This window comes from Streptomyces sp. NPDC046349, assembly GCF_055587885.1.
This window is the reverse complement of record NZ_JBVJFK010000002.1, coordinates 645,640-703,310: the sequence shown is the minus strand read 5'-3', so window position 1 is coordinate 703,310 and position 57,671 is coordinate 645,640. Positions and strand designations below refer to the sequence as shown.

The window sequence follows — 57,671 nt, the reverse complement described above, 5'->3', positions numbered from 1 at the left end:
GCTCCCTCACATCGAGGACGAGCGGCTGCGGGAGGACGTCGTCGGCTTCATCGGCCAGGAGGCCATGCACGCCGCCGCCCACGACGACGTCCTCCCACACCTGAAGCGCCTGGGTCTCGACCCGACCCCCTACACCGCCCAGGTGGACTGGATGTTCGAGAAACTGCTCGGCGACCGCACGCTGCCGCCGGGCCGGGCACGGCACTGGTGGCTGATGGAGCGGATCGCGATGATCGCGGCGATCGAGCACTACACGGCTTTCCTCGGCGACTGGGTGCTGGGCGCCGACGAACTCGACCGGCGCGGCGCCGACCCCACCATGCTGGACCTGCTGCGCTGGCACGGCGCGGAGGAGGTCGAGCACCGCTCGGTGGCCTTCGACCTCTTCATGCACGTCGACGGCGGCTACCGGCGCCGGGCCCGGACCTGGGCGACCGCCTTCACCGCCCTGGTCTTCCTCTGGCAGCGCGGGGTCCGCTTCTTCATGGAGAACGACCCCCACCTCGTGGACGGCAAGGCCTCCTTCGGGCAGTTCTTCATGGCCGGACAGCAGGGTGTACTCCCGTCGACGGGCGCCATGCTGAAGTCCATACCGAAGTACCTCTCCCGGACGTACCACCCCTCGCAGGAGGGCTCGACGGCCCGGGCCGTGGCCTACCTGGCCTCCTCTCCCGGCGCGAACGGCGGGGTGCGGGCATGAGGCGCGTCCTCGCCGCCACGGCGGTCGCGGGTGCGGCCTGGGCGGCCCGCCGGGCCCTGAACCGCCGCATCGGGAACTCCCCGCTGTGGCCGCTGCCCGCCCTGGAGGTGCCGGTCTCGGGCCACTCCCCGCGCCGCGCGCTGCGCGCGCTGATCGTCTCCCGAACGCAGCCGGCGCAAGGCGTGCTGGAACTGACCCTGGAATCCCCGGAACTTCCCGCGTGGACACCGGGCGCGCACGTGGACGTCACCCTGCCTTCGGGACGGGTACGCCAGTACTCGCTGTGCGGCGACCCGGCGGACGACGGCCGCTACCGGGTCGCGATCCGGCTGGTCGAGGACGGCCGCGGCGGCTCCCGCGAGGCGCACGCCCAGCTCGTCGAGGGGGCCGAGCTGGAACTGCGGCCGCCGCGCAACCGCTTCGAGCTGCTCCCGGCCCCGTCGTACGCGTTCGTCGCGGGCGGCATCGGCATCACCCCGATCCTGCCGATGCTCCGCGCCGCCACCGCGGCCGGCGCCGACTGGACCCTGCTGTACGGGGGGCGCTCCCTGGACTCGATGCCCTTCCTGGACGACCTCGCGGTATACGGCGACCGGGTCACGGTGCATCCCGAGGACGAGGTGGGCCTGCCCGACCTGGCCCCGCTGGCCGAGGCGGCACCCGACACCCTCGTCTACTGCTGCGGACCGGAACCCCTGATGCAGGCCGTCACGGCGGCGGCCCACGACCCGGCTGCCGTGCACCTGGAGCGGTTCGCGCCGTCGGCGGCGCCCGGTCCGGCGCGGGCCTTCACGGTCGAACTGCGCCGCTCGGGACGGGTGGTCGAGGTCGGCGCGCACGAGAGCACGCTCACCGCGGTGCGCAGGGAGCTGCCCGACACGCCGTACTCGTGCGAGCAGGGATTCTGCGGAACCTGCCAACACCGGGTGCTCGCGGGCGAGGTGGACCACCGCGACGACCTGCTCACGGACCCCGAGCGTGGGGAGTCGATGCTGCTGTGCGTCTCGCGCGCGAAGGGGGACCGCCTCGCCCTGGACCTGTGAACGCGCCCCAGTAGGGTGTCCGCATGACGACCGGAGTGCGGCGCAGGATGGGTGTCGAGGAGCGGCGGCAGCAGCTGATCGGGGTTGCCCTGGAGCTGTTCAGCCACCGGTCCCCCGACGACGTGTCGATCGACGAGATAGCGGCGGCCGCCGGGATATCCCGGCCGCTGGTCTACCACTACTTCCCCGGCAAGCTCAGCCTGTACGAGGCGGCGCTGCGGAGGGCGGCCGACGAGCTGGCCCAGCGGTTCGTGGAGCCCCGGGAGGGGCCGCTGGGGGCGCGCCTGCTGCGGGTCATGGGGCGGTTCTTCGCCTTCGTCGAGGACCACGGGCCGGGCTTCTCGGCATTGATGCGCGGCGGTCCCGCGGCCGGCAGCAGCCGGGCCAACGCGATGATCGACGAGGTCCGGCAGGCGGCGTACGAGCAGATCCTCACGCACCTGGGGATCGGGCTGGACGAGGTGCCGGCCCGGCTGGAGCTCGTGGTGCGCTCGTGGGTCTCGCTCGCCGAGTCCACCGCGTTGATCTGGTTGGACGGGCGCAGGATCCCGCGGGGCGAGCTGGAGTTGCAGCTGGTGCACGACTTCGCGGCGCTGGCCGCGGTGAGCGCCGCGTACGACGCGGAGATGGCGGGGATCCTCGTACGGATCCTGGCCGACGAGCCGGCCGACGGGCCCTTCGGGGAGCTGGTCGGGCGTCTGGTCGGGCTCGTTCCGGGCGGAGCGGCCCCTGTGGTGTGAGCGTGCGCGCATCCTGCGCACTCCCTTGATCACAACCGGTCGTGATCACCGATAATGCCCGCGTGATCATTGACGACGGGATCTTGTTCCGGCCTGCCGTGGAGAAGGACGCCGGGACGCTGGTGCGGCTGTACGACGAGGCCGCCCGCTGGATGCAGAAGCACGGGATCGAGCAGTGGAAGCCCGGCGACAAGGACGCCGCGCACTTCCGGTCGAAGATGCACGACGGAGAGGTGTGGCTCGCCGGCGACGCCGACGGCCGGGTGTGCGGGGCCTACGAGTTGTGGTGGTCCGACGAGGAGGCCTGGGGGATCCAGCCGCCCGTGGCGGGCTATGTGCACCGGCTGATGGTGTCGCGCGAGACCGCCCCCGCCGGGGCCGGCCGCCGGCTGCTCGAACATGCGGAGCGGCGGACGGCCAGGACCGGGCGGGAGCGGGCGCGGCTGGACTGCGTCTCCACCAACCCCCGGCTGCTCGCGTACTACCTGGACGCGGGCTACCGGGTGGTCGGGGAGCTCCCCGACAAGCGGGGGAAGGACGGCAGGGTCTACGGGGTGATCCTGCTGGAGAAGCGGCTGGACCGGCTCACCGTCGTGTGAAGACGGCGACGGTACGGCCGGGGACGGTGAACTCTCCTGTCCTTGCGTCGTAGGCGGACTGCTTGACCGTGGCGTCGGAGCCGGCGGCCTGCACGGGGTGCAGGCGGTAGGCGGTGCCCGCGAGGGCGGTGACGCGCTGGGGCTGGGCGGTGGGGGTGGCGTTGAAGACCACCACCAGGTCGCCCAGGGTCATGGTGATCACGCCCGGGGTCTCCTCCCGTCCCGACAGCGGAAAGGCCAGGCGGGACTGGACGGCCTCCGCCGTGGTGAGGGCGAAGTCCGGTTCGGTGGTGCGGATCTTCAGCAGGTCGCGGTGGGCCGCCGCGGTGGCGGTGATGTCGGTGCAGGTGGGCGCCGGTCCCGTCAGCAGCGGCTTCGCGTACGGCCACTTCGGGGCGTTGTCGGCGGCCGGGGGCAGGCCGCGGCCGAAGCCGTTGCCGGCGCGGCAGTCCCACTGGATGGCGTTGAACCAGTCGCCGCTGTCGTAGGAGTTGCGGTCCAGGGACTTGGAGCGCAGCAGGTCGGTGCCGGCCTGGGAGAGGGCCGGGCCCTGGGAGAGGGTGGCCGTCGCCATGGCCAGGACCTGCATGCGGGCCTTGTCGCGGTTGGCGGTGGCGGGCGGGAGCTTGTAGGTCAGGGCGTCGGCGAGGGTCTCGTTGTCGTGGGCGTCCGCGTAGGCGAGGGCGTCGCCGGGGGCGGCCGCGTAGCCGGCCGGGGCGCCGTTGTAGTCCACCTCGGAGCCCTTGACGCGGCGCCCGGAGGTGTCGGTGAAGGCGTACGAGGCGAGGTTGCCGGAGAGGCCGACCTTGATCAGGTCCTGGCCGTGCAGGAGGCGGGCCCGCTGCTCGGCCGGGGTGCCGTTGGCCGGTGCGCCGTTGGGCTCGGTGAACAGGCCCGACGCGAAGCCCTGGACGCGCGGGTCCTCGTCGAAGGGGCCGCCGCCGCGGACCGCGTCGCGCGCCCTGTCGGAGAAGGTGGCGATGCCGGTCCCGGCCATGTTCTTCTGCGTGGCCTGGACGAAGCGGGCGTCGTCGGCGATCTCGCCGAAGTTCCAGCCCTCCCCGTAGAGGACGATCTTCTTGCCGTCCACGCCGTCCTTGGCGGGCGTCAGGGCGTCCAGCGCGGCCCGGACGGCCATGATGTTGGCCTTCGGGTGGTGGCCCATCAGGTCGAAGCGGAAGCCGTCGACCTTGTACTCCTTCGCCCAGGTGACGACCGAGTCGACGACGAGGCGGCCCATCATGGCGTTCTCGGGGGCGGTGTTGGCGCAGCAGGTGGAGGTGGCGACGCTGCCGTCGGCCAGCAGGCGCTGGTAGTAGCCGGGGACGATGCGGTCGAGGACCGACTTGTCCGACTGCCCGGCGGCGACCGTGTGGTTGTAGACGACGTCCATCACCGTGCGCAGCCCGGCCCCGTTCAGGGACTGGACCATCCTGCGGAACTCCACGGTGCGGGCCGTGCCGTTCGGGTCGCTCGCGTAGCTGCCCTCGGGGACGGTGTAGTGCAGCGGGTCGTAGCCCCAGTTGTAGGAGTCCTTGGCGGCGGCCGCCGCCACGCACGCCTGCTGCTCCTGCGAGTCCGGCGCGTACACCGTGAGATCGCAGGCGGGCTCGGTGCGGTCCGCCGCCTTCTCCGGGATGGTGCCGATGTCGAAGGCGGGCAGGAGGTGGACGTACGAGGTGCCGGCGCCGGCCAGGTCGCGCAGGTGGCGCATCCCCGCCGAGGCGGTGTCGGTGAAGGCCAGGTACTGGCCGGGGTGGCCGCTGGTGCGGTCCGCGACGGAGAAGTCGCGGACGTGCAGCTCCTGGATCTGCGCGGAGGTGAAGGGGACGGCCGCGGGCTTGCGCAGCTGCTTCCAGCCGGGCGGCGCCAGTTTGGGGTCGGCCAGGTCCACGGCCAGGCTGTGGGTGGAGTCGGCGGTCAGGGCGGTGGAGTAGGGGTCGGTGACGAGGTTGCGGACCACCTGGCGGGTGCTGGGGGCCCAGACGGTCACCGCGTAGCGGTACGGCTTCCCGGTCCAGGAGCGCTCGCCGCGCACCGACCAGACGCCGGTGGCGTCGTCGCGGCGCATGGCGACGGTGCGGCCGTCGAGTTCGAGGGACACCTGCTGGGCTGTGGGTGCCCAGACGGAGAGGGTGGGGCGGCCGTCCTTGAAGACGGGGCCGAGGGCGGCGGTCGTCGCGTACAGGTCGTCGAGGACGCCGGCGAGCTGGACGCCGGTGGCGGCGAGCACGGCGCCGTTCGCGGCGCGGGCGCTGGCGACGAGCTGGCCGCGCAGGGCCTCGCGGACGCGGTCCCGGTCGCGCGAATCCACCGTGAAGGCGGTGTAGGCGGCCAGGTGCGGGAACTTCTGCTTCTGCGCGGCGGTCAGCTCGGTGCGGCCGAGCCGAAGCCACTGGGCGGGGCCGGTCAGGGCGCCGTTCTCGGCCTTGACGGTGCCTTCGCGGGAGGCGAGGAGCTGCACGGAGGCGGCGGCCGCGGGGGCGTTCCAGGCGACGGTGTCGCGGTCGAGCCACACGGCCTGGGACTTGGTGAGGTCGAGGGCGGCGGAGGAGCCGGCGGGCTGCGGCAGGAGGTACTTCTCCCGGCCGCCGAGCATCCACACCTCGTGGCCGGTGGCCTTGAGGTCGAGGGACTGGTCGGTGGGGAGGTCCTTCTCGTCGCCCTTGTGCAGGATGTAGCTGAGGCTGGTGGCGCCGGCTGCGAGCGGGACCTCGTAGACCGCCCCGTAGGAGTCGGTACGGGTCGGCAGCAGCGGCTTGGACCAGTCGGTCGGGGTCGCGGCCCCGGTCCACACGTGCAGGCCCCAGCCGTCGTACGCGCCGTCGGGGCGCTGGTAGTGCAGGACGGCCTTGCCCTGGTCCTGCGGCGGGTAGGCCGGGCGGTCGGTGCGGGCGGGCTCCTTGCCCTGCTCCAGCCAGATCTCGCCGGTCTTCGTCACGTCGATGGTGCGGTCCGCGGCGACGTCCTTGTTGCCGTCCTTGTCGATGACGAGGTAGCCGACCGAGGAGGCGCCGGGCTTGAGCTTGACGTACGCGAAGGCGCCGTAGGCGTCGCGGCCGGTGAAGGCGTGGCCGGCCGGCCACGGCGTGGCCTCCCCTTCGGCGATGTCGCCCCAGGCATACAGACGCCAGTCGGTGTAGTCCCCGTCGGGGCGGTTGTAGTGGACGACCGCGTAGTCGCGCTGGGTGGCAGTGGGCACCTCGGCGGGCGGGGCCTGGCCGGTGGCGGACCCGGCGAGGGCGCTCGCGGTACGGCCGGCGGAGTCGACGACGACCGCCTTGTAGCGCAGGGCGGTCCCTGCCGGGGTCTTGGCGTCGATGTGCTGGGTGACCTTGTAGGGGGCGTGGTCGGCGGAGCCGAGGACCTGCCACTTGCCGTTGCCGGTCTGCGCGGCGAAGACGACCCGGTTCAGGCCGCCGCCGCTGACGTCCGCGGACAGCTCGACGGTGCCGGTGGCGCCGGGGGCCGGGGCCTTCAGCGTCAGGGCGGGCTTGGCGGTGGGGGCGGCGAGCGGGGTGACGGCCTGGAGGACCACCGAGCCGAGGGCGGGGACGACGACCGTCAGCTTGCCCGCGGCGGAGGCGCGGATCAGCGCGGAGCCGCCGTACAGGGTGCGGTACTGGGTGCCGGCCGGGGCGTCGATCTCCACGGTGCGGGACTCGGCTGCGTTGTTGGCGGCGACCAGGTACTCGGTACGGGTGCGGGCGTCGGTACGGGCGAAGGCGTACACGGAACCGTCGGAGAATCGTTCGCTCTGGATGCCGTCCCGCAGGGCCGGGTGCGCCTTGGTCAGCTTCGAGAGAGCACTGATCTCCTTGTAGAGGGGGTGCTCCGGATCGTAAGCGTCGCTCGCGTGCGTGCGCGCCGTTCCGAGCTGGTCGTCGTCCAGGTAGTCGGCCGTCTTCGACGCGAACAGCGGCTGGCGCGCATCCTTGTCGCCGCCCGCGCCGGTGTAGCCCTGCTCGTCACCGGAGTAGATCACCGGGTTGCCCCGGGAGAAGAACATCAGCTCGTTGGCCAGCCGGTAGCGGCCCAGCAGTTCCTGCTCGGGCGCGCCCGGCCGGTCCTGCTTCAGGAAGGTCCCGAAGCGGCCCATGTCGTGGTTGCCGAGGAAGGTCACCTGCTCGTAGGCGTTGGCCTTGCCGGAGGTGTAGCGGTAGTCGTCGGCGAGGACGGAGCCCAGCCGGGAGGCCGCCGCGCCCTGGGAGGCGTACGCGCGGATCGCGTCCTGGAGCGGGAAGTCGAGGGTGGCGTCGAGGCGCCCGCGTGTCACGTACGGGGAGGTGACGGCGGTGTCGGCGGAGTAGACCTCGCCGAACATGAAGAAGTCGTCGCGTCCGCGCTCGGCCGCATACTCGTCGAGGGCCGTCGCCCACTGTGTCCAGAACTCCGTGTTGACGTGCTTGACCGTGTCGATGCGGAAGCCGTCGATGTCGAAGTCACGAACCCACTTCTCGTAGATCTTCTCCATCCCGCTGACGACCTCGGGACGCTCGGTCCACAGGTCGTCCAGGCCGAAGAAGTCGCCCTGCTCGGAGGACTCGCCGGCGAAGGTGGAGTCACCCCGGTTGTGGTACATCGTCGGATCGTTGAGCCAGGCGGGGACCTTGAGGTTCTTCTTCGCGCCCGGCACGAACGGGGTCCTCGGGAAGGACTCCCCGTCCACCTTCGGGAACTTCCCCTTCCCGTCGGCGTAGTCCTTGTCGTCGAACGGCACCCCGTCCTTGGTCAGGTACGGGAACGCCCCCTTCGACAGGTACGAGTAGGACGCCTCCCGGTAGTCGACCACGTCGGCCGTGTGGTTGGTGATGACGTCGAAGAAGACCTTCATCCCCTTCGCGTGCGCCTTGTCGACCAGCCGCTCGAGGTCGTCGTTGGTGCCGAAGTGGGGGTCGACCTGGGTGAAGTCGGTGATCCAGTAGCCGTGGTAGCCGGCGGAGACATCGTTGCCCTTGCCCTGCACCGGCTGGTTCTTGAAGATCGGCGCCATCCAGATGGCCGTGGTGCCGAGCCCCTTGATGTAGTCGAGCCGGTCGGTGAGCCCCTTGAGGTCGCCGCCCTGGTAGAAGCCCTTGTCAGTGGGGTCCAGGCCGGTCTCCAGGCGGGAGCCGGTCAGCCCGCCCCGGTCGTTGCCGGGATCACCGTTCGCGAACCGGTCCGGGAGCACGAAGTAGAACTGCTCGCGGGTCAGGTCGTTGCGGGCCGGTTCTGCGGCCAGTTTCGCGTCCGAGGGCGGGGCGGGCACCTTGGCCTCGGCGGCCGCGGCGGGGAGGGCGGGCAGGAGCGTCACGGCCAGGGCGGCGGCGAGCACTCCTGCTGCAGGGCGTATCAAGGCGGGTCTCCTTGTGTACGTGTCGCATGGATGAGGGCCGCCCGGCGGGGGGCGGGGAAGGTGGTGCCGGGCGGCCCTGGTCTGTGGGGGCGGTTCAGCTGCGCCAGGTGTCGGTCAGCGTGACCTTGCCGCTCGCGGGGACGGTGGCCGTGCGGTTGGCGCCGCTCTCCCAGGTGACGTTCCCGGAGGCGTCCTTGCGGATGTACTTGTACGCGAAGGACGTGCCCGCCGGGAGGGTGACGTCGAGCTTCCAGACGGGGTAGGCCGCCGGGTCGAGCTTCAGAGCGCCGCCGGTGTTCCAGTTGCCGAGCTCGGCGCGGTCACCGGTGACGTAGATGTTCTGCCCCGGCACGGTGGTGGCGTTGACGGAGAAGGCCGCCCCGCCGGAGGCCGCCGGGGTGCCCGAACAGGTACGGGCGTTCACGTGCAGGGCGAGTGCGGTCCCGGCGCCGAGCGTGGCGGTGAACTGGCCGCCGGAGCCGACGGTCACGGTGCGCCCGCTCTGCACGTCGCAGTAGTCGCCTGCCGGGAGCGAGGTCTGGAACGTCCGGGTCAGGGCCGAGCCCTCGTGGTTGATCGCGACGTAGGCCTTGGAGCCGCGCCCGAAGGCGATCCGGTCGCCGCCGTTGTCCCACCAGTTCACGACGCCCTGACCGCGCGCCGCGTTCCGGAAGCCGACCATGGAGGAGATCTCCCGCCAGGCGTGCTGGCACTTCCACCCGTCCGAGTAACAGGCGTTGACCGTGCCGCCGTTCGGCGGGCCGGCGTCCTTGTCGGTCCACTCGTAGCCGGAGTGGACGTCCGGCGATCCGTACGGCCACGCCAGGGCGAACACACTGGCGAGGGTGTAGGCGGACCCGTCCTTGTAGGTGAGGGTGTCGCCCACGCGCTCGGTGTCGTGGTTGTCGACGAAGACGCCGCTCTGTGCGGAGGGCATGTAGCCCCACGCCTCGCCGAAGTTCTTCAGGTGGGCCAGGTTCTCGCTCTGGAAGACGCGCTTGAGGTCGCGGGCGTACCGGAATTCCTGCACGTCGCCGCTGCCGAGGTACTCGCTCGGCAGGACGGCTTCCCCGGCCCCGAATATCGCCTCCTGCTTCCAGTAGACCCCGGGGTTCGTCAGCCGCGACTTGATGTTGGCGAGGTCGGCGGCGGGCATGTGCTTGGCGGCGTCGATGCGGAAGCCGTCGACGCCGAGCGAGAGCAGGTCGTTGAGGTAGCCGGCGATCCGGCCGCGCACGTAGTCCTCGCCCGTGTCCAGGTCCGCGAGCTGGACGAGTTCGCAGTTCTGGACGTTGCCGCGGTCCTGGTAGCTGGAGATCGTCGCCCGGCAGTCGTCCATGTCGGCGCCCGAATAGATCCCGGGGTAGTTGTACTTCGTGTACGAAGAACCCCCCGTCCCGGTGAGGGTGGCGCCCGCGTCCGCGGGGCCCGCCATGTGGTTGATGACGGAGTCGACGACGACCTTCACGCCCGCGGCGTGGCAGGCGCCGACCATCGCCTGGAAGGCGGCCCGGTCACCGAGCCGACCGGCGATCTTGTAGCTGACGGGTTGGTACGAGGTCCACCACTGGCTGCCCTGGACGTGCTCCTGCGGGGGCGACACCTGTACGTACCCGTACCCGGCGGGGCCGAGGGAATCGGTGCACGCCTTGGCGACGGAGTCGAAGCGCCACTCGAAGAGGACGGCGGTCACGTCCTTCTCGCCGGGGGGTGTGGCGGCGGCCTGCGGGCCGGTGGCGGTGAGCGTGGCGGCGGCAAGTGCGGTGGCGGTGAAAAGCATTGCAGCTCTGACAGCTCTGGCAGGCATGCGGGGTCCTCCTGGGGGGAGAGGTGGGGATTGGAGCGACCGTAGGTGCCAGGTCGGAGGCCTGCAAGAGTTTGCGCAAGAGATTGCAGAATTGTTTCCGAGGCGTGTCCTGCTGGACGGACGCCTCGACTACCGCCCCCCGAGGCCGAGTTCACCGCCCAGCGACCCGCACGGCCGCCGCGCCGCCCGCGCCGGCGGTAACGGGATATCAATTCCTGCAAAAGGCAGCCGAGCCGGGCGAAAGGGCGGGATTCCGACGAGGCGGCACGCCCCCTCACCCGGGACTCCACCCCCGCGGCCCCACCACCCCGGCTCGGCGGTTGCCCACCCACCCCCATGCGTCGGGGTGGTGTGGAAGCGGGGTTTCGGGGGGGCGGGGTCGGGGATGTGCTGGGGGTTTCCCGTCAGTCCCATCGTCTCTCCGGTTCGGGCCGGCCCGTCAAGGGCGCTCGTTCCTCGCGTCGCTTCGCGATGTCGCTGCGCTCCACCCTTGACCGACCGTCCCGCCCCGGAAATCCGAAAGACTGCCGGGAAGCCCCCAGAGGAACGGGCCGGGACCTTGTTTTCAGGGACGGCCACATCAGCGATGTGCGGGCGGAGCCCGCAGCGCCCCCAATCGCTACGCGCTCCTGCCGGAAGGCGGCCGCAGGCCCCTGTGGCCGGACATAAGCCGCCATCAATCGCTACGCGCTCCTGCCTGTAGGCGTCTGCGAGCCCCTGTGGCCGGACATAGGCCGCCCTCAATCGCTACGCGCTCCTCGATCACGCGTCCGCAGACCGTCTGGGGCCGGCCAAAGCCGCCCACAGTCGCTGCGCGCTCTTGTCAGCAGGCGGCCGCAGGCCTCGTGGGTCGGGCATAGGCCGCCCCAGATCGCTACGCGCTCCTCCGAGACCGCGTCCGCCTCTTGTTCGGGGCTGGAGGGGCGGATTCGAGGGGACGGAGGGCGATCCATCGGCTGAGCCGATACCAACCCCTATCAAGACCTGGGCGACATCCCAACCGTCCCCCCAAGCAGGGGCAATTGGTGCACATCGACGGCCTTTTGAGGCGCGCCCTCGCCCAGACCTGGATTGGGTTCGCCTCAGCCGTCATCTGACGCTTTCCCTCCCCCGGACAGCCCCCGGTCGCCGTCGATGGGGAGCGAATCGGGCGCCTGCGGCCTATGACCAGCCCAGAGGGATCGCAGACGCGTGATCGAGAAGCGCGTAGCCATCTGGGGCGGCCTATGTCCGACCCACGAGGCCTGCGGACGCGTGATCGAGGAGCGCGTAGCGATTGGGGGCGGCTCTTGACCGGCCCCAGACGGTCTGCGGACGCGTGATCGAGGAGCGCGTAGCGATTGGGGGCGCTGCGGGCTCTGCCCGCACGGCGCCGACGCCCCGATGGGGTCTTGATCCCCCGGCCCGTTCCTCTGGGGGCTTCCCGGCAGTCTTTCGGATGTCCGGGGCGGGACGGTCGGTCAAGGGTGGAGCGCAGCGACATCGCGAAGCGACGCGAGGAACGAGCGCCCTTGACGGGCCGGCACGACACGGAGAGACGATGGGACTGACGGGAAACCCCCAGCACATCCCCGACCCCGCCCGGGCGGATCCCGCTCCCACACCACCGCCCCGCGCCCCGCCGATCCCGCCCCGCCGCAACCCCCAACCCCGCCGGGGCCGGCGCCTCGCGCCCCCGGCCGGGGAGGTCGCGGCCCTGGAGGCGGGTGGGCAACCACCGACCGGCGGTGGGGGCCGAGGGGGCTGGAACCCCGCCCTACGGCACCTGGCCCGTCGAGCCCCGCACCACCAGTTCCGGCTGGAAGACGTACTCGGTGCGCTGGACCGGGGTCCCGGACACCGCCTCCAGGAGGGCGCCCACCGCCGCCGTCGCCATCGCCCGTACCGGCTGGCGGACCGTCGTGAGCGGCGGGTCGGTGAACGCGATCAGCGGCGAGTCGTCGAACCCGACCACCGACACGTCCTGCGGCACCCGCAGGCCCCGCTCGCGGACGGCCCTTATCACCCCGAGCGCCATCGGGTCGCTGCCGCACACGATGCCGGTGCAGCCGCGGTCGAGGAGGGCGCCGCCCGCGGCGTGGCCGCCCTCGACCGTGAAGAGGGTGCGCTGGATCCGCCCCTCGGCCTCCGCGTCCGGCACGACGGACCGGAAGCCCTGCTCCTTGCGGGCCGAGGGCACGTACCGGGTCGGCCCGATGGCCAGCCCGATCCGTTCGTGCCCGAGGTCCTGCAGGTGCCGTACGGCCATCTCGGCGGCGGCGCGGTCGTCCGGGGAGATGAAGGGGGCGTTCACGTGCTCGTTGAAGCCGTTGATCATCACGAACGGCAGCCCGCGGGAGGCGAGGCGCTGGTAGCGGGCGGGGTCGGCGTGGGAGTCGGCGTGCAGCCCGGACAGGAAGACGATGCCGGTGACCCCCCGCTCCTCCAGCTGCTCCACCAGCTCGTCCTCGGTGGCCCCGCCGGGCGTCTGCGTGCACAGGACCGGCGTGTACCCGTGTCCGGCCAGGGCCTGTTCGATGACCTGCGCGAACGCCGGGAAGATCGGGTTGGTGAGTTCCGGGATCAGCAGGCCGACCAGGCCGTTGCTGCGGCGTTTGAGCCGCACGGGCCGCTCGTAGCCGAGCAGGTCCATCGCGGCCAGCACCTTGTGCCGGGTGCCGGCCGCGACGCCCGCCTTGCCGTTGAGCACACGGCTGACCGTCGCCTCGCTGACCTGGGCCTGCGCGGCGATGTCCGTCAGCCGGAGGGGGGAGGTCACCCCGCCGTCACCTGCCACCACACCGTGGTGTCGGCCGGCAGCACGCCGTCCTCGACCGTCGCACCGCTGGACAGCAGCACCTCGCCGGTGACGGGGAGCCGTACCGCCGCACCCGTGGTGTTGGCGGTGCACAGGAAGTCCCCGCGCCGGAAGACCAGCACGCCCTCCGGGGCCTCCTGCCAGTCCACGGACTCGCCCGCGCCCAGGTCCGGGCGCTCGCGGCGCAGCCGCAGGGCGGTCCGGTACAGCTCCAGCGTGGAGGACGGGTCGCCGGTCTGCGCCTCCACGCTCAGCTGTGCCCAGGAGTCCGGCTGGGGGAGCCAGCTGCCGCCGGTGCCGAAGCCGTACGGGGCCTCGGTGCCCGACCACGGGATGGGGACCCGGCAGCCGTCGCGGAAGCCGTCCTGGCCTGCCGCGCGGAAGAAGGACGGGTCCTGGCGGACCTCGTCGGGCAGGTCGGTGACGTCGGGCAGGCCGAGTTCCTCACCCTGGTAGACGTACGCCGAGCCGGGCAGCGCCAGCATCAGCAGGCTCGCGGCACGGGCCCGCCGCAGACCGAGCTCGCGGTCGCCGGGCTCGCGCAGCTGGGTGCCGAGGCCGGCGGGGTTGGCGAAGCGGGTGGCGTGCCGGGTGACGTCGTGGTTGGACAGCACCCAGGTGGTGGGGGCGCCGACGGGGCGCATCGCGGCGAGCGAGCCGTCGATGACCTCGCGCAGCGCGGTCGCCTCCCAGTCGCTGGTCAGATACTGGAAGTTGAACGCCTGCTGCATCTCGTCGGGGCGGACGTAGCGGGCCGTGCGCTCGACGGTCGGGGTCCACGCCTCGGCGACCAGGACGCGGTCGCCCTCGTACTCGTCGAGGATCCGGCGCCAGGAGCGGTATATCTCGTGGACGCCGTCCTGGTCGAAGAAGGGCATGACGTCGTTGCCGAGCAGCTTGAGCTGGTCCCTGGCGCCGAGGTCGGGCAGGCCGGGGGCCTTGACCAGGCCGTGGGCGACGTCGACGCGGAAGCCGTCGGCGCCGAGGTCGAGCCAGAAGCGCAGGATGGAGCGGAACTCGTCCTGGACGGCCGGGTGCTCCCAGTTGAAGTCGGGCTGCTCGGGCGCGAAGAGGTGCAGGTACCACTCGCCGTCCGCGACCCGGGTCCAGGCCGGGCCGCCGAAGATCGACTCCCAGTCGTTGGGGGGAAGTTCGCCGTTCTCACCCTTGCCGGGACGGAAGTGGAAACGCTCACGCAGCCTGGATCCGGGGCCTTCGCGCAGCGCCTGCTTGAACCATTCGTGCTGGTCGGAGCAGTGGTTGGGGACGAGGTCGACGATGATGCGCAGGCCCAGTTCGTGGGCTTCGCGGATCACGGCGTCGGCATCGTGCAGGGTGCCGAACATGGGGTCGATGGCTCGGTAGTCGGCGACGTCGTAGCCGGCGTCGGCCTGCGGGGAGGCGTAGAAGGGGCTGAGCCAGACGGCGTCCACGCCCAGCTCCTTGAGGTAGGGCAGGCGGCTGCGGATGCCTTCGAGGTCCCCCATGCCGTCCCCGTTGGAATCGGCGAAGCTGCGCGGATAGACCTGGTAGATCACCGCGTCTCTCCACCAGCCGGGCGTGGTGCCGGTGGTGGTGGGAAGTGCGTCGGCGAGGTGCTGGGTCATGTCGTCCTTGGAGAGATCGGGCCAGGAGGGGAACGGCAGGCTCGGGTGGTCAGCCCTTGGTGGCGCCTGCCGTCATCCCGGCGACGAGGTGACGCTGGGCGAAAACGAAGAAGATCGCCGCGGGGATGGCGATGAGGACCGAGGCGGCGCTCATCGCACCCCAGTTGGAGGTGTACTGGGTGACGAAGGTCTGGAGGCCGCCGGCCAGGGTGAGGTTCTCGTCGCCGACCATGAAGGCGGAGGCGTAGGCGACCTCGCCCCAGGCGGTGATGAAGGCGTAGAAGCCGGTGACGGCGAGGCCGGGCTTGGCGAGCGGGAGAATCAGCCGCCAGAAGGTGCCGAAGGGGTTGAGTCCGTCGACGCGGCCGGATTCGTCGATCTCGATCGGGATGGTGTCGAAGAAGCCCTTCATCATCCATGCACAGAACGGCACGGCGATGGTGAGGTAGGTGATGATCAGGCCGACGGGCTGGTTGAGCAGCCCGAGCTGTCCCATCAGGTTGTAGAGCGGGACGATCAGGATGGCCATGGGGAACATCTGCGTGATGAGCAGGGTCCACATCAGCGGCTTCATGCCGGGGAACTTGAACCGGCTGACCGCGTATCCGGTGGTGGCGGCGATGAAGACACCGAGGACGGTGGTGACGCCGGCGACCAGGACGGAGTTGAGGAACCAGTCGAGGAAGTGGCTCGACTCCAGCAGGTACGTGTAGTTGCTGAGCGTCGGTTCCTTGACGAAGTCCGTGGTGATCGCGTGCTGCGCGGGCTTGAGCGAGGTCAGCAGGATCCACAGGACCGGGAAGACGGCGATGACGGACGCGACGACGAGGGTCGCGTGCAGGCCGACGGAGGCGAGCGGGGAGCGGCTGCCCCGGGTACGCGTGCGGGTCGTGGTCATGGTCACCACACCTCTCCCTGCTTGCGCAGCGAGCGCCGGTAGACCAGCGCGAAGATCATGAGCAGCAGGAGGATCAGTACGCCCCACGTCGCGGAGACGGCGAAGTCGCGCGGGCTCGTGATGAAGGCCTCCCGGAAGGCCTGGGTCACCAGGATCTCGGTGGAGTCTCCCGGTCCGCCCCGCGTGAGCAGGAAGATCACCGGGAACATGTTGAAGGTCCAGATGGTGGAGAGCAGGATCACCGTCATGCTGACCGCGCGCAGCCCGGGCAGGGTGATGTGGCGGAAGCGCTGCCAGGCGCTGGCGCCGTCCATCTCGGCGGCCTCGTAGAGCTCGCCGGGGATGGACTGCAGACCGCCGAGGAGGGCGACCATCATGAAGGGGATGCCCAGCCAGACGTTGACGGCGATGACCGAGAACTTGGCCCACGTCGGGTCGTCGAGCCACGGCACGGCGGCGATACCGCCGCCGTCGAGGACCTTGTTGAGGATGCCGTTGTCGCGGTTGAAGAGGAACCGCCAGGCGAAGACGGAGACGAAGCCGGGCACGGCCCAGGGCAGGATGAGCGCCATCCGGTAGGCGGCGCGGCCCCGGAACTGGCGGTTCAGCATGTTGGCGAGGGTGAGTCCGAGCACGAACGTGATGGACACGCACGCGACGGTCCAGACCACCGTCCACACCAGCCGCTGGAGGAACACCGGGTCGCCGAGCACCGCCGTGTAGTTGTCGAGTCCGATGAACTCGTACGTGGCGTCGATGTGGCGGGCGCCGATGTCACGGGCGACGTTGCGCTCGTTGGCGTCGGTCAGCGACAGGTAGATGCCTCGTACGAGCGGCCACCCGATGATCACGCCGAGGACGAGCACCACCGGGGCGACCATGGCCCAGGCGTACCAGTGGGTGGCGAGGGCGCGCCTCAGGCCACCTGTGTTGCGTGTCTTCCCTGTGTTCCCGCTGTCAGTCCAGCGGCTCCGGCCGCGGACGGCGGAGTCGTTCCCGACTCCGTCGTCCGCGGCCTTCACCACAGACTGGCTGGTGTCAGCAGCCATCGTTTCGTTACTTCCAGCCCTTGAGGATCTTGCGGAACTCGATGCCGGCCGCCTTGGCCGCGTCCTCCGGGCTCGACGCCCCGGTGATCGCCTTGGTGTATTCGACCTTCAGCGGCTCGAAGAGGGAGCCGTTCTCGGGGATCCAGGCGCGCTCGACGGCCTTGTCCACGGCCGGCTTGAAGAACTGGACCATTTCGCTGCTCTTGACGTCCGGCTGCTCGTAGGCGGCGGTACGGGTCGGCAGCAGGCTCAGCTCCTTGGCGGACTGGACCTGGACCTCCTGCGAGGTCATGTACTCGACGAAGGCGTGAGCGGCGGCGCGGTTCTTCGAGCCGGCGTAGACGCCGAGGTCGTGGCCGCCCTGCGGGGCGCCGGCCTTGGCCGAGCCGGCCGGGACGGCGGCGATGCCGAGGTTGGCCTTGTCCTTGAACTGGTCACCGGCGTAGGTGTCGGCGACGGCCCACGGACCGTTGATCATCATGGCGGCCTCGCCGGTCTTGAAGGCCGTCTGCATGTTGGCGTAGCCGTCGGTGGCGTTGGTGATCGCCGCACCCGAGGCGACCAGGTCGCGGGCGGTCTTGAAGGCCTTGACGCCCGCCTCGTTGTCGACGGTGACCGTCTTGTTCTTCGCGTCGACGAGGTCGCCGCCCTCGCCGTAGATCAGCGGGAGGAACCAGTAGGAGTCGTCGCCGCGCAGGTAGAGGGCGGCCTTGCCGGTCTTCGCCTTGATCGCCTCGGCGGCGGTCTTCAGCTCCGCCAGCGTCTTGGGGGGCTGGACGCCGGCGTCGGCGAGCATCTTCTTGTTGTAGAAGAGGCCGAGGGTGTCGATGACCTGCGGCACGGCGTAGGTCTTGCCCTCGTACTTGCCGCTGGCCGCTGCCTGCGGCAGGAACTCGCTGTCGACCTTCTTCGCCATCTCCGCCGGGACCTCGTCGAGGTATCCGAGGGAGGCGAAGTCCGCGACCCAGCCGACGTCGGCGCGGATCACGTCAGGCGCGTCGGAGCCGCTGCTGAAGGCGTTCTTGACCTTGTTCTGCGCGTCGCCGTACGGGACGTTGACGTACTTGACGGTCACCTTCGGGTGCTTCGCGGTGAACGCCTCGGCGATCTTCTGGAAGCTGGCCTTCTCGGCGTCGTTCGCCGTGTCCCACCACGTGACCGTGCCGGAAAGCTCGCCGCCGGCGTCGGTCCCGCCGTCGCCCTTGTTGTCACCGCCGCAAGCCGTCGCCGCGAGCGCCAGGGCCGCGACCAGCGCGGTGGCCGCTATGCCACGCCGCATATGAACTCCTTCGATGATCCCGGCCGCGCCCTCGCGGTCCCGAGTTGCCAGGAACGTAACAAGACTGAAAGAGGACCGAAAGGGCTTGCGCAAACTTTCTGCAAGCGGAGGGGATCGTTACATCCGTGTGTCCGTACGGTTGCCGCAGCTTGCTGTTAGTTCGAGTCGTCTTCGACTGCTCGGGCCCGCAACCAGGGGGCATGGTGCCGCGTTGACCCCGATATGACCCACGAGTCGACGGCCGTCGGCCTTGCAAGCGCTTACAGCAACGCGACGACCGCAAGCGGTGACTGGTGGCGCGATGCCGTCATCTACCAGGTGTACGTGCGCTCCTTCGCCGACAGCAACGGCGACGGGATCGGCGACCTGCGCGGCGTCCGCTCCCGCCTCCCCCACCTCGCCCGCCTCGGGGTGGACGCCGTGTGGCTCACGCCCTTCTACGTCTCCCCGCAGGCGGACGGCGGCTACGACGTCGCCGACTACCGGGCCGTCGACCCGCTCTTCGGCGATCTCGCCGACGCCGGCGAGCTCGTCCGGGCCGCGCACGAGCTCGGGCTGCGGATCATCGTGGACGTGGTGCCGAACCACACCTCGGAGCAGCACCCGTGGTTCCGGGCCGCGCTCGCCGGAGAGCCGGGGGCCCGGGAGCGCTACCTCTTCCGCCGCGGGCGGGGCGCGGACGGGAGCCTCCCGCCGAACGACTGGGAGTCGGTCTTCGGCGGCCCGGCGTGGACCCGGGTCCCGGACGGCGAGTGGTACCTGCACCTCTTCGCGCCCGAGCAGCCGGACCTCGACTGGACCCACCCGGAGGTCACGGCTGAATTCGACTCGGTCCTGCGCTTCTGGCTCGATCTGGGCGTCGACGGCTTCCGCATCGACGTCGCCCACGGCATGGTCAAGGCGGAGGGCCTGCCGGACATCGGCCGCGGCGCCCAGGCCACGCTCATCGGCACGGAGCCGCTGCCGTTCTTCGACCAGGACGGGGTCCACGAGATCCACCGGGCGTGGCGGCACCTCCTCGACTCCTACGAGGGGCAGCGCATCGGGGTCGCCGAGGCCTGGGCCCCGACCTCGGAGCGGCTCGCCCTCTACGTCCGACCGGACGAACTCCACCAGGCGTTCAACTTCCGCTTCCTGAACTGCCCGTGGGATCCGGCGGCGATGCGCACCGTGATCGACGAGTCCCTGGCCGCCACCACTGCGGTCGGCGCCCCGACCACGTGGGTGCTGTCCAACCACGACGTCGTCCGCCACGTCACCCGGTACGGGGGCGGGGCGCAGGGCCTGGCCCGCGCGCGGGCCGCAGCCATGCTGATGCTGGCGCTGCCGGGCTCGGCCTACCTCTACCAGGGCGAGGAACTGGGCCTCCCCGAGGTCACGGACCTGCCCCCCGGATCCCGCCAGGACCCGGCCTTCCGCCGCGGGCGCCGTCCCCAGCCCGCCGTGCCCGCCGTGCCCGCCGTGCCCGCGGTCATCGCCCCGCGCCCCTCCGAGCCGGATTGCGCCCCCGCATCCGGCCCGGAGGCCGGCTCGGGCAACGGCCCGTCGGCCGTCCCCCGCACCGCACCGGGGGCGAGCGCGCGGGCCTGGCCGGAAGCCGGGGCGGGCAGTCGGCCGCAGGCCGCACTGCACGTCGCGCCGCAGGCGCACCCGTCCCCCCGGCCGGAGGCCGGGACCGACAACGCCCCATGGGCCACCCCCCGGACCTCGCCGCCGGCCCAGAACCCCGGCCGCCCGCAGGCCGGCACGGGAACCGGGCCGGCGTCCGGACCACTCACCGCGCCTCCGGCGCAGAAGCCCGCGCCGGAAACCGGGTCCGGGGCCCGGACCGGACCGGAGGCCGGACCCGAAGCCGGGGCCAAGGCCGGACCCGAAGCCGGGGCCGAGGCCGGACCCAACGCCGGGCCGGAGGCCGAGGCCGACGCCGAGGCCGGACCCAACGCCGGGCCGGAGGCCGGGGCCGGACCCGACACCGGGCCGGAGGCCGGGGCCGACGCCGAGGCCGACGTCGAGGCCGAGGCCGAGGCCGAGGCCGGACCCGACGCCGGGCCGGACGCCGGGCCGGAGGCCGGGGCAGACGCCGAGGCCGACGCCGGGGCCGGACCCGACGCCGAGGCCGAGGCCGGACCCGACGCCGGGCCGGAGGCCGAGGCCGACGCCGAGGCCGACGCCGGGGCCGGACCCGACGCCGAGGCCGGGGCCGGACCCGACGCCGGGCCGGAGGCCGAGGCCGACGCCGGGGACGATCTACTGACCGCGCCGGAGGCGGAGGGGCAGGACGGGCTGCGTGACGGTTGTCGCGTCCCCATCCCCTGGGAGGGGTCGGAGCCCCCCTACGGGTTCGGGCCGGCCGGCAGCTGGCTCCCGCAGCCCACGGCGTGGGCCGGCCTCAGCGTCGCCGCCCAGACCGGCGACCCGCACTCCACGCTGGAGCTCTATCGCGCCGCCCTGGAACTGCGCCGAGCGATGCCCGGGCTGGGCGCGGCGGAGGCCGACCCGTCCCCCGACCCCTGCGGAATGCGCTGGCTGCCCGCACCCGACGGGGTCCTCCTCTTCACCCGCCCCGGCTTCGCCTGCACCCTCAACACCCGCCCCGACCCCGTCGAACTCCCCGCGCCCGGTCGTCCCGTACTCTCCAGCGCCCCCGTGGAGACCGACGGGCGCACCGTCCGCCTTCCCCCGGATTCGTGCACGTGGTGGGCATTTTGACGTGGCGGCCGGTACAGTCCAATCCCGTGACCGCACGGCTAGCCGACATCGCAGCCCAGGCGGGGGTCAGCGAAGCCACAGTCAGCCGCGTGCTCAACGGCAAGCCCGGTGTGGCCGCGGGCACCCGCGAATCCGTGCTGGCCGCGCTGGACGTCCTCGGCTACGAGCGTCCCGTACGGCTGCGCCAGCGCAGCGCGGGCCTCGTGGGACTGATCACGCCCGAGCTGGACAACCCCATCTTCCCGGCGCTCGCGCAGGTCATCGGCCAGGCCCTGACCCGCCAGGGGTACACGCCGGTGCTGGCCACACAGACGCCCGGCGGGTCCACCGAGGACGAACTGACCGAGATGCTCGTCGACCGCGGGGTCTCCGGAATCATCTTCGTCTCCGGCCTGCACGCCGACACGACGGCCGATATGGGCCGCTATGACCAACTCCGCGGCCAGGGTGTCCCCTACGTCCTGATCAACGGCTTCTCCGACAAGGTGCAGGCGCCCTTCGTCTCCCCCGACGACCGCGCAGCGATGCACCTCGCGGTCACCCACCTCGCCGCGCTCGGCCACACCCGCATCGGCCTCGCCGTCGGCCCGAAGCGGTTCGTGCCGGTCCTGCGCAAGATCGAGGGCTTCCGGGCCGGGATGAAGGAGCGCCTCGGCCTCGACGAGGCCGAGACCGAGGAACTGATCCAGCACTCCCTCTACTCCCTCGAAGGCGGCCAGGCCGCCGCGGCGGCGCTGATCTCGCGTGGTTGCACGGCCGTGGTGTGCGCGAGCGACATGATGGCGCTCGGTGCGATCCGGGCGGCCCGCCAGCAGGGGCTGCGGGTGCCGCAGGACGTCTCGGTCGTCGGCTTCGACGACTCCCCGCTCATAGCTTTCACCGACCCGCCGTTGACCACGATCCGCCAGCCCGTGCAGGCGATGGGGCAGGCGGCGGTGCGGACGCTGCTGGAGGAGATCGGCGGTACGCCGGCCCCGCACAGTGAATTCGTGTTCCTGCCGGAACTGGTGGTCCGCGGCTCCACGGCGTCGGGCCCCGGGCAGCGGCGCGCTGCGTCTCGTACCTGAGACGGAGCGGCTGCGCCGAAGACCGTCCGGAGGGATGATCGGAGGCGAGAGCTCATCTGGCAGACTCTCTCCCCATGGGTGAATCGAGCGTGAAGACACTGGAAACCCGGACGGACGTCTCCTCACCCGTAGTGGTCGAGACCGAGACCCGCCCGGGTTCCGACCGCGCCCTGCTCTCCCGGCTGCGGGTCCCGCGCCGGCCGCGCATCTGGTTCGAGATCCTGCTGATCGCGGTCAGCTACTGGACCTACTCGCTGATCCGCAACGCGGTGCCCGAGCAGAAGTCGATCGCCCTCGCGAACGCCGACTGGATCTGGGGTGTCGAGCGGACCCTCGGCATCGCGGTGGAGCAGTCGGTCAACCACGCCGTCAATTCCGTGACGTGGCTGATCGTGGGCATGAACTACTACTACGCCACGCTCCACTTCGTCGTGACCATCGGCGTGCTGGTGTGGATCTACCGCTTGCATCCGGGCCGGTACGCGGCCACGCGGCTGGTCCTCTTCGCCACCACGGGCGTGGCTCTGGTCGGCTACTACTTCTACCCGCTCGCGCCGCCCCGGCTGATGAACGGGCAGGACTTCATCGACACCGTGCTGGTCCACCACACTTGGGGCTCCATGGCCTCGGGGAACCTCAAGCACATGTCGAACCAGTACGCTGCGATGCCGTCCATGCACATAGGGTGGTCGCTCTGGTGCGGGCTGACGATCTTCGCGGTCGCGTCGGCCCCCTGGGCCCGGATCCTGGGCCTGCTCTACCCCACGGCGACCCTCGTCGTCATCGTGGCCACCGCCAACCACTTCTGGCTCGACGCCGTGGGCGGCATGATCTGCCTGGCCTTCGGGTATGCCGTCTCGCGCACCTGGTACGGCTCGATGCCGCACCGCCTGCCCCGTCACCCCGAGCACACGGGCCCGCACCCGGCGTCGGAACTTGTGAACCGCTTCCGCACACCCCGCTAGGGCGCAGCCGCCCGGCCCCCTGCACGCGAGCGCCCGTGCCCCGGAAGACTTCCGGGGCACGGGCGCTCTCACGTCAGGAGGACTGGTCCGTCAGGATCGCCGGGTCCGAAAGGCCGGCCGCGCCGGTTTCCACCTTGCCGGCGAAGCGGCGGCCGAAGTCGGCGGTCTCGGACGAGGTCACCGTCACGTCGTACCAGCGTCGCGTGTTCTTCAGGGAAACGCTGTAGGTGACCGTGGCGCCCTTGGCGACCGTGACGCGGTTGGCTCCTCCGCCGTAGGCGTTGGTGATCGTGAGGGTCGCCGTCGACGTCCCGGCATTGGTGAGGGTGAGGTCCAGGTTGCCCGTGGTGGCGTTGTGGCGGGCGGTGACCTCGGGGCCGGCGGTGGTGCCGGGGTTGCGGAAGCCGCGCAGGAAGCCGTTGGGGCCGTGCACGGTCAGGTCGGTGACGCCGGCCGAGTAGCGGGTGTTCCAGGTGTCCGAGATCGACTTGCCGGCTTCGGTGGTGTACGTCCAGGGGGCGTCGGTGCGGTTGGCGGAGGTGACGTAGAACTGCGCCCCCAGGTCCGCGCCGCCGCTGAAGGTCAGCCGGTACTTGCCCTCGGCGGTGAGGGCCGCGCCGTCGACGTACGGGGCGTACTTCAGCGGACGGGTGCGGCACTGGCCCTTCTCCTGGCGCGGCATGGACCCCACGGCCGGCGGGGTCGCCCGGAAGTCGGGGTGCCGCTCGCGGTCCTGCGGCTCCCACGGTCCGGTGTCGGGCAGCGACACCGTGGAGGTGTCCTTGCGGGCGAAGTCGAAGGCCGAGGTCAGGTCACCGCAGACGGCCCGCCGCCAGGGCGAGATGTTGGGCTCGTGCACCCCGAAGCGCTTCTCCATGAACCGGACGACGGACGTGTGGTCGAAGGTCTCGGAGCAGGAGTAGCCGCCGGTGCTCCAGGGCGAGACGACGAGCATCGGGACGCGCGGGCCCAGCCCGTACGGTCCGGCGACGTAGCCGGTCCTGCCGGGGAAGACGTCGAGGGCGGTCGGCGTGGTCGACAGGCCCTGACCCGCGTCGGCCGGGGCGTACGGGGGGACGACGTGGTCGAAGAAGCCGTCGTTCTCGTCGTAGGTGATGAACAGGGCGGTACGGGCCCACACGTCGGGGTTGGACGTCAGCGCGTCCAGGACCTGCGCGATGTACCAGGCACCGAAGTTGGATGGCCAGTTCGAGTGCTCGCTGAACGCCTCCGGGGCGGCTATCCAGGACACCTGCGGCAGGGTGCCGGCGGCGACGTCCGCGCGCAGCCGGTCGAAGTAGCCCTCGCCGGCCTTGGCATTGGTGCCGGTGCGGGCCTTGTCGTAGAGCGGGTCGCCGGGCTGGGCGCCCCGGTACTTGTTGAAGTAGAGGAGGGAGTTGTCGCCGTAGTTGCCGCGGAAGGCGTCGTTGATCCAGCCCCAGGATCCGGCGGCGTCCAGGCCGTCGCCGATGTCCTGGTAGACCTTCCAGGAGATCCGGGCCGCCTCCAGGCGCTCGGGGTAGGTGGTCCAGTCGTAACCGAGCTCGGCGTTGTTGAGGACGGGGCCGCCGCCCTTGCCGTCGTTGCCGGTGTGGCCGGACCAGAGGTAGTAGCGGTTGGGGTCGGTCGAGCCGATGAACGAGCAGTGGTAGGCGTCGCAGATGGTGAACGCGTCGGCGAGGGCGTAGTGGAACGGGATGTCCTCACGCGTCAGGTAGCCCATCGTGGCGGGCGTCTTGGCGGGCACCCAGTTGTCGTACTTGCCCTTGTTGAAGGCGCTCTGTCCGCCGGCCCAGTCGTGGTTGAGGCCCTGGAGGTACTCCATGCCGAGATCGTCGGACGGCGGGCGGAAGGGCAGCGTCTCCTTGCCCGCGTTGTCGGCCTGGTGCCATACGGACTTGCCGCTGGGCAGGGTCACGGGGCGCGGGTCGCCGAAGCCTCGGACGCCGCGCAGGGCGCCGTAGTAGTGGTCGAAGGAACGGTTCTCCTGCATCAGGACCACGATGTGCTCGACATCGGCGATGGTGCCCGTCGTCCCCTGCGCGGGGATGGCGGCGGCGCGCGCGATGCTGTCGTTCAGCAGGGTCAGGGCGGCTGCGCCGCCGGTGAGCTGGAGGAAGCGGCGACGGTTGAGTTCTGCCATGGCGGGAGAGACCTCTGCTTCGGTCGACGGTGTCTGAGCGCTCCCAAGAACAGCGTGCCCGGAGGACCGGAGAGGGAGCCGGATGTGACGTCGGCGGGTACGCCGGGCGAACGGCAGGCGGATTCCGGCGGTGTCAGCAGTCGCGCTCGTACTCGACCTGGGTGAGCGGCTTGCCGTCGCCGAAGTCGTAGGGGCGGGTGGCGCCGCTCTCGGCGAAGCCGGCCTTGGTGTAGAAGCGGCGGGACTGCGGGGTGTCACGCAGGGTCCAGAGGTGGGCGCGGGTGAAGCCGTCGCCGCGCAGGTGCCGCAGCGTCCCGGTCATCAGCGCGGCGGCAACACCCGTTCCCCAGCTGTCGGGGTGGCTGTAGAAGGAGAGGATCTCGGCGGCGCCGGGCCTGGTCGAGGACGAGCGGAAGACGGACATGGCCACCGGCCGGCCGTCCCCTTCGGCCAGCAGGATCGTGGCGTCCAGCTCCACGAGCCGCGCGTGCCAGCGGGTGCGCCTGCTCGCGATCCCGTCCGCGGCGAACCCCGGATCGAAGAACGGCGCGTACGCCGCCTCCCACGCGGCGGCGTGGATCTCGCCGAGGGCGTCCCCGTCGCCCGGGCCTGCGCGGCGAATCGTGAACTTCGTCTCCACTAGCGGTGGATCCTTTCCAGGGCTTCGGTGAGCGTGCGGACGTAGGCGCGGTCGGCGAGGATCCGTACCCCGGCGAAGGGCTGCCCGAGCCGTTCCTCCCGGGCCAGGATCCCGCGCAGGAGCGGCGCCGCCGGGGCCGCCGGGGCGCCGATCTCTCCGAGGTGGTGGACGGCCTGCCGTACCGGCATGGCGGGGCTGCCCTCCCAGGCCGGGTCCACCTGCGCCAGCAGCACCGGCACGGCCGGCTCCGGGTCGCCCGTGATCCGCCAGTACGCGTGCGCGGCGTACGTCCTGGTCCACGCGCCGGGCGACTCCATCAGGAGGCGCACGGGCGTTGTGTGTACGGCGGCCAGGGGACCGAGGTCGGCGAGGAAGGGCAGGCCATGGCTCGCGGTCCCGGACCGTACGGCCGCCCCGCACACGTCGAGGGCGAGGGCGGGGTCCCCGGTGACCTTCCAGTGCGCCCAGGCCGCGCGGCGCGGGTAGGAGCCGCCGGCCCCTCGGCCCCGGCCGGTGGCGTACGCGGCCAGCCGGTCGGCGGCGCCGACGGCCGGTGCGCCGATCCGGCCGAGCACGCGCAGGGCGTCGTAGGTGTGGGCCGTCCCCAGGTGCCGGATCACCTCGGCCGCGGCGGGCGAGGCGGCGGGGCCCCAGAGGGCGAGGAGTTCGAGGAGGGCTGTGCTGGAGTGGTACCGCTCCGGCTCCTGCCGCAGAACGGGCAGCACCACGGGGAGCAGCTCCGCGGCGGGCAGCGTGGCCAGGATCCGTGCGTGGGGACGGTCGTACGGCAGCTGGTTGGCCGCGGCGAGCCGCCGCAGGACGGGCAGCGCACGGAGATCGCCCATCCCGGCGAGGGCGAGCGTAAGCCCGCCGTCGGTGTGAGCGGAGCCGCGGCCGAGGGACTCGGCGATCAGGTCGGCGTGCGCGGCGACGGCTCCGCCGGCCTGGGACACCGCGTGATCCGCGTCCCAGCCGGCATACGTGTCGCCACACACGGCTTCGACAACGGCATCCCAGCACCATGGCTCGGGCCGCCGGTACCGATAGAGGGCCTTGGTGGCTTCGTCGAGTCCGCTCACGCGGCGGCGTACGCCACGAAACCGCTCCAGGCGTCCGGGGTGACGGCGAGGCGGGCGCCCGCGGGGCGCTTGGAATCCCGGACGAGGACGGTGCCGGGGGTATGGGCGACCTCGACGCAGTCGGCCCCATCGGCCGTGCTGTAGCTGCTCTTGACCCACGCGAGGCCGGAGAGGCCCTCGCCCGACGGCTTGATGGTCATGTCTCCCCCAGTACCTTTTCGATGAACGTCAGCGACGCCCGTGGCGTCAGGGCCTGTGCCCGGATCATGCCATAACGCATGTCCAGGATCTGGACCTCTTTGGGTTCGGTGATCAAGCGACTGGCCAGCTGAACGTCGTTGTGCCCCACGGTCGTTCCGTCCCTGAGACGCATGACCTTGAACGATGAGGCGAGCCCGGAATGCTCCTCGACCGCGAGGGGCATCACCTGGATCTCGACGGTGCGCAGCCTCCCGATCTCCAACAGGTGTTCCAGCTGGCCGCGCAACACCATCTTGCCCCCGATGGGCCGTCGGAGGACAGCCTCTTCCTGTACGACGGTCAGGAGCGGGGCCGGATGTCGCTGGAGGATCTCCTGGCGGGCGAGCCTGGCAGCGACCAGACGTTCGACCTCGCCCTCTGAGAAGGCCGGGCGCCTCAGCCCGAACAGGGCGCGGGCGTACGCCTCCGTCTGGAGCAGACCCGTCACCACGACGTTGTCGTAGGACCCGATCTCCCCTGCCTCGGATTCCAACTTGGCCAGATCCCGGACCTTCTTGGGATAGCGGGCCCTTTCGACATCGGCCTTCACGGCGGCGATTTTCCCGCCCGCCCCGAGGACCTCGTCCGCCTTGTCCAAGAACTCCGGGCGCGGAATACGGGCCCCTCGCTCGATCTTGTAGATCAGGTTCGCCCCGTATCCCATCCGCTCACCGAATTTGGTTCGGTCAAAGCCCGCCGCCTCACGCCACATCTTCAGCTGGCGTCCCACCGTGGCGATGACCGCCCCGGATTCGTCCTCCGGGTCGAGTTCCCAGCTCGACTCGTCGGCGCCGTCCGTGTTCACATCCGCCTCCCCTTGGACCGCGAGGACACCACGGGACCGTTCTGGACAACCGTCGTACACAGCGCCCTCAACTCTGTTCAGCGTACGCACGGGTGGCCACGCTGAGTCACGTGAATCAGGAAATCTCCCTCGTCGCCACGCTTCCCTCCACCCCGCGCGGAGCCCGCGCCGCACGCGCGCTCACAGTGGCCCAACTCACTGAGTGGAGGCTTCCGTTCGAGGACGCGGCACAGGTCGTAGCCGAACTCGCCGCGAACGCCGTGACTCACGGCAGGGTGCGCGGGCGGGACTTCCGGCTCGCGTTGCACCTCGCGCCGGGGCCTACGCTCCGTATCGAAGTGTCCGACACGCGCCGGGAGTTCGGACCATCCGCGGTCTGCGGCCGCCGGACCCCGAGGCGGAGTGGGGGCGGGGGCTGGTGCTGGTGTCCGCGCTCGCCGTGCGGTGGGGAACGGATCTCGGGCCGGCGCCCCTGAAGGCGGTGTGGGCGGAAATTGATGTGGCGAGTCCGATTTCACCGGATCGAGGTTTCCACGGCCCGGTGGATCGATATCCGGTGACGCGCGACGCCTAAAGACCAATCACCGGGGGAAATGACCTTCCATACCTCCCCCTCCCCTCTCACCCGGTCGGGTGAATCACCCCAACCAGGCTGGCGCGTATGCCAATTCGCCGGGCACTCTGACTCCCGACAACCCCATAAACGCATTCGGCCCCCGGCCGGGACGGCAATCCCGGGCGAGGGCCTGACCACAACGGAAGTAGCACCTTCCCCATGGCTGACCAGCAGCTTAGCGCGCCTGCGCGCGTCCCGTCGGGTATCCGGCACGTCAATCGCGACCACCGCCGCGGCTACGTCAAGATCGGCAACCATCTCGCCCAGCACCGCGAGCTGAGCATGGCGGCGATCGGCCTGGCCACGCATATCCAGTCGCTCCCGACCGGCTCCAAGGTGACCATCAAGGCCCTCGCCGAACGCTTCCCGGAGGGCGAGGTCCGCATCGCCACCGCCCTGCGCGAGCTGGAGCGGCACGGCTATCTGGCCCGATTCCAGGAGCGGCTGCCGACGGGGCGTGTCGTGACCTGCACGGTGTCCTACAACAACCCGCCCGCCATGGCCGAGGCGACCCGCGGGCCGCGGATGCCACCGCAGCGGCCGAAGCCCGCCGCCCAGCCCGGACCGGAGCCCGACCCGGAGCCCGAACCGACACCCGCGCCCGAGCCCGAGCCCGAAACCGTCCCGTCCGAGGCCGAGTCGGAGGCGCGGGAACTGCTGGCCCGGTTGCGGCTGCGCGATCCGCGGCTGCTGCTGTCCGAGCGGGACACGGTACGGCTGGCGCCCGCCGCAGCCGAGTGGCTGGAGCGCGGGCTGACCCCGAGCGCCGTCACCGCGGCCCTCACGCGCTCGCTTCCGACCGTGCCGATCCACTCCCCCGCCGCGCTGCTCGCCCACCGCCTGCGGGAGCTGCTGCCACCCCGCCTGCCGGATCCCTGCGCACCCCACCCGGGCGGCCCGGACCGCACCGTCCACCCCCTCCGCACGTGCGAGGGCTGCGAACGCGCCTTCCGCTCCCCCGTCCCCGGCCACTGCCGCAGCTGCGCACCGCCGCCCCCACCCGGAACGGCGTCCGCCGCCTGAGCCACGGGCTACAGCGATTCGTCGGCGGCCCTGTCCAGGAACGACTGCAGTGCGGCCAGCTGCGCCCGCACCGCTTCGGCGAACTCGACGTCCGCCTTCGCCACGTCCACGCCCTCGGGGCCCTTGGCGTACCAGTCCGTCGCCAGCTCGCCCACCCGCTCGGAGCGCGCCTCGATCGCCGCCAGGTCCTTCCTTCCCTCGGGCGGTACCACGAGGCGCGCCGTCGTGATGGCCCGCGCGAGGTCCGTGTTGGCCGGCGCGTACCCGCCCTCGAACTGGCGCCGCCTCTCCTGCGCGGTCTTGGTCGGGTCGAGGCTGAGGGTCAGAAGCTGGGTGGACTGCTGCACGTACTTGTTCGCGGTCCCCGCGAGTTCCACGTAAGCGGCCCGGCGGATGTCCGAGCGGCGGGCCTGCGCCTCCTCCCGCCGGGTGTCCTTGGCCTCGAAGTAGGCGAGCGTGCTCCCGGTGAGGCCCGCCAGGGCGCCGATCAGCGCCCCCGCGAGCGCGGCGGTCGTCGTACTCGGCTGCCTCCGGCGCCCATTCGCCTCGCCATCGGCCTTGTCCTTCTTCTGCGTCATGCATTACCCGTACCGCGACCGACCCGACCCGGCACCTGCAACCACCTGGAGGCACGAAGACGCCGGGACCGCTCGAATGAATTACATAGGGCGATCACACCCACCCCCACCCTGATCATTTGCAGGCTCGGCCATTCCTCCGAATGAGCCACGGGGAATGCGGGCAGGTTCTCGCCGCACCCTTCGCGGGCGGCGCGGGCGGCGACGCCACGATCCGGCGCCTGGTTGCGTGACATGCGTCACGACGGGAACCGCGACCCCGGAGGGTTTCCCGGGCACGCCACCCCATCGACATTTCGACATTTGTCCGTTTTGGATTCGACATTCCCCTCTCCTACGGGAACGGAATCCCGGCTACCGCCTCAGCTGCCCCCTACTTCCCTGGTCACGGGCGTTCCTGAGAGCGCATCACATGGTTGTGCCAGTGACCTGATCGTGACCATGCACGATCAACGACCCGTTTCAAGCCGTGTGCCGAATCCTCCGGATGAGCTCGAAACGGAAACTTGCCAGGCCAATGGCGGGCTTCTAAGAATGTCGACCATTCCGGCGTCCCGCAGTTCCGGCGCCGGAAGCTTCGCGAACACCGAATGGGGTCACGCATGCAGAAGCATCGGAAGAAGAAGCAGTACCGGAAGATAATCATCGGGGTCAGCGCTCTCGGAATCGTGGGTGTCCCCACGGCCGCCATGGCCTGCTTCGACTCGGGCGGCGGCGACACCGGCCGGACGCGTACCGTGAGCCACCAGGCGCAGCGCCCGTGGCAGTACGAGCCCTCCACCACCCCGGACCTCATGGTTCCCGTGGACGTCCCCACGTCGCCCAGCAGCCCCGCAGCACCCACGGAGCCGGTCGAGGAGTCCTCCCAGCCCCCGCAGGCACAGCCGCCGCAGGTACAGCCCCCGCAGGCCGCGCCGCAGCCGGCGAAGCCGCCGGTCACCAAGAAGCCGCAAGCCCCGCAGCCGCCGAAGACCTCGCCCGCGCCGGCGCCCGCCGCCTCCGGCTCCGTCGCCGCCGTCCTCGCCCTGGTCAACCAGGAGCGCGCCGCCGCCGGATGCCAGGCGGTCACCCTGAACGCGAAGCTGACGAAGGCCGCGCAGGACCACAGCGCGGACATGGCCGCCCACAGCAACATGTCCCACACCGGCTCCGACGGCTCAGACCCGGGCGCGCGCATCACCCGCGCCGGCTACACGTGGAGCACGTACGGCGAGAACGTCGCCTACGGCTACAGCACGCCCGAGAAGGTGATGGAGGGCTGGATGAACAGCCCCGGCCACCGCGAGAACATCCTGAACTGCTCCTTCAAGGAGATCGGCATCGGCCTGGCCCAGCCGAACCACTACTGGACGCAGGACTTCGGCACCGCCCGCTGACACCCGTCCCGCTCCGGGACAGCAGACAGCCGACAGCGGAGTGCGGACCGCGGACCCCTCGCGGGTCCGCGGTCCGCCGCGTGGCGCTGGCCCGCCGGTCGGGCAGGCACAGCCGTCACAGCCTGAACAGCACTCCGCGCCAGGTCCAGCCCGCCTTGAGGACCGTGTTCTGCAAGGGGTTCCTCATCTGTCCCGTGTCGAACCGGAAGGTCTCGACCTTGCTGCGGCGGCCGTCAGCGCCCCGCCGGTGCTCCCACTGCCGGTAGACCGCCTTGCCCGGCCCACGGCCGTACTGCTCGCCGGAGTGTTCGAGCGCGGGCTCCCACCGCTCTTCGAGCGTGCGCACCTCGTGTTTCGCGGGGACCAGGCGCATGCTGGTCCTGAGGGTCAGCCGCATCTCGGGCACGCGGCACTCCGCCACCAGGTCGGCACGCTCCTTGGGGGTCCCCTCGCGTACGAGGAACACCCCGGCCGGTCCGCCCAGCGCGAGCAGTGCTTCCCGGAGGTCCGCGGCGGCCGTCGGCGTAAGGCCGGGCGGCGGGTACCTGGTGCCCGTCCGCCGGTCCCAGAAACCGCCCACCGTCAGCCCCCCGCTCCGCTGTCCGGGCGTACCGAGCGCACGAACTCCTGGAAGTCCTCCAGGACGCCGTCGTGCTGTGCTGCGGTCGCGGTGAGTGCCAGCCGGATCATCGCCCGCTTGCGCGGGTCCCCGCTGTCCACGAAGAACAGGTAGACCTGGGACTGGACGAGGTCACGGACGTCGCCGCCGTCGGCGCCGGCGGAGAAGCTCAGCCTCTGGGTGAGCGCGGGCGCCTCCTGCGAGCCGACCTCGCGACGGTGTTCCACCACCACCGACTCGGCGAAGGCGCGCAGGCGCTCCACGGACGCGTCGGCGATCTCCTCGAGCGTCACCCCGTCCTTCGGGAACCCGCCGTCGACGGTGATGTTCGCGGCGAACCCGGCGTCGGGCCGCGGGTGCACGGCGGCGAAAGCCACCCCTTCCGCGTCGAACCCCTCGGGACGGGCCGGAAGCCATCCCTCTGGCAGCCGGAACTCGATCGGCACCGGCAGTGTCGCAGCCATCTCGGACCCTCCTTCCTCGGAAACGTACATCAGTCGAGCAACCAGTCCTTGAAGTCCCCGGCGGCGTCGCCGACCGCCTGGGCCGTGTCGCCCACCGCATCGGCGGCGTCACCCGCGGTCTTGACCACCTTGGCGGGATCGACGGTGATCTCCAGGCCGATGGACCCGCCGAGGATCGGGGAGGCGCCCGCCTTGCCGCCGATCTTCCACACGCCGGTCGTCTCGTCCTTCTTGTAACCCCACCAGGCCTCGGCGCCGGGACCGGCCCAGCCCTCGGCCGTCAGGCCGACCCCGATGCCCCCGGACTCCACGCCTCCGGTGACGCTGCCCTTCGCCCCGGCGAACGCCTTCGCGCCGACCGTGACTTCTTCCTTGGTGGCTTTGGCACTGACTCCGGCCTCGGCGCCGGCGAATCCCTCCAGGCGTCCGTAGACGCTCTGGTACTCGCCTCCCGCCCGGCCTTCGGCCAGTCCCCGCACGCCGGCGGAGGCCTCGGCCTTGGCGACGAGGCCCTTGTCGGTGAAGCCCACGTTCGCGGTGGCCCGGCCCCCGCCGTAGATGTCGGCGATCCCGGACAGCTGCATCCCCGCAAGGTCGGTCTCGCCCTTGGCGGTGCCGTGGAAGAGGTCGGCGTACGCCTTGACCGAGGCCTCCTTTCCGTACTGGCCGGGCCCGGTGGCGCTCCAGCCGAGCTTGTCGTTCTTCGTCTCCACCTTGGATTCGTCGAGCTTCTTGGCCTTTGCCAGGTCACCCTCGGCGTAGTTGTTGAAGCCGGTGAGCGTCTCGTCCAGGCCGCTGCCCTTGCCCAGGGCGTCCTTGTTGGTGTCGGTCACGGCCGCCACCAGGGCGTCCTTGACGTGCTGATCGGCCTCGGTGACGGCCTTGACCCGGTCGTCGATGTGCTTCTGCCACTTGCCGACCGCGGTGCGGACGGCCTCCTGGCCGTCGGGGTCGTGGTGGTAGGCGCTGCGCTCGGACGGCGTCAGCTTGGACCAGTCGAAGGCGACACGCCCCTGCTCCGAGACGCTCATGCCGGCAGCGATCGCGTCGTCGCGGGCGCTCTCCAGCTTCTTCTTGAGATCGGTGAACTGGTCGCGGGCGCCGCGCAGCAGGCTCGCGATCGCCTTGGCCTGGGTCTGGGCGGCGGAGTACTCGTAGCGGGTCGCCGTGAATTTCGTCCGCGCGACCCCCGCGCTGATACCGGACCAGTTGTCGCCCATGACGATCTTCTGGACGGTGTCGCCGTAGCGGGTCTCGACCTTCTTCAGCTCTTCCGCGACCTTGTCCCACTGCGCGGCGGCCGTCGTCAGCAGACCCAGGTCCGTGGTCATGACTTCGTAGTAGGTCAGCACGTCAGGCCTCTAGATCCCGTGCAGTTGTGACTGCGACAGGAACTGGTTCTTCAGCCCCAGGTCGTTTCCGGTGAAGTAGCCCGAGGCGCCGAGCAGCGAGGTCTTCTCGCCGGCCAGCCGCCCCATCAGGGTCGTCACCTGCTGCTCCCACGTCTCCGCGACCTTCTTCAGGCCGGCCGCCGTCTCCCAGCCCTCGAAGCCCTTGCGGGCGGAACCCGTGGCCTCGCCCGCGTGCCCGGCGGCGCTCTTGGTCCTCGGCTCCAACTCGTTCTGGATCGTGGCCGCCGCTGCGTTCTTCTCGGCCGGCGACGAGGCGAAGTCCGGGGAACCGCCCGTCAGGTACGGGCCCGCGGGCGGCGGGGTCACGCCGGGGGCGTAGGGCACCACCGCCGGCGGTGTGCCGCCAGGGGCGTAAGGGCCCAGCGGTGGACCGCTGTTCAGCCGCATGTCCACGTGCCGGTCGGATATCTGGTCCAGCTCGTCCGCCATCGTCCAGCCTCCCCGTTGAATGGAGGCTGATCATATGCAAAGCGCAAAGGCGGCGGGCAACCACGTGCCGTCTGCGGACCGGGGTCTGCCCCCGGCCCGGCTGCCCCCGGCCCGGCTACGCGCCGTAGAAGAGTTCGTCGACCACCGCGCGGGCGCGGCGCGTGATGCGCCGGTAGTCGTCCAGCAACTCGCCGACCGTGCCCTCCGCGTAGCCGAGGTAGCGGCCCACGGCCGCCAGTTCACGGGCCTCGGAAGGGAAGGTGTCCCCCGCGCGGCCCCGAACCAGCATCACCGCGTTGCGGACCCGGGTCGCCAGGACCCAGGCCTCGTCCAGGATCTGCGCCTCGTCGGTCGGGATCAGCCCGGCCGCGTGCGCGGCCGCGAGAGCCTCGCGGGTACGGGTGGTCCGCAGGCCCGGTTCGGCCCAGGCGTGCCGCATCTGGATCAGCTGGACGGTCCACTCGACGTCGCTGAGACCGCCGCGGCCCAGCTTGGTGTGCAGGGTCGGGTCGGCGCCGCGCGGCAGCCGCTCCGACTCCATCCGGGCCTTGAGCCGGCGGATCTCCCGTACGGCGTCCTCGCCGAGGCCCTCCGCGGGATAGCGCAGCGGGTCGATCAGCTCGATGAAGCGGCGGCCGAGCTCCTCCTCACCGGCGACCGGCTCGGCCCGCAGCAGCGCTTGGCTCTCCCAGGTCAGGGACCAGCGCCGGTAGTAGGCGGCATAGGAGGCCAAAGTGCGCACCAGGGGGCCGGAGCGGCCTTCGGGCCGCAGGTCGGCGTCGATGAGCAGCGGCGGGTCCGCGGTGGGCAGCTGGAGCAGCCGGCGCATCTCGGCGACGACGGTCTGGGCGGCCTTCGCGGCCTCCTGCTCGTCGACGCCCTCGCGGGGTTCGTGGACGAAGAGGACGTCGGCGTCGGATCCGTAGCCGAGTTCGTGGCCGCCGAAACGGCCGACGCCGATGACGGCGAAGCGGGTGGGCAGGGTGTCGCCGAAGTGCGACTGCACGGCGGCGCGCAGGGCGCCCGCGATGGTCGCGGCGGTGAGGTCCGAGACGGCCCCGCCGACCCGGTCGACCAGGGCTCCGTGGTCCTCCTCCGCCGGGCTGTCCTCCGTACCGTACGAGCCGATGATGTCGGCCGCGGCGGTGCGGAAGAGCTCGCGGCGGCGCACTCCGCGGGCAGCGGCGACGGCGGTCTCCGGGTTCTCGGCGCGGCCCACGGCGGCGAGGACCTCCTGCCGGAGGGCGTCGTGCGTACGGGGCTGCAGGCCTTCCGGGTCGCCGAGCAGGGCCACCGCCTCCGGGGCCCGCATCAGCAGGTCGGGGGCGAGGCGTCCGGCGGACAGCACACGGGCGAGGTTCTCGGCGGCGGCCCCCTCGTCGCGCAACAGGCGCAGATACCAGGGGGTCTTGCCGAGGGCGTCGGAGACCTTGCGGAAGTTCAGCAGGCCGGCGTCCGGGTCGGCGGAGTCGGCGAACCAGCCGAGCAGCACCGGCAGCAGGGTCCGCTGGATGGCGGCCTTGCGGGTGACGCCGGAGGCCAGGGCTTCGAGGTGGCGCAGGGCCGAGGCCGGGTCGGCGTAGCCGAGGGCTTCGAGGCGCTGGCCGGCGGCGCGCGGCGAGAGCCGGGTCTCGCCCGGGGTGAGCTGGGCGACGGCGTCGAGCAGCGGCCGGTAGAAGAGCTTCTCGTGCAGACGGCGGACCACGGAGGCGTGCCGGCGCCAGGCCTTGTGGAGTTCGGCGACGGGCTCGGTCCTCAGGCCCATGGACCGGCCCAGGCGCCGCAGGTCGTTCTCGTCCTCGGGGACCAGGTGGGTGCGGCGCAGCCGGTAGAGCTGGATGCGGTGCTCCATGGCGCGCAGGAAGCGGTACGCGTCGTGCAGCTGGGCGGCGTCGGCGCGGCCGACGTAGCCGCCGGCGGCGAGGGCGTGGAGGGCGTCGAGGGTGGTGCCGGAGTGCAGGGTGGCGTCGCTGCGGCCGTGGACGAGCTGGAGCAGCTGGACGGCGAACTCGACGTCGCGCAGGCCCCCGGGGCCGAGCTTGAGTTCGCGGTCGACATGGGCGGCGGGGATGTTGTCGACGACGCGGCGGCGCATCTTCTGGACGTCGGCGACGAAGTTCTCGCGTTCGGCCGCCTGCCAGACCAGGGGGCTTATGGCGTCGATGTACTCGGAGCCCAGGCTCGCGTCACCGGCGACGGGGCGGGCCTTGAGGAGGGCCTGGAACTCCCATGTCTTGGCCCAGCGCTGGTAGTAGGCCAGGTGGGAGGCGAGAGTGCGGACGAGGGGTCCGTTGCGGCCCTCGGGGCGGAGGTTGGCGTCGACGGGCCAGATGGTGCCCTCGACGGTGGTCTCGGAGCAGATCCGCATCAGGTGCGAGGCGAGGCGGGTGGCGGCCTGGAGGGCCTTGGCCTCGTCGGCTCCGTCCCGCGCGGCTCCGCCGTGGGCAGACCCCACGGCCGCGTCCCCGACGAAGATCACGTCGACGTCGGAGACGTAGTTGAGCTCGTTGCCGCCGCACTTGCCCATCGCGATGACGGCGAGACGGCAGATCGCCGCATCCTCGGGAGCGGCGGCGGAGGCGATCCGCAGGGCGGCGCGCAGGGTGGCGGTGGCGAGGTCGGCGAGCTCGGCGGCGGTCTGGGCGACGTCGATGGTGCCGCAGACGTCGCGGGCCGCGATGGACAGCAGGCAGCGGCGGTAGGAGACGCGCAGGGCGACGGGGTCGTGGGCGTCCGCGAGACCGCGTTCGAACTCCGCAAGTCCCGGGTGCAGGTCGGCCGCCTCGTACGTGACGAGGCCGAGCCAGTCGCGTGGGTGGCGGGCGAGGTGGTCGCCGAGCGCCTCGGAGGCGCCGAGCACGCCGAGGAGGCGGTCGCGGAGGGGTTTGGCGCTGACGAGGGTGTCCAGGAGCCCGGGCAGCTCGTCGTCGGGCTGCGCCTCTGCGAGTCGGACCAGCCCGCGCAAGGCCAGGTCGGGGTCGGCGGTCGCGCCGAGGGCGTCAAGCAGTACGGGATCGGCGCGTACGGCGGCGAGCGCGTCGGAGTCGAGCAGCCGGGCGGCTGCGGAGGGGTCGGTGAACCCGCTGCGGAGCAGCCGGATGAAGGTGCTGCTCCTGCGTCCCGGGACCGTCATCCCGCCGCCTCCCGCGGTCGTCGCTGCCACTGCCTTGCACTGCCCTGACCTGCCTGGGTCGAGCCTATCCGGAGCAGGCGTTCGACTCACCGGGACGTACCATGACGTGGATTATCGGATTATCCGAATACTTATGGCGTAATGGGGCTCGTTCCCCGTCGACCGGCCACGAGGAGCCCCATGTCCGACGGACACCCCCGCCCCGGTCCTGCCGCGGGTGACCGTGTCCCGGCTGCGCCGCCTCCACAGGGACCGACGTACGGGCCGTACGGGGAGTACGCGTCATACGACGGGCACGGGCAGTTCGCGGGGAGCCAGGAGCCCCAGCAGTACCACCAGGCCCACCTCCCTCGCCAGCACCAACACCCCGATTCCGTAGGTGAGTTTCACCATGGGTCGCAGGTCGAGTGGGCCGGATGGCCCGGGGGGACCCACTGTCCGCCACCGCAGGCCCAGCAGATCCACGAGACCCGGCAGCCGCAGGGGGCCCAAGGATTCCGACAGCCGTACGCGGAACAGCGGGACTTCGTGCCACTGCAGACACATGGGGCCCAGCAGGCACACGAGTTCCAGCAGCCACACCCGGCCCACCCGGGCCGGCAGCACGTCCCGCCGCTGCACGGACAACCGAGCCAAAGCCCCCATCAGGCACATGAGTTCCAGCAGCCACACCCGGCACCACAAGGCGGGCAACCCGTCTCCGGTCGCAAGGCCGCGCGGCGCGCCGAAGCATCCCCACCGGGCGCGCCGGGCAGCAGAGCCGACGCCGGAACCAGCAGCAGCCGCAGGGCGGCAGGGCCGGTATCCGAGGCGGAGCCCGGGCCCGGAACCGCCGACGGTCCGGCACGGGCATCCACCGCATTGCAGATACCGCCCAGCGGCCGCAAGGCCGCCCGGCCGGCCCCCCACGGCGGAACCGAAGCCGCAGCCACCGCACCGCGGGAGCAGCACGGCCGCAAGGCCGCCCGGCCGGCCCGCGGAGCGGCCGGAGGCGGCCGGGCCGCCGACGCCGCACCGCAGGAGCATCGTGGGCGGCGGCGCCGCGGGGGCGCCGAGGCGGTCGCCGGGCGAAGGGCTGCGCGGCCCCACCGGTGGGCCGGCCTCGTCAAGGCCGTCGCCCTCTGCGCGGCCCTCGCCGCGACCGGCATGCTCGTGCTCCGGGGCAACGAGGCCCTCGCCGGCCTGGCCACCGATCCTCCTGCCGCCGCGCCGCCGCCCGCCGCCGGCGCCGTCCCCGACCCGGGCCGCGTCGTCCAGATCGTCGCGCACCCCGACGATGACCTGTACTTCATGAATCCGGACCTGCGTTACTCCATATCCGCCGGCCACCCCGTGGCCTCCGTGTACCTCACCGCGGGCGAAGCCGACGGCATCAACTCCACCGCCGCCAAGGGGACGACCACCAGACCCGACAAGCCCGCCTACGCCGAGGCCCGTCAGAACGGCATCCGCGCCGCCTACGCCAAGATGGCCACCGGCGACCGCACCAGCGCCTGGCAGCGCACCGTCGTCCCGACGAAGGGCGGCGGCCACGCGGAGGTCGACGTCCTCGTCGCCAAACCCCAGGTCCATCTGGTCTGGCTGCAGCTGCGCGAGGCCGGCCACGGCTTCGCCGACGTCCCCGAGAGCCTGCACGGCCTGTGGGACGGCAAGGTCTCCCGACTGGAGTCGATGCTCTCCTCCGGGACCCCGGTCAAGCAGCGGTTCGCGTACTCCAAGGACCAGGTCGTCCAGACCCTCGTCGGCGTCATGGAGCAGTACCGGCCGACCACGGTCCGCTTCCAGGACCCGACCCCCGGCCGGTATCCGGACACCAAGCAGTACACCGACCACCAGGACCACTTCTACGGCGCCCGCTTCGTGCAGATGGCCACGGCCGCCTACGCGAAGGACGTCAAGGACCGGCCGCACTTCACGGTGCAGAACTACGTCGGCTACTTCAACGGCTCCCTCCCCAGCGCCCTGGACCCGCAGGAGGCCAAGGAGAAGCTGGACAGCCTCGACACCTACGCGTGGCTCGACCGGCAGAACCACTGCGGCAGCGACGCCGGCTGCGGCGACCTCAAGGTCTCCGACCGCCCGGCCGGCAACCGGTGGACGGACACCGTCAACTACGCCCGCGGCACCGGCACCAACTGGCTGACCTCCGACAAGGACCACGGCCTGTGGGCCTTCAAGGTGCTGGACGGCCAGGTCGCCGTCTGGCACCGTTCCGGCCCGGTCGGACCCTGGCGGGGCCCGGACCTGCTGCCCGGCACCGGTATGGACCCGGGCGCCGGCGCCGTGACGCTGAAGGACGGCCGCATCGCGGTCTTCGGCACCCGCACCTCTTTCGGGGCCCGGCCCGCCGACTACAAGCGCGAGGTCGTCTACACGGTCCAGAAGCGGCCCGGGGCGGACGGCTTCGGGGAGTGGCAGTCGCTCGGCACCCCCGAGACCGCGGACGAGACGTGGACCTCCGACATCAGCGCGCCCGCCGTCTCCGTCGACGGCACCGGGCAGCTGGCGGCGTACGTCCGCGACGGCGCGTACAGCCTGCGCGGCCGGGTACAGCAGCCGGACGGCGGCTGGGGGCCCTGGGAGAAGCACGGCGGCGAGGACCTGCACGGCGCCCCGGTCACCGCCACCGACGGCGCGGGGCGGCGCATGGTCCTGTCCGCGACGTCGAAGACGGTCGTCGGCTGGGCGCAGCCCAAGCCGGGCGCTCCGCTCGGCCGGGTCACGGCCACCGGGCTGCCGGACACCACGCTCCCGCTGACCGCGGAGGGCCGTGAGGGCGGGGTGCGGCTGTGGTTCCGCAAGCCCGGCTCGGGCAACGTCCGTACGGCCCTGATGACGGCCGACGACGGGCTGAAGGTCAACAACATGACCGACCTCGGCGGGCTGAACGGCTTCGGCTCGGTGGCGGCGAGCGGGCACGTACTGGCGGCTCGCACGGCGGGTGGACAGCTCGGCTCCGAGGTAGGTCCCGGACGGCCGTGGGGGCGTTCGCCCCTGATGTTCGTCGGCGCGCCCTCCTCCACGATGACCGGGAAGAACATGGTCAGCCTGGCCGTGGTGGGGCTCGACGCACGGCTGTACGTCACCTCGTCGGCGGACGCTCCCAACGCGTACCTGGCACCGTGGCAGCCGGTGGGCCCGCGCAACGCCACTCCCTGAGGGCTGACCGGAGGGGGAGGGCGGCGGGGGACCGGCGGCGCGGACGGACGGACGGTGCGAACGGACGGTGGACTGTCGGTGCGGACGGTGCCTACGGACGAACCGCCTCCGCTTTGACGGCGCTTACCCGGTCTGTCCGAAAGGCAGCGGTCTTCGGCCGCACGGGTGAACCAAGTTCGCCGATCCGGACTCTCTTTGACTGCTCCGTCATTTCCCCCTGCCCGGATCGAACCCAAGGCGTGCCCGATGCCGTTGACCCGTCGCCGCTTCGCGGCCCTGCTCACCGTGCTCACAGCCGGCACCACCGGCGTACTCTCCGTGGCCTCCGGCCAGCAGACCTCCGCCGGGGCCGCCCCGGGGAAGAACCCGGCCGTCGTCCTGCCCGCAAGCGTCACCGCCGGCTCGGTCGTCCACGTCGTCGCGCACCCCGACGACGACCTGTTCTTCATGAACCCCGACCTCAGCCGCTCCCTGCGCTCCGGCACCCAGGTCACCACCGCCTACCTCACCTCGGGCGAGTCCGACGGCCGCAACGAGGCACACGGCGAGGCGGCGAGGGACCCCGAACAGCCCGCCGACCGCGCCCACTACGCGGAGGCCCGGCAGAACGGCATCCGCTCCGCCTACGCCCAGATGGCCACCGGCGACCGCACCAGCGCGTGGCGGCGTACGGTCGTGGACACCGCCGGCGGGGGCCGCGCCGAGGTCGACGTACTCATAGCGAAGCCGCAGGTCAACCTGGTGTGGCTGATGCTGCGGGAGGCTCGCAGCACCGGTCAGGACACCCCCGAGAGCCTGCGCGGCCTGTGGAACGGCCGGATACCCGCGCTGGAGTCCCAGCTGACCTCCGGGACCCCGGTCAAGCAGGGCTTCTCGTACACGAAGGACCAGCTGATACAGGCGATGGCCGGAATCCTGGAGCAGTACCGGCCCACGACGATACGGATGCAGGACCCCACCCCCGGCCGGTACGGGGAGAACGGCCGCTACACCGACCACCAGGACCACATGTACGGCGCCCGCTTCGTACAGGCCGCAACCACCGCCTACGCCGAACAGGTCCGGCGGCGACCGCACTTCTCGGTCCAGAGCTACCTCGGCTACCACAACAGCACCCTCCCGCACTCGCTGGACCCGCAGACGGCCGAGACGAAGACCGACTACCTGCGGACCTACGCCTGGCAGGACCACCAGGACTACTGCGCAAGCCCCTCGGGCTGCGGCGACCGCAAGGTCGCGGGCAACCCGACCGGACGCAACTGGGCCCAGTCCCTGCGCTACACCCGCGCCGACAACGCGTCCTGGCTGGCCGAGGGGACACCGGGCACCCTCTGGGCCTTCACCGTGCTGGACGGCCGCATGGCGTACTGGCGGCGCGACGCCCGCGGCGTCTGGGAGAAGCCGGTCTTCCTCGCGGGCACGGGCATCGACCCGGGGGCGACCGCCGCCCGGCTGCCCGACGGCCGCATCGCCGTCCTCGCGACCCGCACCGTCCTCGGCCCCGCCCCGTCGGACTACCGACGCGAGGTCGTGTACGCCGTACAGGTCTCGCCCGACGGGGCGTTCGGCGCGTGGCAGTCGCTCGGCACCCCCGAGAAGGGTGACGACGACGGCACCTCGGCGATCAGCGCCCCCGCGGCCGCGGCGGACGCGCGGGGCCTCCTCACCGTCTACCTCCGCGACTCCCGCCGCACGCTGCGCGCCGTCGTCCAGCAGCCCGACGGCGGCTTCTCCCCCTGGCAGCGCCTCGGCGGCGAGGACCTGCAGAGCGACCCGGTGACGGCGGTCGACACCGCCGGTCGGCGGCATGTGTACGCGACGACCACGACCTCGGTGCTGGCCTGGACCCAGGCGGACGCGGACGGCCCGCTGCGCGGGCCCTCGCCGACGGGCCTGCCGGCCACCACGGTCCCCCTGACGGCCTCCCCGGACGGGCCGGGCGTCCGCCTGTACTTCCGGCGGCCCGACTCGGGAGTGGTGCGCACCGCCGTGGTCACGGCGGGGCCCGCGACCAGGCCCCAGGTCTCCTCCGTCACGGAGGCGGGCGGCCGGGCCGGCTACGGCGCGGTCGGCGCGGCCGGCCGCCACGTGGCGGGCCGCGCCGACAGCGGCACGGTCAGCACCTCAGGCCTCGGCGGCCCCCCGGCGTGGGCGGAATCCCGCATGCTCTTCGCGGGCGCCCCGGCGGCCGTCACGGAACCGGGCGGCACGACGACCACGACGGTCCTCGGCCTGGACGCCGAACTCCACACCTTCGTCACGCCGTCCAACCCCACCCGCCCCACCTGGCACCGCGCGGTCCGCTGACGTGCAACCGCCCGCGCGGGGCCGCGCGCCAGGGGCCGCGTCCGGGCGGCCGAGCGCCGAGGGCCGCGCGCCAAGGGCAACCGCAAGCCCGTCACGGGACGGGGTCGGTGGTCAGCAGGTGGCGGATGCCGTCCGCCGTCCACGTGCCCGCCGCCCCCGGGCAGGCGGACAGGTACTCGGCGACGTCCTGTTCCGTCCAGGGGCCGGACTCCAGGAGGCCGGCGGCCAGGTAGCGCAGGTAGGCGGGCGAGGGGGTGCGCAGTTCGACGTCTCGGAGGGTCCACGGCGCGGTGAAGGTCACCACGGGGATCCCCTCGATCGTGCCCGGGCAGACGAGGGTCTCGTACCGTCCCGGGCCGAGCGCGTCGCGGCCGTCCCGCAGGACCTTCGCGAGGTCGAGGTCCGCTCCGGGCTCCCGGTACATCTCCTGCGCGGCGATGTCGGACAGCTGGCCTGCCGTCACCAGATGCGCCCGCCCGCGGGCCCGGCCGGGGGCGGTGGGGTCGTAGTATCCCCGTCCCCCGGTCCACACCGGGGACTCGGTGGCGAAGTACAGGCGGCCCTCCAGGACGACGGCGACCGAGCGCTCGGGCGCCCGGCGGTCGCGGCAGCCGGGGTAGGCGCGCCGCCCGCCGGGCGGGGTGCCGCCGGCGATGTACACGGCGAGGCGGTCCATGTGCATGTTGGAGGCGTAGGAGGCGTACCAGACGCGCTCGGGGGCGGGGACCGCCCCGGCGCCGAGCGGGGCGAGCCGGAGCGCGGCGTGTACGGCCATCCACGGATCCTCGGGGGTGCGGTTGCGGGCTTCCATCGGTCCGCGCCTGCACGCTAGGGCGCGACCGCATGCGGGCCGCCCGGCAAAATTCCGCCCATGGCCGCGCTGCGGGCCCGGCCGGCGGGCCGGGAAGGCCGGGGCGGTTGCGCCGGGGCCGGCCGGGAACGCCGGGGCGGGCCGGGGCGGGGAACGAACGCCGCGGGAGCCGGGCAGGCTGCGGGAGCTGGGAACCCCGCGGGCCGGTACGCCGCGGGGGCGGCCGACGTCGCTGTCGGTCCGCCCCCGCGGTGCGGGCCGCCGGGGTCAGGCGCCCAGGTGGTGACCCTTCGCCCACTCCAGCTCGCCGTCCGCGACGCAGTTCGAGGTGTAGATCGGGCCCGTGAACGCCGGGCGGCTGGCGGGCACCGCGGCGAGCGAGGAGCAGTTCGACGAGTAGCCAGCGCGACCGCCGGAGAAGTAGTCGATGTCGACCCCGTCGTTGGCCAGAGCGGCACCGGCCCCGCCCAGCAGGATGCCGGCGGCCAGGACGGACGCGGTGACAGCAGAACGAATACGCATGACTCCCCTAAGGATCTGTGGAACGACGACGCGCTGGTGAATGTGCGCGTCGGCCGGTCCAACAGCTCGGGGGCACCGCCGGGAACGGCAGTTCACTCCAATGCCCGCCGCCGTATCGTTTCGACAACACACGCCCCCCTTCACGCCCCCCTAGGGCCGGGGGTGGAGAGCCACCGGCAGCCGGTCGAGCACGATGCCGAACTCTGCGCGGTAGGCCGCCCGCACCTCCTCGTCGGTCGCCAGCTCCTCCTCCGTCCGGTCGCCGTCCGCCGAAGTGGCGATGAGGGTGCGGTCCCGCAGGGTGATCCGGCCGCCGTCCTCGGCGATCCGGGAGCAGACCGGGCCCCTGGTGAAGCCGGACTCCGGGCTGGTGCGGTGCCACCAGGCGCCGGCCCGGAAGTCGGCGAGCACCCGGGGCCGGGTCTCCAGCCGGTACGCCGGCACGCCGTCGCGCAGTACGTCGAGGTAGCCCTCCCCACCGTCTGCGGACGCCGCCCTGACGAGGAACACCCCGCAGGGATCCTCCTGCTCGCCCGGCTCCTCCAGGTCGAGGGGGTACGCGCTGTGCTCCCCGAAGCCCACGTCGGCGAGCCAGCGCCCGTCGACGCGCAGCGCGAGGTGGTCGTACGGGATACCCACCTCGCCGTCCTTGCCGTACACGCGCGCCTGGAGGAACTCCACCCGGTGCCCGAGGGCGCCCAGCAACTCGGCGAACGCGCCGTTGAGTTCGTAGCAGATGCCGCCGCGTCCGGCGGTCACGATCTTGTCGAAGAGCGCGTCGCGGGTGAGCGCCACGTCCTCGCCGAGGTGGATCGACAGGTTCTCGAACGGCACGGTCCGCAGGTGGCGCAGGTGCAGCTCGCGCAGTGAGTCGCCCGTGGCCCGCTGGGGCCGCACCGCCCCGAGGCGGCGCAGGTAGGCATCGGTTCGGACGTCGTCGAGAGGTTCCATCCCCCCACTCTCCCCACCCGCCGCCCCGGACGCCATGCGCCATTGGATTTGGTCCCCGCCCAATCCACGATCATGGACTTCTACTCGATGTACTACAGGGATGGGGCCATGGGGAACCTGGAGATGAGCACCGGCGACATGCGGGACGTGATCCGGCTGTTGACGGCGGTGGAGCGGACGCCCGAACAGGACCGCGTCCTCGGCCTCGCACGGGAGCGGTGTGCGCAGGTCGACGCCCGCCTCGAAGACCGCGGCGTCACGCTGGACGTACCGGTCGCCCAAGCCCTGGAGGAACTGCTGGACGGCAGCCCCAGCGCGGACATGGAGCCCGGCTACCGGTACGCCTTCCAGGCGCTGGTGGCGGTGAACTTCTCCGACACCTACGACCTCGGCTACTGGCGGCGGCCCTCCTGGTTCCACACCGTCGACGAGGAGATGACCCACCACGGTGTCCCGGCCGACCTGGCACCCGCCGCCCTCCTGTTCACGGGCCCGCCGATCCACCTCCCCCACCCGGGCGACGCCCTTCCGTCCATGAGCACCTTCCCGGCCTCCCGGGCCGCCGAGCTGGTCCAGGCGTACGAGGCGGTCCTGGACCGGCTCGACCCCGAAGTGCGCGAGACGGCGGAGGTCCTGCTGGAGCCCATGCGGGTCGAGGCCGAGGAATGGGAGCGAACGAAGAGGGCGGGCCGGAAGGAGGACACCGTCTTCTTCTGGCTCCACTGAGCGCCAGGACCCCCGGGCCGGTGGCCGGATCGCCGATCGACCACCGGCCCGGAGCGTCCGGGCGCGCCGGGGTCAGAGCACCGGGAGGCTCTTCCGCAGCTCGAAGGCCGTGACCTCCGAGCGGTACTCCCCTGAACCCTGCTTGTTGCTGCGCAGGAATGCCTCCGTCCTGCTTCCCACACCCGGCGCAGGAGGCCCGATACGTCTCACGCGTTTCAGCTGCTCAGGTCCCTGCAGGTGCCGCACAGTCTCGCGGTCTCCGAATAGGCCGCACCCACACAACGCCTGGCTCCCCGGGTGTCCGTCAGCGGCCGGTTGCCTCGGAGATCTGACGAGCCGACTTGTCGACGACCTGCGGCACCGTCGGGCGAGCCCCTTCCTTGCTCGGCGATGCTGTGGTCGCGGGTGGGGACCAGCGTGCCGTCCACGATCAGCACAGTGCCCTTGCGGAACCGTTTACGAGGCTGGAGCGCGAAGGCGGGCGCAAGGTGGGCGACGATGCGGTCGGCGGGCTGACTTCGAGATGGTGTGGCTGCGGTTCCATAGCCTTGAGCAGGCACTCGCGGTCGTCTGCGCTGATCAGTCCGTCCAGAAGAGATTCGTCCTCCAACAACGCGCGCAGGGCAGAAGCATGTGCGGCAAAGGCGGCCCTGCACCACTCGCGTTCCGGGTGATCGCAGTCCTTCCCGAACAGCAACACCTGGCGTTCATTCCCGGTGTCGACGGGCGAAGACAGCTCCGCGGCAACGACCAAGAGGTCAACCAGGCCGGGCCGCACCGCGATGTCAGGGACTGCTGCCAGGCGAATCAGGAAGGGCAGGACAGCCGGCATCACGGCGCTCACGTGGAAGACACTGTTCATCAAGACATTGCCCAGCACAGGCAGGGCCTCGGGGCCGGCTACCTCATCCAAGAGACCGCGGAGCAGGACCGGGACCCCCACAGGGCACCCAGGAATCCGTGACCAGTCGACCTCGGCGCAGCCCAGCAGCGCGGGATGGTCGCATGCAGCTGGCTCCATCTGCGGATACTCGCGCAGGAACCGAGCGACGGCAGCCTCGTTGACCGCCGCATCCATCACACACATCTCTCTGCCCCTGCTCCCACGGCATCGCGAACGGCGTCCGCAGGACGGAGCTTTTCCCGGGGCGGGCGTCGAACGCAAGCGTCAAGGCCGGTAGCCGGCACCTCCCACCCTGGCGGTAGTGGCGTACCAGCCCGGCACGAATTCCGGGACAGCCCTTAGCGTTGTCTCACGTGGCAAGTTCCACGGCTTCTTGTGGCTCAGGGCACCGGCCATGGCCGGACTTCGGCCCTTCCGATCGTTGCGGTCCACGCAGCGGATCTTGAGGCCGCGAGTAGCCCATGGCAGGCTCAGGCCGCATGATCGATGAATTCGCGAAGGACAACCTGCACGGGAGGCTGCGGCGGGACCGCAAGGCGCTGGTCTGGAAGCTCGACGGCTTGTCCGAATACGACGCCCGCCGACCGTTGACAGTAACCGGAAGCAACCTCCTCGGCCTGGTCAAACACGTGGCCAGCGTCGAGGCCAGGTACTTTGGCGAGGTCTTCGACCGCCCTTCCCCGGAACCGCTGCCCCGGTGGCAGGACCACGACGGCAGCGATCTGTGGGCGGCTGAGAACGAGACCCGCGATCAGATCATCGAGTTCTACCGGCGCACGTGGGAACACTCGGACGCGACGATCAACGAGCTTCCCCTCGGTGCCCCCGGCCACGTGCCATGGTGGCCTGAGCCTCATTCCAACACGAACCTATTCGCGGTCATGGTCCACGTCCTCGGCGAGACCAACCGGCATGCCGGGCACGCCGACATCCTGCGCGAAGGCGTCGACGGCCGAACCGGGATGCGCCCCGAACATGAGATGCAGATCGATGAGGAAGCCCGCGCCGCCTACTGCGCGCAGATCGAGCAGGCCGCCAGATCGGCCGCATCGGCCAAGGCATGAAGGGCTGTGCCACGTGACTACGGGACGCCGACGTCACCGCCAGTTGGCCCTAGTACCCCCTCCGCACGGGTGACACCTGTGCGCGGTGGCTATCCCGGTACAGAGGCTCACGACATTGACGGCCCAGGGGCGGCCCAGGAGCTGTGGGACGAAGCGAGGCCGACGGTCCGCGACCGTCGGCCTCACTGGCTCAATGCGCCGGTAACCCGCTCTGACCTGTGGTTACAGCACCGGCAGGTTCTTGCGCAGCTCGAAGGCCGTGACCTCGCTGCGGTATTCCTCCCACTCCTGCTTCTTGTTGCGCAGGAAGAAGTCGAAGACGTGCTCGCCGAGGGTTTCGGCGACCAGTTCGCTGCGTTCCATCAGGGAGATGGCCTCGCCGAGGTTCTGCGGGAGGGGTTCGATGCCCATCGCGCGGCGTTCGGCGTCGGAGAGGGCCCAGACGTCGTCGTCGGCGCCCGCCGGGAGTTCGTAGCCCTCCTCGATGCCCTTGAGGCCGGCCGCCAGGAGGACCGCGTACGTGAGGTACGGGTTGGCGCCCGAGTCGATCGACCGGACCTCGATGCGGGAGGATCCCATCTTGCCCGGCTTGTACATCGGGACGCGGATCAGGGCCGAGCGGTTGTTGTGGCCCCAGCAGATGTACGAGGGGGCCTCACCGCCCGCGCCGGCGCTGCGCGAGGAGCCGCCCCAGATGCGCTTGTAGGAGTTGACCCACTGGTTGGTGACCGCGGCCGTCTCGGCGGCGTGCCGCAGCAGGCCCGCGATGAAGGAGCGGCCGACCTTCGAGAGCTGGTACTCGGCGCCCGACTCGTAGAAGGCGTTGCGGTCGCCCTCGAAGAGGGAGAGGTGCGTGTGCATGCCCGAGCCGGGGTATTCCGAGAACGGCTTGGGCATGAAGGTGGCCTGGACGCCCTGTTCGAGGGCGACCTGCTTCATGACCAGGCGGAAGGTCATGATGTTGTCGGCCGTGGAGAGGGCGTCGGCGTAGCGCAGGTCGATCTCCTGCTGGCCCGGGGCGCCCTCGTGGTGGCTGAACTCCACCGAGATGCCCATCGATTCGAGCATGGTGATGGCCTGGCGGCGGAAGTCCATGCCGACGTTCTGCGGGGTGTGGTCGAAGTAGCCGGAGTTGTCGGCCGGGACCGGCCGGGTGCCGTCCAGCGGCTTGTCCTTCAGCAGGAAGAACTCGATCTCCGGGTGGGTGTAGAAGGTGAAGCCCAGGTCGGAGGTCTTGGCGAGGATGCGCTTGAGGACGTAGCGCGGGTCCGCGAAGGACGGGGAGCCGTCCGGCATGAGGATGTCGCAGAACATCCGGGCGGTCCCGGGGGCCTCGGCGCGCCACGGCAGTATCTGGAACGTGCCGGGATCCGGCTTGGCGATCATGTCGGACTCGTAGACCCGTGCGAAGCCCTCGATGGCGGAGCCGTCGAAGCCGATGCCCTCGTCGAAGGCCTGCTCCAGCTCCGCGGGAGCGACCGCGACGGACTTGAGGAAGCCCAGTACGTCGGTGAACCACAGGCGCACGAAGCGGATGTCGCGCTCCTCAAGCGTCCGGAGGACGAATTCCTGCTGCTTGTCCATGCCTTCATCCTCGCAGTTCAGATGGCCTGTGCACCACCGCCTGACCGGTCGCGGCGCACTCGGGCCGACCCAGTATCGCCAGTGGTGGTTTCCGCCACATTACGCACCCGGGAAAGGTCGCGGCACCCCCGCACTGACCTCGGGCCGGTCATGAGCATTACCATCTGCGCCCATGGGGGGCCGGGAATACACGCAGCGGGGTCGTCGTGGACGTGCCGCGCTCCGGCGTGCGGTCCTGCTGACGGTCCTCGGTGCGCTGGCCGGCGCGCTGTTCCTCTGTGCGCGCCCGGGTGAGTCGCACTCCGCCTCCGAGGTGCGGGCGCACGGTACGGCGCAGGCCGTGTGCGTGTCCCCGTACGACCTGCCCGGCTGTTCCCCCCTCGCGCACGTGACCCCGGCCGTGCTGCCCGTGCCGCCGCCCGCCGTGACCGTGGCGGGCGGCGGGCCGCCGCTCGCCGCACCGGCGACGGCGGCGGGGTGGATCCGGCCGCCCGAGGCGCTGGCGCGCGCCCCCGACCTGCATGTTCTCCAGGTGCTGCGGACCTGACGGGTCCGGTTTTGCGTTCCGTCCACCCCCCTCATCAGAAGAAGGAACCAGGGCACATGGCCAGCAAGTCCGGCAGGACCCCCCAGCACACCGACCCGAACTCCCGCCAGGCCCGGATAGCCGAGATGCGCCGCGTCGAGAAGGCCCGGGAGCGGCGCAACAAGGCGATCGCGATCACGGTCTCGTCGGCCGTCGTCGTCGGTCTCGTCGGTTTCGGCGCCTGGGTGCTGATCGACCAGAAGCAGGAGGAGCGGCGCGAGGCGGCTGCCGCGGAGAAGCTCCGCAAGGAGGCGGAGGAGATCCGCAAGAAGCCGGTCGAGGGCGAGCAGCTCTGGGACGTGAAGAAGCTCGGCCGCAACCACGTCGAGACGCCGGTGAAGTACGAGATGAACCCGCCGGTCGGCGGTGACCACCACCCCCGCTGGATGAACTGCAACGGCGACGTCTACAAGAACCCGGTGCCCGAGGTGAACGCCGTCCACTCGCTGGAGCACGGCGCGGTCTGGGTGACGTACAACGAGAAGGCCGCACCGGCCGATGTGGACAAGCTCGCCGCGACCGTCGGCAAGACCCCTTACACGCTGATGAGCCCGGTCAAGGAGCAGACCGGCACGATCATGCTCAGCGCGTGGGGCAAGCAGCTGACCGTGGACCAGGCCGACGACCCGCGGGTGGCGCAGTTCTTCACCAAGTACGTGCAGGGCGAGCAGACGCCGGAGCCGGGCGCGGCCTGCACGAGCGGGGTGGCCGGCCAGTGAGCCGCGCGATCCCCCGTACGTACTGGGTCGCGGGCACGGCCGTCCTGCTGGCGCTGCTGTTCGCGGCGGCGACCGTCGCCGCCGCGAAGGGCGGCGGATCGGGGTCCGGTCCGGGTGCGGCGGCGGCCCGTACGGAGCCCCGTACGCCGGCACTGGACTCCGCCGACGCCGGCTTCGCCCGGGACATGGCGGTCCATCACCAGCAGGCGGTGGAGATGTCCTTCATCGTGCGGGACCGCACCCAGGACGAGGCGGTGCGCACCCTCGCCTACGACATCGCCAACACCCAGGCGAACCAGCGGGGCATGATGCTCGGCTGGCTGGACCTGTGGGGGCTGCCGAAGGTGGTGGCCGACGAGCCGCCGATGTCCTGGATGGGGGGCTCGGGTCACGGCGGTCATGCCGGGCACGGCCCCGCCAAGCCCGGCGCGCTGATGCCCGGCATGGCCACCAAGGAGGAGCTGGAGCAGCTCGGTGCCGCCTCCGGGCGGGACGCGGAGGTGCTCTTCCTCCAGCTGATGACCGACCACCACAAGGGTGGCGTGATCATGGCCGAGGGGTGCGCGCGCAGTTGCGTGACGCCCGTCGAGCGCCAGCTGGCGCAGGGCATGGTCGACGCGCAGCGCGCGGAGCTCACCCTCATGGCGGACATGCTGAAGCAGCGCGGAGCCACACCGCGCGGGTGACGGGACACGCTCGTACGGTGGGGGGAGGCGCCCTCTCACCCGTACGGGCGTGTGCTGCGCCGTCCGGGGGTCGTCGGGTGGGCCGAACGGCCGCATCCCGGTGGGGACGCCGGGCCGGGTGCGTCCGCTCCCGGCCGTGTAGGGCGTGTTCAGGAGGTTCAGTCATGACCACCGCCGCAGACATCATGCACCCCGGGGCCCAGTGGATCCCGGCGCACGAGACTCTCGACCGGGCCGCCGAGCTGATGGCACGGCTGAATGTGGGAGCGCTGCCCATCAGCGACACCGAAGAGCGGTTGTGCGGCATCGTCACCGACCGCGACATCGTCGTGAACTGTGTGGCCAAGGGCCTGGACCCGTCGAAGATGACGTGCGGGGACATCGCCAAGGGCACGCCGCGCTGGATCGACGCCGGCGCGGACGTGTCCGCCGTGCTGGACGAGATGGAGAGCCACCAGATCAAGCGGCTGCCCGTGATCAAGGACAAGAAGCTCGTCGGCATGATCAGCGAGGCCGACCTGGCCCAGCATCTGTCCGAGGACCAGCTGGCGGGCTTCGTCGAGAAGGTCTACGCCAGGCGCTGACGGGTCGCGCAGCCCGTCAGTACGCGTCCCGCCGCTCCCTCGCACCCGTCTCCACGACCGCCCGGGCCACCTGGTCCGGGCGGTCGAGCATGACCAGGTGCCCGGCGGGCTCGGCCACGTCGAAGCGGGCGCCGAGGCGGTCGGCGAGGTCGGCCTGGCGGCCCAGCCAGCGCAGCGCGCCGCGGCCGGACGAGCCGTCGTGGCCGGCGAGGACGGTGGCGGGGGCGGTCAGCGGGCGCGTGTGGCGCAGCGCCGCCAGTTCGGCGGCCATGTCCAGGTACCGGGAATTCTCCAGCAGGGCCCCGCGCCAGACGCGGCCGGAGCGGTAGCAGCGGCGTACGAGGTCGGGTGCGGCCGGGTCGCCGCCGCCCGTGCGGGAGGCCCGTACGGTGGCGCGCCGGGCCGCGGGGCCCAGCGCGGCGGGCAGCCCGGCGGCGGTCACGGCCCGGCCGAGGGCGCGGGCGGCGCCGGTGCGCAGCGCGGCGGGCAGGGCCGTGCGCGGGTCCTCCTCGACGCTGGCGTCGACGAGGACCAGGGCGGCGGTGCGCTCCGGGTACAGGCGGGCGAAGCCCTCGGTGTGGAAGGCGGCGATCGAGTGGCCGACGACGGTGACGGGGGCGGCCGCCGGCCCGGCGTGTCCCAGCGCCTCGAGGAGGCCGGCGATCCGGTGGGCCTCCCCGGCGGTGGTGGGCGGTGCGGTGGCGGGTGCGCTCAGGCCGTGTCCGGGCCGGTCGAAGCGGACGACGGTGCGGCCCTCGGCGACGAGCAGCGCGGCGACGGCGTCCCAGTCGAACCAGGCCATGGCGAGTCCGGCGCTGAGCACGCACACGGGGCCACTGCCCTCGACGACGACGTGCAGCGCGGTCCCGTCGACGTTCAGGAACAGGCCCGGGCCCCGGCTCCCCGAGTACGGCGGCTCTGGCGCCTCGTGCGCAGTCATGTGCGGCTCGTGCGAGGTCATGTGCGGCGTTCCTCGTGGACGGAGTAGGCGAGCAGGCCCAGCCAGATTGCCACGAGGAGGACCTGGAGCCGCTGACCGGCGCCGAGCGCCCAGGTGCCGCGTCCGGCGGTGAACATCGCGATGGCGGAAAGGGTCCAGGCGGTGGCGAGCAGTTCCAGGACGACCAGCGCGGGGCCGTAGCGGGCGAGCGGGGCGAACCAGCCGTAGCGGCGGGCCGCGACGGTCAGGGCCACGAGTCCCACCAGGGCCCCGGTCATGGCGAGGGTGCTGCTGACGGCATGGGCCTGGTGGGTGGCGGGGACGAGGCCGGCGGTCTCCCGGGCGGCGCATTCGGGGTCCGCGGTGGGCGTGCAGCTCAGCGGGAGCCAGGCGTCGGCCGCGGTGGCCGCGCCGAAGAGGGTGACCCCGGCCCAGCCGACGACCGCCCAGAGGCGGCGCGACTCGGCGTACTTCAACAGCCGTATCAGGGCCAGCAGGCCGCCGGCGAAGGCGAGCATCCCGGCGGTGAAGTCGGTGGCCCGGAAGAGGCCGCCGAGCGGCTGGTCCTGGGCGGCGAGTTCGCTGACGTACGTCTCGATGGGGTTGAGACCCGTGGAGAGGACGACTTCGAGCACCCACGCGGTGTACGCCGCGCCGGCCAGGCCGATCAGGACGGCTACCGGCCAGGCGGTGCGCGGAGAGAGCCCATCTGGAGACATAGTGTGACTAATCCTCATCAAGCTCGGGGTCGGTCCTCCGCCGATCGGATACCCACCCCGGGTAGGGTTCCGGCCATGACGCGCGGTGCTCGGCGAGCCCGTCCCGGGGCCCCGGCTGCCGGCGCTCGCCGCGCTGCTGCTGGGCGCCGTCACGCCCCTGTCCCCGGGCCGTCCTACCGCGCCCCGCACCCTGGAGGACGTGTCCTCGGGTCGGCGCGTTGCCTCGGCAGCGGCCTCCGGTGCGGCTGCGCGCGGTGGCGCTCACCACACCCCGCCGCCCCGCCGCAGGTGCGCGGGGCGGTTCAGGAGCGGGCCGCGGAGCCGGAGCGGGCCCGCCCGGGCGGCGCTGTCCGGAACCGGAACGGGCCGCCCCGGGGCGGCCGCCACGTCGTTCTCCCTTACACCGCCCGCGATGCATTCGTCCGGCCGGCGGTGCCGCGGACACAGGCCCGGCCCGGGCATGGCCCCGGGGCGGAACGCCGCCGCCGTTGCCCCTCCGCCCTGCTGCTGGTCACCTCTACACGCCGGACCAGCGGCATCCGGTCAAGGCGGGCGAGCGGGTCCGGCCGGAGTTCCGCGACGCGGCCCCGATGTGGCGTCCGGTGCACCTGCACGGGCGCACGTTCGCGCCGGGCACGGACGAGCCCGGCGGGCGCGCAAGGACACCGCGATCGTCCTGCGGGGCGGGCGGCTGACGGCGGACTTCGACGCCTACCACCCGGGGCCGCGGACGACGCACTGCCACTCCATCTCCCGCTCTGAGTCCGCGATGACGACGGCGCTCGGCCACCGGCTCCGGCAGGTCCGGGCCGACTCGCGGGGAGCGGGCGGGAATTCGGAAGGGCGTTCGCCACCGGCATGGCACTCTTGCTCTGATCACGACAGCCGCGACAAAGGACGCCTCCGCCGGTATGACCACCCCGCCGAACCCGCCCAGCACCCCCTCCGGCCCGCCGACGGAACCGGCGGGCACGCCCGCTGCCGAGACGGCCCCGATACCGGCGCCCGCCCGGCCCCTCTCGCTCGAGAAGACCGCTGCCGCCGAACCCGCCGCCGAGGCGGTCCCGGACGCCGCGGCCCCGGACGCGGCCCCGGAAACCGCCGCTCCGGACGCGCCCCCGGAGACTGCCGCTGCGGCAGCGGCGCCGGAAGCGGCGACTGCCGCCGAGGCCTCCGCCGCCGAACCGGCCCCGGTCCCCTCGGCGTTCGCGCCGCCCGCCCCGGCCCCGCAGGCCCCCGCCGCCCCGGCCGCGCCGTTCGGCGCCCCCGGGGCTCCCGGCGGCCCCACCGACCCCTGGGGGCAGCCCGTTCCCGGCTACGGCGCGGCCCCGTACGGCGGCTACCCGCAGGCGGCCGAGACCACCAACGGCCTGGCCGTCGCCACGCTGATCGTCGGCGGCTTCGGCGTCGTCCTCGCCTTCGTGCCGTTCCTTTTCTGGCTCGGCGGCATCCTCGCCGTGACCGGCGTCGGCCTGGGCATCGGCGCCATCGTGCGCGCCAACAAGGGCGCCCCGAACAAGTCGATGGCCGTCATCGGCACCGCGCTCGCCGGTGCGGGCATCCTCGCCTCGGTCGGCGGCTTCTTCCTGACCGTCTCCGTCATCGAGAGCAGCACCGACCGCATCGAGGCGGGCATCGACGACGAGGACCTGGGCCTCGACGGCACGTACCCCAGCAGCGAGCCCTGGCCGTCCGGGTCCGTGTCGGCCTCGCCCTCCCAGGTCCCCGGCCTGACCAGCGCGCTGCAGTTCGGCGAGACCTACACCTACCCGAACGGGGTCAAGGTGAGCCTCTCGAAGCCGACGAAGTACGAGCCGAAGGGCATCATCGCCCGCGAGCAGGTCAAGAACGCGGTCCAGATCACGATCACCATCACCAACGGCTCGACCGCACCGCACGAGGTCATCTACGCCGTGCCCAACGTCCGCGACGACAAGGGCATGACCGCCGAGATGGTCTTCGACACCGGCGGCGGCAGCACCGTCCCGAAAATGGTCAAGGGATCGATCCTGCCGGGCGAATCCGCCAGCGGCGTCGTGGCGTTCGAGATCCCCGAGGAGACCAAGAGCATCACCGCGGACATCGCCGCCGGAACCCTGCTCGACGACGTGAAGTACGCCGGCCCCGTCGGCTGACGCACCCTCACGACCGGCCTCACGGCAGGCCCTGCGACCGCCTCACGGCCTGCCCCGGGGCAGGCTCCGCGACGGGCCCCGGAGCAGCCCCCGCGGGAGGCCTCCGGCACGCCGCACAGCCAGGGAAGAAGCCGGGGCCCAGGACATCGCGTCAGAAAGACGATTAGACTGGGCCCCGTGCCTCAACTACGCCTCGCTCTGAATCAGATCGACTCGCACGTCGGCAACATCGCCGCGAACGCCGACTCGGTCGTGCACTGGACCCGGCACTCCGCCGAGCAGGGCGCCCACCTGGTGGCGTTCCCGGAGATGATGCTGACCGGGTACCCCGTCGAGGACCTCGCCCTGCGCGGCTCCTTCGTCGAGGCCTCCCGCGGCGCACTGCGCGACCTCGCGGAGCGGCTGGCCGCCGAGGGCCTCGGCGACCTGCCGGTCGTCGTCGGCTACCTCGACCGGACCGAGAAGGCGACGCCCCGCCTCGGGCGCCCGGCCGGCTCCCCGGAGAACGCGGCGGCCGTCCTGCACGGCGGCCGGGTGGTGCTCCGCTTCGCCAAGCACCACCTGCCCAACTACGGCGTGTTCGACGAGTTCCGGTACTTCGTGCCGGGCAACACGCAGCCGGTGATCCGGGTGCGCGGCGTCGACGTGGCCCTGGCCATCTGCGAGGACCTCTGGCAGGAGGGCGGCCGGGTCCCGGCCACCCGCTCCGCCGGGGCCGGGCTGCTGGTGTCGATCAACGCCTCCCCGTACGAGCGCAACAAGGACGACGTACGCCTCGAACTGGTGCAGAAGCGCGCCCAGGAAGCCGGCTGCACCCTCGCCTACCTGGCGATGATCGGCGGCCAGGACGAGCTGGTCTTCGACGGCGACTCGATCGTCGTCGGCGCCGACGGCGAGGTCATCGCCCGCGCCCCGCAGTTCTCCGAGGGCTGCGTCCTCGTCGACCTCGACCTGCCGGCCGCTCGGGCCGACGCCCCCGAGGGCGTGGTGGACGACGGGCTGCGCATCGACCGCGTCGTCCTGTCCGAGGAGCCGGTGGAGCCGTACGAGCCGGTCGTGCCCGGCGGCTACGCCGACCGGCTCGACGACGACGAGGAGGTCTACGACGCGCTGGTCGTGGGCCTGCGCGCGTACGTGAAGAAGAACGGATTCCGCTCCGTCCTGGTCGGGCTCTCCGGAGGCATCGACTCCGCGCTCGTCGCCGCCATCGCCTGCGACGCGATCGGCGCGCAGAACGTGTACGGCGTATCGATGCCCTCGAAGTACTCCTCGGACCACTCCAAGGGCGACGCGGCCGACCTGGCCGAGCGCACCGGCCTGAACTTCCGGACGGTGCCGATCGAGCCCATGTTCGACGCCTACATGGGCTCGCTGGGCCTCACCGGGCTGGCCGAGGAGAACCTCCAGTCCCGGCTGCGCGGCACCATGCTGATGGCCGTCTCCAACCAGGAGGGCCACATCGTGCTGGCCCCCGGCAACAAGTCGGAGCTGGCCGTCGGCTACTCCACCCTGTACGGCGACTCGGTCGGCGCGTACGGCCCGATCAAGGACGTCTACAAGAGCGACGTCTTCCGGCTCGCCCGGTACCGCAACCGGGCCGCGGCCGAGCGTGGCGAGACCCCGCCGATCCCGGAGAACTCGATCGTGAAGCCGCCGAGCGCCGAGCTGCGCCCCGGGCAGGTGGACACCGACTCGCTGCCGGACTACCCGGTGCTCGACGCGATCCTCGCCCTCTACGTGGACCGGGACCAGGGCCTGGACGAGATCGTGGCGGCCGGCTTCGATGCCGAGCTGGTCGCGAAGACCCTGCGGATGGTCGACACGGCCGAGTACAAGCGGCGCCAGTACCCGCCGGGCACGAAGATCTCCGCGAAGGGCTTCGGCAAGGATCGCCGGCTGCCCATCACCAACGGCTGGCGCGAGCAGGCGTAGGCGCCCACCGGGCAGGGCCCGGCAGAACGCGGAGGGCCCCACCTCATCCCGGACGCCGCCCACAGCGTCCGCATCGCCGGCGGGGCCCTCCGCGCCGCTGTGTGCGCGCTACTTGTTCACCGTGAGCCGGGCGGCGACCGGCAGGTGGTCGCTGCCCGTGCGGGGCAGGGTCCAGGAGGCCTCGGGCCGG

The 57,671-nt window shown here is 71.9% G+C and carries 45 protein-coding genes and 3 pseudogenes (2 of these 48 only partly in view); 20 read left to right on the top strand and 28 right to left on the bottom strand.

All coding sequences use genetic code 11. The features are described from left to right. The 4 genes from ACZ6JS_RS06870 to ACZ6JS_RS06855 all read left to right on the top strand — a co-directional run. On the top strand, positions 1-700 hold the 3' portion of the coding sequence (locus ACZ6JS_RS06870; protein WP_469296283.1) for a metal-dependent hydrolase. Its footprint begins 197 nt before the window's first position; the window shows 700 of its 897 coding nt (coding positions 198-897); its start codon lies beyond the left edge, outside the window; it ends in the stop codon at positions 698-700. Then, the gene (locus tag ACZ6JS_RS06865; protein WP_469296281.1) at positions 697-1,743 is read left to right on the top strand and encodes a PDR/VanB family oxidoreductase; all 1,047 of its coding nucleotides are present in this window, start codon (positions 697-699) and stop codon (positions 1,741-1,743) included. Before ACZ6JS_RS06870 ends, ACZ6JS_RS06865 begins: the two co-directional genes overlap by 4 nt. Positions 1,744-1,766: 23 nt before the next feature. Then, positions 1,767-2,483 carry a TetR/AcrR family transcriptional regulator gene (locus ACZ6JS_RS06860; RefSeq protein WP_060178225.1) on the top strand — a complete coding sequence of 239 codons (717 nt, stop codon included), beginning with the start codon at positions 1,767-1,769 and terminating at the stop codon, positions 2,481-2,483. A 62-nt stretch (positions 2,484-2,545) separates the two neighbouring features. Next, entirely contained in the window at positions 2,546-3,082 is a 537-nt protein-coding gene (locus tag ACZ6JS_RS06855; protein ID WP_469296278.1) for a GNAT family N-acetyltransferase, read from the top strand. Here ACZ6JS_RS06855 and pulA read toward each other — a convergent pair. The 7 genes from pulA to ACZ6JS_RS06820 all read right to left on the bottom strand — a co-directional run bounded on the left by pulA (position 3,069) and on the right by ACZ6JS_RS06820 (position 17,854). Continuing rightward, positions 3,069-8,417, bottom strand: a complete 5,349-nt coding sequence (gene pulA, locus ACZ6JS_RS06850) for a pullulanase-type alpha-1,6-glucosidase (RefSeq protein WP_469296277.1) — start codon at positions 8,415-8,417, stop codon at positions 3,069-3,071. The genes ACZ6JS_RS06855 and pulA overlap by 14 nt on opposite strands. A 94-nt stretch (positions 8,418-8,511) precedes the next feature. Next, positions 8,512-10,224, bottom strand: coding sequence for a carbohydrate-binding module family 20 domain-containing protein (locus tag ACZ6JS_RS06845; RefSeq protein ID WP_469296275.1), 1,713 nt, complete (start codon positions 10,222-10,224; stop codon positions 8,512-8,514). Between the two features lie 1,756 nt (positions 10,225-11,980). Then, positions 11,981-12,982, bottom strand: a complete 1,002-nt coding sequence (locus ACZ6JS_RS06840; RefSeq protein ID WP_466490240.1) for a LacI family DNA-binding transcriptional regulator — start codon at positions 12,980-12,982, stop codon at positions 11,981-11,983. Further along, positions 12,979-14,628 (bottom strand): glycoside hydrolase family 13 protein, encoded by a 1,650-nt coding sequence (locus tag ACZ6JS_RS06835; RefSeq protein ID WP_469296274.1) that lies wholly within the window; start codon positions 14,626-14,628, stop codon positions 12,979-12,981. Before ACZ6JS_RS06835 ends, ACZ6JS_RS06840 begins: the two co-directional genes overlap by 4 nt. 49 nt (positions 14,629-14,677) lie before the next feature. After that, on the bottom strand, positions 14,678-15,526 hold the full coding sequence (locus ACZ6JS_RS06830) for a sugar ABC transporter permease (RefSeq protein ID WP_469296272.1): 849 nt from the start codon (positions 15,524-15,526) through the stop codon (positions 14,678-14,680). A 2-nt stretch (positions 15,527-15,528) separates the two neighbouring features. Then, complete coding sequence (locus tag ACZ6JS_RS06825; protein ID WP_469296271.1) at positions 15,529-16,575, bottom strand: carbohydrate ABC transporter permease; 1,047 nt, start codon at positions 16,573-16,575, stop codon at positions 15,529-15,531. A gap of 7 nt (positions 16,576-16,582) precedes the next feature. Further along, positions 16,583-17,854 (bottom strand): extracellular solute-binding protein, encoded by a 1,272-nt coding sequence (locus ACZ6JS_RS06820; protein WP_469296269.1) that lies wholly within the window; start codon positions 17,852-17,854, stop codon positions 16,583-16,585. 222 nt (positions 17,855-18,076) lie between these two features. On the opposite strand from ACZ6JS_RS06820, the gene ACZ6JS_RS06815 reads away from it, so the two are divergent. From ACZ6JS_RS06815 to ACZ6JS_RS06805, 3 genes are all read left to right on the top strand, one after another. Then, positions 18,077-20,563: an alpha-amylase family glycosyl hydrolase gene (locus ACZ6JS_RS06815; protein WP_469296268.1), complete on the top strand. Its 2,487-nt coding sequence runs from the start codon at positions 18,077-18,079 to the stop codon at positions 20,561-20,563. A gap of 26 nt (positions 20,564-20,589) precedes the next feature. Next, on the top strand, positions 20,590-21,630 hold the full coding sequence (locus ACZ6JS_RS06810; RefSeq protein ID WP_469296266.1) for a LacI family DNA-binding transcriptional regulator: 1,041 nt from the start codon (positions 20,590-20,592) through the stop codon (positions 21,628-21,630). A gap of 74 nt (positions 21,631-21,704) precedes the next feature. Next, a complete protein-coding gene (locus ACZ6JS_RS06805; RefSeq protein ID WP_469296264.1) occupies positions 21,705-22,595 on the top strand; it encodes a phosphatase PAP2 family protein in 891 nt (296 codons plus the stop codon). A 73-nt stretch (positions 22,596-22,668) separates the two neighbouring features. On the opposite strand, the gene ACZ6JS_RS06800 is transcribed toward ACZ6JS_RS06805, so the two are convergent. The 5 genes from ACZ6JS_RS06800 to ACZ6JS_RS06780 form a co-directional block, all read right to left on the bottom strand. After that, the gene (locus ACZ6JS_RS06800; RefSeq protein WP_469296263.1) at positions 22,669-24,738 is read right to left on the bottom strand and encodes a phosphocholine-specific phospholipase C; all 2,070 of its coding nucleotides are present in this window, start codon (positions 24,736-24,738) and stop codon (positions 22,669-22,671) included. A 133-nt stretch (positions 24,739-24,871) separates the two neighbouring features. Beyond that, positions 24,872-25,378 (bottom strand): GNAT family N-acetyltransferase, encoded by a 507-nt coding sequence (locus tag ACZ6JS_RS06795; RefSeq protein WP_469296262.1) that lies wholly within the window; start codon positions 25,376-25,378, stop codon positions 24,872-24,874. After that, entirely contained in the window at positions 25,378-26,331 is a 954-nt protein-coding gene (locus ACZ6JS_RS06790) for a hypothetical protein (protein ID WP_469296260.1), read from the bottom strand. The genes ACZ6JS_RS06795 and ACZ6JS_RS06790 overlap by 1 nt, the downstream gene beginning before the upstream one ends. Positions 26,332-26,453: 122 nt before the next feature. Continuing rightward, positions 26,454-26,657, bottom strand: a complete 204-nt coding sequence (locus ACZ6JS_RS06785) for a DUF397 domain-containing protein (protein WP_469296259.1) — start codon at positions 26,655-26,657, stop codon at positions 26,454-26,456. Next, positions 26,654-27,502 (bottom strand): helix-turn-helix domain-containing protein, encoded by an 849-nt coding sequence (locus ACZ6JS_RS06780; RefSeq protein WP_469296445.1) that lies wholly within the window; start codon positions 27,500-27,502, stop codon positions 26,654-26,656. Before ACZ6JS_RS06780 ends, ACZ6JS_RS06785 begins: the two co-directional genes overlap by 4 nt. Positions 27,503-27,594: 92 nt before the next feature. Here ACZ6JS_RS06780 and ACZ6JS_RS06775 point away from each other — a divergent pair. Continuing rightward, positions 27,595-28,076, top strand: a pseudogene (locus tag ACZ6JS_RS06775) (ATP-binding protein). Between the two features lie 201 nt (positions 28,077-28,277). Further along, on the top strand, positions 28,278-29,141 hold the full coding sequence (locus ACZ6JS_RS06770; protein ID WP_469296258.1) for a helix-turn-helix domain-containing protein: 864 nt from the start codon (positions 28,278-28,280) through the stop codon (positions 29,139-29,141). Positions 29,142-29,149: 8 nt separating this feature from the next. On the opposite strand, the gene ACZ6JS_RS06765 is transcribed toward ACZ6JS_RS06770, so the two are convergent. Next, positions 29,150-29,719 (bottom strand): hypothetical protein, encoded by a 570-nt coding sequence (locus tag ACZ6JS_RS06765; RefSeq protein ID WP_469296256.1) that lies wholly within the window; start codon positions 29,717-29,719, stop codon positions 29,150-29,152. A 602-nt stretch (positions 29,720-30,321) separates the two neighbouring features. Here ACZ6JS_RS06765 and ACZ6JS_RS06760 point away from each other — a divergent pair. After that, a complete protein-coding gene (locus tag ACZ6JS_RS06760) occupies positions 30,322-31,095 on the top strand; it encodes a CAP domain-containing protein (RefSeq protein WP_469296253.1) in 774 nt (257 codons plus the stop codon). 115 nt (positions 31,096-31,210) lie between these two features. Here the strand turns inward: ACZ6JS_RS06760 and ACZ6JS_RS06755 are convergent, their stop codons facing one another. From ACZ6JS_RS06755 to ACZ6JS_RS06730, 6 genes are all read right to left on the bottom strand, one after another. Beyond that, complete coding sequence (locus tag ACZ6JS_RS06755) at positions 31,211-31,675, bottom strand: hypothetical protein (RefSeq protein WP_469296252.1); 465 nt, start codon at positions 31,673-31,675, stop codon at positions 31,211-31,213. 2 nt (positions 31,676-31,677) lie between these two features. Beyond that, positions 31,678-32,178: a hypothetical protein gene (locus ACZ6JS_RS06750; RefSeq protein ID WP_469296251.1), complete on the bottom strand. Its 501-nt coding sequence runs from the start codon at positions 32,176-32,178 to the stop codon at positions 31,678-31,680. Between the two features lie 29 nt (positions 32,179-32,207). Beyond that, positions 32,208-33,509 (bottom strand): hypothetical protein, encoded by a 1,302-nt coding sequence (locus tag ACZ6JS_RS06745; protein ID WP_469296250.1) that lies wholly within the window; start codon positions 33,507-33,509, stop codon positions 32,208-32,210. Between the two features lie 30 nt (positions 33,510-33,539). Next, a complete protein-coding gene (locus ACZ6JS_RS06740; RefSeq protein WP_030964927.1) occupies positions 33,540-34,019 on the bottom strand; it encodes a hypothetical protein in 480 nt (159 codons plus the stop codon). A gap of 115 nt (positions 34,020-34,134) precedes the next feature. After that, positions 34,135-37,152: a bifunctional [glutamine synthetase] adenylyltransferase/[glutamine synthetase]-adenylyl-L-tyrosine phosphorylase gene (locus ACZ6JS_RS06735; protein ID WP_469296248.1), complete on the bottom strand. Its 3,018-nt coding sequence runs from the start codon at positions 37,150-37,152 to the stop codon at positions 34,135-34,137. Between the two features lie 282 nt (positions 37,153-37,434). Continuing rightward, positions 37,435-37,845, bottom strand: coding sequence for a hypothetical protein (locus tag ACZ6JS_RS06730; protein WP_469296246.1), 411 nt, complete (start codon positions 37,843-37,845; stop codon positions 37,435-37,437). Between the two features lie 168 nt (positions 37,846-38,013). Here ACZ6JS_RS06730 and ACZ6JS_RS06725 point away from each other — a divergent pair, with 168 nt between their 5' ends. Together ACZ6JS_RS06725 and ACZ6JS_RS06720 are read left to right on the top strand one after the other, a co-directional pair. Further along, on the top strand, positions 38,014-40,311 hold the full coding sequence (locus tag ACZ6JS_RS06725; RefSeq protein WP_469296245.1) for a PIG-L family deacetylase: 2,298 nt from the start codon (positions 38,014-38,016) through the stop codon (positions 40,309-40,311). A gap of 246 nt (positions 40,312-40,557) precedes the next feature. Next, a complete protein-coding gene (locus ACZ6JS_RS06720; RefSeq protein ID WP_469296243.1) occupies positions 40,558-42,618 on the top strand; it encodes a PIG-L family deacetylase in 2,061 nt (686 codons plus the stop codon). A 91-nt stretch (positions 42,619-42,709) separates the two neighbouring features. On the opposite strand, the gene ACZ6JS_RS06715 is transcribed toward ACZ6JS_RS06720, so the two are convergent. The 3 genes from ACZ6JS_RS06715 to ACZ6JS_RS06705 all read right to left on the bottom strand — a co-directional run bounded on the left by ACZ6JS_RS06715 (position 42,710) and on the right by ACZ6JS_RS06705 (position 44,902). Beyond that, on the bottom strand, positions 42,710-43,393 hold the full coding sequence (locus ACZ6JS_RS06715; protein WP_469296443.1) for a histone deacetylase: 684 nt from the start codon (positions 43,391-43,393) through the stop codon (positions 42,710-42,712). Between the two features lie 303 nt (positions 43,394-43,696). Continuing rightward, a complete protein-coding gene (locus tag ACZ6JS_RS06710) occupies positions 43,697-43,951 on the bottom strand; it encodes a hypothetical protein (RefSeq protein ID WP_225884719.1) in 255 nt (84 codons plus the stop codon). Between the two features lie 150 nt (positions 43,952-44,101). Continuing rightward, complete coding sequence (locus ACZ6JS_RS06705; RefSeq protein ID WP_469296241.1) at positions 44,102-44,902, bottom strand: arylamine N-acetyltransferase family protein; 801 nt, start codon at positions 44,900-44,902, stop codon at positions 44,102-44,104. A 108-nt stretch (positions 44,903-45,010) separates the two neighbouring features. Here ACZ6JS_RS06705 and ACZ6JS_RS06700 point away from each other — a divergent pair, with 108 nt between their 5' ends. Beyond that, positions 45,011-45,628 (top strand): DUF7691 family protein, encoded by a 618-nt coding sequence (locus tag ACZ6JS_RS06700; RefSeq protein ID WP_469296239.1) that lies wholly within the window; start codon positions 45,011-45,013, stop codon positions 45,626-45,628. A 72-nt stretch (positions 45,629-45,700) separates the two neighbouring features. On the opposite strand, the pseudogene ACZ6JS_RS06695 reads toward ACZ6JS_RS06700, so the two are convergent. After that, a pseudogene (locus ACZ6JS_RS06695) lies at positions 45,701-45,787 on the bottom strand (glutamine synthetase); the annotation flags it as partial. Between the two features lie 215 nt (positions 45,788-46,002). Continuing rightward, positions 46,003-46,215, bottom strand: a pseudogene (locus tag ACZ6JS_RS06690) (IS5/IS1182 family transposase); the annotation flags it as partial. 796 nt (positions 46,216-47,011) lie between these two features. Between ACZ6JS_RS06690 and ACZ6JS_RS06685 the strand changes: the two are divergent. Beyond that, positions 47,012-47,596 carry a DinB family protein gene (locus ACZ6JS_RS06685; protein WP_469296238.1) on the top strand — a complete coding sequence of 195 codons (585 nt, stop codon included), beginning with the start codon at positions 47,012-47,014 and terminating at the stop codon, positions 47,594-47,596. A 222-nt stretch (positions 47,597-47,818) separates the two neighbouring features. Here ACZ6JS_RS06685 and ACZ6JS_RS06680 read toward each other — a convergent pair whose 3' ends face one another. Beyond that, entirely contained in the window at positions 47,819-49,180 is a 1,362-nt protein-coding gene (locus tag ACZ6JS_RS06680) for a glutamine synthetase family protein (protein ID WP_030037474.1), read from the bottom strand. 172 nt (positions 49,181-49,352) lie between these two features. Between ACZ6JS_RS06680 and ACZ6JS_RS06675 the strand changes: the two genes are divergently transcribed. From ACZ6JS_RS06675 to ACZ6JS_RS06660, 4 genes are all read left to right on the top strand, one after another. Beyond that, on the top strand, positions 49,353-49,727 hold the full coding sequence (locus tag ACZ6JS_RS06675) for a hypothetical protein (RefSeq protein ID WP_469296236.1): 375 nt from the start codon (positions 49,353-49,355) through the stop codon (positions 49,725-49,727). Positions 49,728-49,852: 125 nt separating this feature from the next. Continuing rightward, the gene (locus tag ACZ6JS_RS06670) at positions 49,853-50,485 is read left to right on the top strand and encodes a DUF3105 domain-containing protein (protein WP_469296441.1); all 633 of its coding nucleotides are present in this window, start codon (positions 49,853-49,855) and stop codon (positions 50,483-50,485) included. Further along, the gene (locus ACZ6JS_RS06665; protein WP_469296235.1) at positions 50,482-51,171 is read left to right on the top strand and encodes a DUF305 domain-containing protein; all 690 of its coding nucleotides are present in this window, start codon (positions 50,482-50,484) and stop codon (positions 51,169-51,171) included. Before ACZ6JS_RS06670 ends, ACZ6JS_RS06665 begins: the two co-directional genes overlap by 4 nt. 164 nt (positions 51,172-51,335) lie before the next feature. Continuing rightward, entirely contained in the window at positions 51,336-51,755 is a 420-nt protein-coding gene (locus ACZ6JS_RS06660) for a CBS domain-containing protein (RefSeq protein ID WP_469296234.1), read from the top strand. Positions 51,756-51,771: 16 nt separating this feature from the next. On the opposite strand, the gene ACZ6JS_RS06655 is transcribed toward ACZ6JS_RS06660, so the two are convergent. After that, positions 51,772-52,695, bottom strand: coding sequence for an alpha/beta fold hydrolase (locus ACZ6JS_RS06655; RefSeq protein WP_469296439.1), 924 nt, complete (start codon positions 52,693-52,695; stop codon positions 51,772-51,774). 17 nt (positions 52,696-52,712) lie between these two features. Further along, positions 52,713-53,414 carry a DUF998 domain-containing protein gene (locus ACZ6JS_RS06650; protein WP_469296233.1) on the bottom strand — a complete coding sequence of 234 codons (702 nt, stop codon included), beginning with the start codon at positions 53,412-53,414 and terminating at the stop codon, positions 52,713-52,715. Positions 53,415-54,325: 911 nt separating this feature from the next. Between ACZ6JS_RS06650 and ACZ6JS_RS06645 the strand changes: the two genes are divergently transcribed. Both ACZ6JS_RS06645 and ACZ6JS_RS06640 read left to right on the top strand, forming a co-directional pair. Next, the gene (locus tag ACZ6JS_RS06645; protein ID WP_469296231.1) at positions 54,326-55,549 is read left to right on the top strand and encodes a hypothetical protein; all 1,224 of its coding nucleotides are present in this window, start codon (positions 54,326-54,328) and stop codon (positions 55,547-55,549) included. Between the two features lie 177 nt (positions 55,550-55,726). After that, positions 55,727-57,481, top strand: a complete 1,755-nt coding sequence (locus ACZ6JS_RS06640) for an NAD+ synthase (RefSeq protein ID WP_469296229.1) — start codon at positions 55,727-55,729, stop codon at positions 57,479-57,481. Positions 57,482-57,589: 108 nt separating this feature from the next. Here the strand turns inward: ACZ6JS_RS06640 and ACZ6JS_RS06635 are convergent, their stop codons facing one another. Then, positions 57,590-57,671, bottom strand: the end of a protein-coding gene (locus ACZ6JS_RS06635) for an endonuclease/exonuclease/phosphatase family protein (protein ID WP_469296227.1). The gene runs 947 nt beyond the window's last position; only the last 82 of its 1,029 coding nucleotides appear in the window; its start codon lies beyond the right edge, outside the window; its stop codon occupies positions 57,590-57,592.

Coding starts and splice junctions, on each gene's coding strand:
- ACZ6JS_RS06735 (WP_469296248.1), bottom strand. CDS start 37,152: ATGACGGTCCCGGGACGCAGGAGCAGCACCTTCATCCGGCTGCTCCGC.
- ACZ6JS_RS06650 (WP_469296233.1), bottom strand. CDS start 53,414: ATGTCTCCAGATGGGCTCTCTCCGCGCACCGCCTGGCCGGTAGCCGTC.
- ACZ6JS_RS06660 (WP_469296234.1), top strand. CDS start 51,336: ATGACCACCGCCGCAGACATCATGCACCCCGGGGCCCAGTGGATCCCG.
- ACZ6JS_RS06750 (WP_469296251.1), bottom strand. CDS start 32,178: ATGGCTGCGACACTGCCGGTGCCGATCGAGTTCCGGCTGCCAGAGGGA.
- ACZ6JS_RS06680 (WP_030037474.1), bottom strand. CDS start 49,180: ATGGACAAGCAGCAGGAATTCGTCCTCCGGACGCTTGAGGAGCGCGAC.
- ACZ6JS_RS06830 (WP_469296272.1), bottom strand. CDS start 15,526: ATGACCACGACCCGCACGCGTACCCGGGGCAGCCGCTCCCCGCTCGCC.
- ACZ6JS_RS06845 (WP_469296275.1), bottom strand. CDS start 10,224: ATGCCTGCCAGAGCTGTCAGAGCTGCAATGCTTTTCACCGCCACCGCA.
- ACZ6JS_RS06700 (WP_469296239.1), top strand. CDS start 45,011: ATGGGGAACCTGGAGATGAGCACCGGCGACATGCGGGACGTGATCCGG.
- ACZ6JS_RS06685 (WP_469296238.1), top strand. CDS start 47,012: ATGATCGATGAATTCGCGAAGGACAACCTGCACGGGAGGCTGCGGCGG.
- ACZ6JS_RS06805 (WP_469296264.1), top strand. CDS start 21,705: ATGGGTGAATCGAGCGTGAAGACACTGGAAACCCGGACGGACGTCTCC.
- ACZ6JS_RS06865 (WP_469296281.1), top strand. CDS start 697: ATGAGGCGCGTCCTCGCCGCCACGGCGGTCGCGGGTGCGGCCTGGGCG.
- ACZ6JS_RS06760 (WP_469296253.1), top strand. CDS start 30,322: ATGCAGAAGCATCGGAAGAAGAAGCAGTACCGGAAGATAATCATCGGG.
- ACZ6JS_RS06745 (WP_469296250.1), bottom strand. CDS start 33,509: ATGACCACGGACCTGGGTCTGCTGACGACGGCCGCCGCGCAGTGGGAC.
- ACZ6JS_RS06770 (WP_469296258.1), top strand. CDS start 28,278: ATGGCTGACCAGCAGCTTAGCGCGCCTGCGCGCGTCCCGTCGGGTATC.
- ACZ6JS_RS06645 (WP_469296231.1), top strand. CDS start 54,326: ATGACCACCCCGCCGAACCCGCCCAGCACCCCCTCCGGCCCGCCGACG.
- ACZ6JS_RS06655 (WP_469296439.1), bottom strand. CDS start 52,695: ATGACTGCGCACGAGGCGCCAGAGCCGCCGTACTCGGGGAGCCGGGGC.
- ACZ6JS_RS06720 (WP_469296243.1), top strand. CDS start 40,558: ATGCCGTTGACCCGTCGCCGCTTCGCGGCCCTGCTCACCGTGCTCACA.
- ACZ6JS_RS06710 (WP_225884719.1), bottom strand. CDS start 43,951: ATGCGTATTCGTTCTGCTGTCACCGCGTCCGTCCTGGCCGCCGGCATC.
- ACZ6JS_RS06825 (WP_469296271.1), bottom strand. CDS start 16,575: ATGGCTGCTGACACCAGCCAGTCTGTGGTGAAGGCCGCGGACGACGGA.
- ACZ6JS_RS06785 (WP_469296259.1), bottom strand. CDS start 26,657: ATGACCATCAAGCCGTCGGGCGAGGGCCTCTCCGGCCTCGCGTGGGTC.
- ACZ6JS_RS06715 (WP_469296443.1), bottom strand. CDS start 43,393: ATGGCCGTACACGCCGCGCTCCGGCTCGCCCCGCTCGGCGCCGGGGCG.
- ACZ6JS_RS06860 (WP_060178225.1), top strand. CDS start 1,767: ATGACGACCGGAGTGCGGCGCAGGATGGGTGTCGAGGAGCGGCGGCAG.
- ACZ6JS_RS06835 (WP_469296274.1), bottom strand. CDS start 14,628: ATGACCCAGCACCTCGCCGACGCACTTCCCACCACCACCGGCACCACG.
- ACZ6JS_RS06815 (WP_469296268.1), top strand. CDS start 18,077: ATGACCCACGAGTCGACGGCCGTCGGCCTTGCAAGCGCTTACAGCAAC.
- ACZ6JS_RS06820 (WP_469296269.1), bottom strand. CDS start 17,854: ATGCGGCGTGGCATAGCGGCCACCGCGCTGGTCGCGGCCCTGGCGCTC.
- ACZ6JS_RS06670 (WP_469296441.1), top strand. CDS start 49,853: ATGCGCCGCGTCGAGAAGGCCCGGGAGCGGCGCAACAAGGCGATCGCG.
- ACZ6JS_RS06705 (WP_469296241.1), bottom strand. CDS start 44,902: ATGGAACCTCTCGACGACGTCCGAACCGATGCCTACCTGCGCCGCCTC.
- ACZ6JS_RS06800 (WP_469296263.1), bottom strand. CDS start 24,738: ATGGCAGAACTCAACCGTCGCCGCTTCCTCCAGCTCACCGGCGGCGCA.
- ACZ6JS_RS06765 (WP_469296256.1), bottom strand. CDS start 29,719: ATGACGCAGAAGAAGGACAAGGCCGATGGCGAGGCGAATGGGCGCCGG.
- ACZ6JS_RS06740 (WP_030964927.1), bottom strand. CDS start 34,019: ATGGCGGACGAGCTGGACCAGATATCCGACCGGCACGTGGACATGCGG.
- ACZ6JS_RS06675 (WP_469296236.1), top strand. CDS start 49,353: ATGGGGGGCCGGGAATACACGCAGCGGGGTCGTCGTGGACGTGCCGCG.